This is a genomic window from Modicisalibacter sp., assembly GCF_055145905.1.
Genome location: NZ_JBSREH010000023.1, coordinates 1 through 56049, shown reverse-complemented (window position 1 = coordinate 56049; position 56049 = coordinate 1). Strand labels below are relative to the sequence as shown.

General features: G+C 68.0%; 50 protein-coding genes and 1 riboswitch (1 of these 51 only partly in view). Of the genes, 15 read left to right on the top strand and 35 right to left on the bottom strand.

Annotated features, from left to right (window positions below; genetic code table 11):
* The 10 genes from recB to dctP all read right to left on the bottom strand — a co-directional run.
* Window positions 1-2655, bottom strand: the 5' portion of a protein-coding gene (recB, locus tag ACTCB7_RS07930; RefSeq protein ID WP_463006233.1) for an exodeoxyribonuclease V subunit beta. The gene continues 1299 nt to the left of window position 1, outside the view; 2655 of the gene's 3954 nt are visible here — the first part of the coding sequence; it begins with the start codon at window positions 2653-2655; its stop codon lies off the left edge, out of view.
* A complete protein-coding gene (recC, locus tag ACTCB7_RS07925; RefSeq protein WP_463006232.1) occupies window positions 2652-6242 on the bottom strand; it encodes an exodeoxyribonuclease V subunit gamma in 3591 nt (1196 codons plus the stop codon). The genes recB and recC overlap by 4 nt, the downstream gene beginning before the upstream one ends.
* An 87-nt stretch (window positions 6243-6329) precedes the next feature.
* Window positions 6330-7220, bottom strand: coding sequence for a complex I NDUFA9 subunit family protein (locus ACTCB7_RS07920; protein ID WP_463006231.1), 891 nt, complete (start codon window positions 7218-7220; stop codon window positions 6330-6332).
* A 22-nt stretch (window positions 7221-7242) separates the two neighbouring features.
* Window positions 7243-7464, bottom strand: coding sequence for a hypothetical protein (locus ACTCB7_RS07915; RefSeq protein WP_224420785.1), 222 nt, complete (start codon window positions 7462-7464; stop codon window positions 7243-7245).
* 30 nt (window positions 7465-7494) lie between these two features.
* On the bottom strand, window positions 7495-8112 hold the full coding sequence (locus tag ACTCB7_RS07910; protein ID WP_224420786.1) for a hypothetical protein: 618 nt from the start codon (window positions 8110-8112) through the stop codon (window positions 7495-7497).
* A 91-nt stretch (window positions 8113-8203) separates the two neighbouring features.
* Window positions 8204-9721 carry a malonate--CoA ligase gene (locus ACTCB7_RS07905; protein WP_224420787.1) on the bottom strand — a complete coding sequence of 506 codons (1518 nt, stop codon included), beginning with the start codon at window positions 9719-9721 and terminating at the stop codon, window positions 8204-8206.
* Complete coding sequence (locus ACTCB7_RS07900) at window positions 9718-11079, bottom strand: malonyl-CoA decarboxylase (RefSeq protein ID WP_224420788.1); 1362 nt, start codon at window positions 11077-11079, stop codon at window positions 9718-9720. Before ACTCB7_RS07900 ends, ACTCB7_RS07905 begins: the two co-directional genes overlap by 4 nt.
* A 25-nt stretch (window positions 11080-11104) precedes the next feature.
* Entirely contained in the window at window positions 11105-12427 is a 1323-nt protein-coding gene (locus tag ACTCB7_RS07895) for a TRAP transporter large permease (protein ID WP_224420789.1), read from the bottom strand.
* The gene (locus ACTCB7_RS07890; protein ID WP_318010270.1) at window positions 12411-13046 is read right to left on the bottom strand and encodes a TRAP transporter small permease; all 636 of its coding nucleotides are present in this window, start codon (window positions 13044-13046) and stop codon (window positions 12411-12413) included. The genes ACTCB7_RS07895 and ACTCB7_RS07890 overlap by 17 nt, the downstream gene beginning before the upstream one ends.
* Window positions 13047-13058: 12 nt before the next feature.
* Window positions 13059-14051 carry a TRAP transporter substrate-binding protein DctP gene (dctP, locus tag ACTCB7_RS07885; RefSeq protein WP_463006230.1) on the bottom strand — a complete coding sequence of 331 codons (993 nt, stop codon included), beginning with the start codon at window positions 14049-14051 and terminating at the stop codon, window positions 13059-13061.
* A gap of 154 nt (window positions 14052-14205) precedes the next feature.
* Here dctP and ACTCB7_RS07880 point away from each other — a divergent pair, with 154 nt between their 5' ends.
* Entirely contained in the window at window positions 14206-14874 is a 669-nt protein-coding gene (locus ACTCB7_RS07880) for a GntR family transcriptional regulator (protein ID WP_463006229.1), read from the top strand.
* Here the strand turns inward: ACTCB7_RS07880 and ACTCB7_RS07875 are convergent.
* Window positions 14852-15133: a hypothetical protein gene (locus ACTCB7_RS07875; RefSeq protein WP_463006228.1), complete on the bottom strand. Its 282-nt coding sequence runs from the start codon at window positions 15131-15133 to the stop codon at window positions 14852-14854. The genes ACTCB7_RS07880 and ACTCB7_RS07875 overlap by 23 nt on opposite strands.
* Here ACTCB7_RS07875 and ACTCB7_RS07870 point away from each other — a divergent pair.
* Both ACTCB7_RS07870 and ACTCB7_RS07865 read left to right on the top strand, forming a co-directional pair.
* Window positions 15132-16607, top strand: a complete 1476-nt coding sequence (locus ACTCB7_RS07870) for a protein adenylyltransferase SelO (protein ID WP_463006227.1) — start codon at window positions 15132-15134, stop codon at window positions 16605-16607. The two genes, ACTCB7_RS07875 and ACTCB7_RS07870, sit on opposite strands and share 2 nt — an antisense overlap.
* 295 nt (window positions 16608-16902) lie before the next feature.
* A complete protein-coding gene (locus ACTCB7_RS07865) occupies window positions 16903-18402 on the top strand; it encodes a CoA-acylating methylmalonate-semialdehyde dehydrogenase (protein WP_463006226.1) in 1500 nt (499 codons plus the stop codon).
* Between the two features lie 58 nt (window positions 18403-18460).
* On the opposite strand, the gene ACTCB7_RS07860 is transcribed toward ACTCB7_RS07865, so the two are convergent.
* Window positions 18461-19150 (bottom strand): hypothetical protein, encoded by a 690-nt coding sequence (locus ACTCB7_RS07860; RefSeq protein ID WP_463006225.1) that lies wholly within the window; start codon window positions 19148-19150, stop codon window positions 18461-18463.
* A 154-nt stretch (window positions 19151-19304) separates the two neighbouring features.
* A riboswitch (TPP riboswitch) is annotated at window positions 19305-19418 on the top strand.
* On the opposite strand from ACTCB7_RS07860, the gene ACTCB7_RS07855 reads away from it, so the two are divergent.
* A complete protein-coding gene (locus tag ACTCB7_RS07855; RefSeq protein ID WP_463006224.1) occupies window positions 19408-20805 on the top strand; it encodes an SLC5/6 family protein in 1398 nt (465 codons plus the stop codon). It overlaps the preceding riboswitch by 11 nt.
* A 320-nt stretch (window positions 20806-21125) precedes the next feature.
* On the top strand, window positions 21126-22820 hold the full coding sequence (ilvD, locus tag ACTCB7_RS07850; RefSeq protein WP_463006223.1) for a dihydroxy-acid dehydratase: 1695 nt from the start codon (window positions 21126-21128) through the stop codon (window positions 22818-22820).
* Window positions 22821-22907: 87 nt separating this feature from the next.
* On the opposite strand, the gene ACTCB7_RS07845 is transcribed toward ilvD, so the two are convergent.
* The 3 genes from ACTCB7_RS07845 to ACTCB7_RS07835 all read right to left on the bottom strand — a co-directional run bounded on the left by ACTCB7_RS07845 (window position 22908) and on the right by ACTCB7_RS07835 (window position 25222).
* Entirely contained in the window at window positions 22908-23135 is a 228-nt protein-coding gene (locus ACTCB7_RS07845) for an XRE family transcriptional regulator (RefSeq protein WP_240464645.1), read from the bottom strand.
* A 212-nt stretch (window positions 23136-23347) separates the two neighbouring features.
* Window positions 23348-24034, bottom strand: coding sequence for an SDR family oxidoreductase (locus ACTCB7_RS07840; protein ID WP_463006222.1), 687 nt, complete (start codon window positions 24032-24034; stop codon window positions 23348-23350).
* Window positions 24035-24118: 84 nt separating this feature from the next.
* A complete protein-coding gene (locus tag ACTCB7_RS07835) occupies window positions 24119-25222 on the bottom strand; it encodes a malate dehydrogenase (RefSeq protein WP_463006221.1) in 1104 nt (367 codons plus the stop codon).
* Between the two features lie 375 nt (window positions 25223-25597).
* Between ACTCB7_RS07835 and ACTCB7_RS07830 the strand changes: the two genes are divergently transcribed.
* The 3 genes from ACTCB7_RS07830 (at window position 25598) to cadR (ending at window position 29499) form a co-directional block, all read left to right on the top strand.
* Complete coding sequence (locus ACTCB7_RS07830) at window positions 25598-27931, top strand: putative bifunctional diguanylate cyclase/phosphodiesterase (RefSeq protein ID WP_463006220.1); 2334 nt, start codon at window positions 25598-25600, stop codon at window positions 27929-27931.
* Window positions 27932-28084: 153 nt separating this feature from the next.
* Window positions 28085-28813 (top strand): glutamine amidotransferase-related protein, encoded by a 729-nt coding sequence (locus tag ACTCB7_RS07825; RefSeq protein ID WP_463006219.1) that lies wholly within the window; start codon window positions 28085-28087, stop codon window positions 28811-28813.
* 227 nt (window positions 28814-29040) lie between these two features.
* On the top strand, window positions 29041-29499 hold the full coding sequence (cadR, locus tag ACTCB7_RS07820; RefSeq protein WP_463006218.1) for a Cd(II)/Pb(II)-responsive transcriptional regulator: 459 nt from the start codon (window positions 29041-29043) through the stop codon (window positions 29497-29499).
* Window positions 29500-29529: 30 nt separating this feature from the next.
* Here cadR and corA read toward each other — a convergent pair whose 3' ends face one another.
* The 10 genes from corA to ACTCB7_RS07770 all read right to left on the bottom strand — a co-directional run bounded on the left by corA (window position 29530) and on the right by ACTCB7_RS07770 (window position 38336).
* Window positions 29530-30483, bottom strand: coding sequence for a magnesium/cobalt transporter CorA (gene corA, locus ACTCB7_RS07815; protein WP_463006217.1), 954 nt, complete (start codon window positions 30481-30483; stop codon window positions 29530-29532).
* 116 nt (window positions 30484-30599) lie between these two features.
* Window positions 30600-31370 (bottom strand): transporter substrate-binding domain-containing protein, encoded by a 771-nt coding sequence (locus ACTCB7_RS07810; RefSeq protein ID WP_463006216.1) that lies wholly within the window; start codon window positions 31368-31370, stop codon window positions 30600-30602.
* 134 nt (window positions 31371-31504) lie between these two features.
* On the bottom strand, window positions 31505-32233 hold the full coding sequence (locus ACTCB7_RS07805) for an ABC transporter permease (RefSeq protein WP_463006215.1): 729 nt from the start codon (window positions 32231-32233) through the stop codon (window positions 31505-31507).
* 2 nt (window positions 32234-32235) lie between these two features.
* Window positions 32236-32937, bottom strand: coding sequence for an ABC transporter permease (locus ACTCB7_RS07800; RefSeq protein WP_463006214.1), 702 nt, complete (start codon window positions 32935-32937; stop codon window positions 32236-32238).
* Window positions 32938-32956: 19 nt separating this feature from the next.
* Entirely contained in the window at window positions 32957-33727 is a 771-nt protein-coding gene (locus ACTCB7_RS07795) for an ABC transporter ATP-binding protein (RefSeq protein WP_224415428.1), read from the bottom strand.
* Between the two features lie 241 nt (window positions 33728-33968).
* Window positions 33969-34961: a succinylglutamate desuccinylase gene (locus tag ACTCB7_RS07790; protein ID WP_463006213.1), complete on the bottom strand. Its 993-nt coding sequence runs from the start codon at window positions 34959-34961 to the stop codon at window positions 33969-33971.
* Window positions 34951-35778 carry a 2-oxoadipate dioxygenase/decarboxylase family protein gene (locus tag ACTCB7_RS07785; protein ID WP_463006212.1) on the bottom strand — a complete coding sequence of 276 codons (828 nt, stop codon included), beginning with the start codon at window positions 35776-35778 and terminating at the stop codon, window positions 34951-34953. Before ACTCB7_RS07785 ends, ACTCB7_RS07790 begins: the two co-directional genes overlap by 11 nt.
* A gap of 201 nt (window positions 35779-35979) precedes the next feature.
* A complete protein-coding gene (locus ACTCB7_RS07780) occupies window positions 35980-36561 on the bottom strand; it encodes a lipocalin family protein (protein ID WP_463006211.1) in 582 nt (193 codons plus the stop codon).
* Window positions 36562-36698: 137 nt separating this feature from the next.
* Complete coding sequence (locus tag ACTCB7_RS07775) at window positions 36699-37136, bottom strand: hemerythrin domain-containing protein (protein ID WP_463006210.1); 438 nt, start codon at window positions 37134-37136, stop codon at window positions 36699-36701.
* A gap of 123 nt (window positions 37137-37259) precedes the next feature.
* The gene (locus ACTCB7_RS07770) at window positions 37260-38336 is read right to left on the bottom strand and encodes a tartrate dehydrogenase (RefSeq protein WP_463006209.1); all 1077 of its coding nucleotides are present in this window, start codon (window positions 38334-38336) and stop codon (window positions 37260-37262) included.
* Between the two features lie 120 nt (window positions 38337-38456).
* Here ACTCB7_RS07770 and ACTCB7_RS07765 point away from each other — a divergent pair, with 120 nt between their 5' ends.
* Together ACTCB7_RS07765 and ACTCB7_RS07760 are read left to right on the top strand one after the other, a co-directional pair.
* The gene (locus ACTCB7_RS07765; RefSeq protein WP_463006208.1) at window positions 38457-39362 is read left to right on the top strand and encodes a LysR family transcriptional regulator; all 906 of its coding nucleotides are present in this window, start codon (window positions 38457-38459) and stop codon (window positions 39360-39362) included.
* 85 nt (window positions 39363-39447) lie between these two features.
* Entirely contained in the window at window positions 39448-40761 is a 1314-nt protein-coding gene (locus ACTCB7_RS07760) for a glycosyltransferase (RefSeq protein ID WP_463006207.1), read from the top strand.
* A 14-nt stretch (window positions 40762-40775) separates the two neighbouring features.
* On the opposite strand, the gene ACTCB7_RS07755 is transcribed toward ACTCB7_RS07760, so the two are convergent.
* The 3 genes from ACTCB7_RS07755 to ACTCB7_RS07745 all read right to left on the bottom strand — a co-directional run bounded on the left by ACTCB7_RS07755 (window position 40776) and on the right by ACTCB7_RS07745 (window position 43752).
* Window positions 40776-41462: a TVP38/TMEM64 family protein gene (locus ACTCB7_RS07755; RefSeq protein WP_463006206.1), complete on the bottom strand. Its 687-nt coding sequence runs from the start codon at window positions 41460-41462 to the stop codon at window positions 40776-40778.
* 124 nt (window positions 41463-41586) lie between these two features.
* Complete coding sequence (locus ACTCB7_RS07750) at window positions 41587-42516, bottom strand: ABC transporter substrate-binding protein (RefSeq protein ID WP_463006205.1); 930 nt, start codon at window positions 42514-42516, stop codon at window positions 41587-41589.
* Between the two features lie 66 nt (window positions 42517-42582).
* Window positions 42583-43752 (bottom strand): TauD/TfdA family dioxygenase, encoded by a 1170-nt coding sequence (locus tag ACTCB7_RS07745; protein WP_463006204.1) that lies wholly within the window; start codon window positions 43750-43752, stop codon window positions 42583-42585.
* Window positions 43753-43873: 121 nt separating this feature from the next.
* Between ACTCB7_RS07745 and ACTCB7_RS07740 the strand changes: the two genes are divergently transcribed.
* Complete coding sequence (locus ACTCB7_RS07740) at window positions 43874-44761, top strand: LysR family transcriptional regulator (RefSeq protein WP_463006203.1); 888 nt, start codon at window positions 43874-43876, stop codon at window positions 44759-44761.
* 36 nt (window positions 44762-44797) lie between these two features.
* Complete coding sequence (locus tag ACTCB7_RS07735; protein WP_163647652.1) at window positions 44798-45349, top strand: hypothetical protein; 552 nt, start codon at window positions 44798-44800, stop codon at window positions 45347-45349.
* Between the two features lie 7 nt (window positions 45350-45356).
* Here ACTCB7_RS07735 and ACTCB7_RS07730 read toward each other — a convergent pair whose 3' ends face one another.
* From ACTCB7_RS07730 to ACTCB7_RS07720, 3 genes are read right to left on the bottom strand one after another with little or no spacing between them, the layout of a single operon-like run.
* Entirely contained in the window at window positions 45357-47087 is a 1731-nt protein-coding gene (locus ACTCB7_RS07730; RefSeq protein ID WP_463006202.1) for an ArnT family glycosyltransferase, read from the bottom strand.
* A gap of 33 nt (window positions 47088-47120) precedes the next feature.
* The gene (locus tag ACTCB7_RS07725) at window positions 47121-47408 is read right to left on the bottom strand and encodes a lipid-A-disaccharide synthase N-terminal domain-containing protein (RefSeq protein WP_163647650.1); all 288 of its coding nucleotides are present in this window, start codon (window positions 47406-47408) and stop codon (window positions 47121-47123) included.
* Window positions 47405-48202: a glycosyltransferase gene (locus ACTCB7_RS07720; RefSeq protein WP_224415418.1), complete on the bottom strand. Its 798-nt coding sequence runs from the start codon at window positions 48200-48202 to the stop codon at window positions 47405-47407. The genes ACTCB7_RS07725 and ACTCB7_RS07720 overlap by 4 nt, the downstream gene beginning before the upstream one ends.
* A 298-nt stretch (window positions 48203-48500) precedes the next feature.
* Between ACTCB7_RS07720 and ACTCB7_RS07715 the strand changes: the two genes are divergently transcribed.
* The gene (locus ACTCB7_RS07715) at window positions 48501-49163 is read left to right on the top strand and encodes a response regulator (RefSeq protein ID WP_224415417.1); all 663 of its coding nucleotides are present in this window, start codon (window positions 48501-48503) and stop codon (window positions 49161-49163) included.
* Complete coding sequence (locus tag ACTCB7_RS07710; protein WP_463006201.1) at window positions 49160-50599, top strand: ATP-binding protein; 1440 nt, start codon at window positions 49160-49162, stop codon at window positions 50597-50599. Before ACTCB7_RS07715 ends, ACTCB7_RS07710 begins: the two co-directional genes overlap by 4 nt.
* Before the next feature lie 8 nt (window positions 50600-50607).
* Here the strand turns inward: ACTCB7_RS07710 and ACTCB7_RS07705 are convergent, their stop codons facing one another.
* Window positions 50608-51411, bottom strand: a complete 804-nt coding sequence (locus tag ACTCB7_RS07705) for a M90 family metallopeptidase (protein ID WP_224420804.1) — start codon at window positions 51409-51411, stop codon at window positions 50608-50610.
* Between the two features lie 10 nt (window positions 51412-51421).
* The gene (locus ACTCB7_RS07700) at window positions 51422-52912 is read right to left on the bottom strand and encodes a GNAT family N-acetyltransferase (protein ID WP_463006200.1); all 1491 of its coding nucleotides are present in this window, start codon (window positions 52910-52912) and stop codon (window positions 51422-51424) included.
* 367 nt (window positions 52913-53279) lie between these two features.
* On the opposite strand from ACTCB7_RS07700, the gene ACTCB7_RS07695 reads away from it, so the two are divergent.
* Window positions 53280-54311, top strand: coding sequence for a hypothetical protein (locus tag ACTCB7_RS07695; RefSeq protein WP_133483852.1), 1032 nt, complete (start codon window positions 53280-53282; stop codon window positions 54309-54311).
* 417 nt (window positions 54312-54728) lie between these two features.
* Here the strand turns inward: ACTCB7_RS07695 and ACTCB7_RS07690 are convergent, their stop codons facing one another.
* A complete protein-coding gene (locus ACTCB7_RS07690; protein ID WP_463006199.1) occupies window positions 54729-55448 on the bottom strand; it encodes a dienelactone hydrolase family protein in 720 nt (239 codons plus the stop codon).
* A 143-nt stretch (window positions 55449-55591) separates the two neighbouring features.
* The gene (locus ACTCB7_RS07685; RefSeq protein ID WP_463006198.1) at window positions 55592-55858 is read right to left on the bottom strand and encodes a DksA/TraR family C4-type zinc finger protein; all 267 of its coding nucleotides are present in this window, start codon (window positions 55856-55858) and stop codon (window positions 55592-55594) included.
* Window positions 55859-56049: the final 191 nt, after the last annotated feature.

The window sequence follows — 56049 nt, the reverse complement described above, 5'->3', positions numbered from 1 at the left end:
GTCGTGCCAGCGCAGCGGCAGGTCGCCCTGCTTCACCGGGCGGAAGGCGGCGATGAAGGGCAGGAACACCAGCGGATATTCCAGGCCCTTGGACTTGTGGATGGTGACCACCTGCACCAGGTCGGCGTCGCTCTCCAGGCGCAGGCGGTGGGTGTCGGACTGGGCCTGGGGATGGGCGCGGGATTCGGCCAGGAAGCGCAGCAGGGCGTGCTCGCCGTCGATCTCGGCGCTGGCTTCCTGCAGCAGCTCGCCGAGGTGCAGCAGGTCCGTCAGCCGTCGCTCGCCCTCGGGCACGGCCAGCAGCCGGCCGGGCACCGCGAAGTCGGCCAGCAGCCGGTGCAGCATGGGCAGCACGCCGCGGCGCTGCCACTGGCGGTGGTAGTCGCGGAACTGCATCACCCGCGCCTCCCAGGCCAGCTCGTCCTGCTGCGGGCCGCCGTTCAGGGCGTCGAGCTCGGCGAGGCTCAGGCCCAGGCTCGGCGTGGCCAGGGCGGCGCGCAGGCAGCGCTCGTCGTCCGGCGCGGCGCAGGCCGCCAGCCACACCTCCAGCTCGGCGGCGGCCTCGGTCTCGAACACGCCCTCCTTGTCGGAGAGGTAGACGCTGCGGATGCCGCGGGCCAGCAGGGCGTTGCGGATGGCGCGGGCCTCGCCGGCGTTGTTGACCAGCACGGCGAGGTCCGACGGCGCCAGCGGGCGCAATTCTCCGTCTTCCTGGAAACCGGTCTGCCCGGCCTGGCCCTCGCGCAGGAGGCTCGCCATCTCGGTGGCGCAGCGTGCGGCCAGCTCGGCCAGGTAGGCGCCCTTGCCGAGCGTCTCGTCGGTGGCCAGGTGCCAGAGCGTCAGCGCCGGTTGGGCGGCGCCGCGGCGCACGAGGGCGTCCTTGCGGCCGTTGGCGTCGACTGGGGCGAAGGGGACCGGATTGTCGTCCCCGCGACGGAACAGGAAGGCGCCGGACTCGCTCTGCTCGGCGTGGGCGAACACCCGGTTCACGGCCTCGACCATGGGCGTGGCGGAGCGGAAGTTGGTGCCCAGCGTGACGTGGCGGCCGGCGGTGTCGCGCCGTGCCTGGAGGTAGGTGTGGATATCGGCGCCGCGGAAGGCGTAGATCGCCTGCTTGGGGTCGCCGATCAGCATTACTGCGCTGTCATCCCGGTTCTTCTCCAGCTCGTAGACGCGGTCGAACAGCCGGTACTGCACCGGGTCGGTGTCCTGGAACTCGTCGACCAGCGCCACCGGGAACTGCTCGCGGATGCGCGCGGCCAGGGTCTCGCCGGCCTCGCCCGCGAAGGCGGCGTCCAGCCGGTGCAGCAGGTCGTCGGGGCCGAGCTCGGCGCGGCGGCGCTGCACGGTCTCGCGGCGGGCGGCCATCCAGTGCACGGCGTGGGCGAGCAGGTCGGCGAACGGGTCGGGCAACTCGGCGAGCTTCCCCGGCAGCTCGGCCAGGGCCTCCAGCGCCGGCAGGTTGGGTACCGGGTCTTCCTTCCAGATCTCGGCGATGCCGTCCGGCGTCAGGCGCTTCCAGGCGGCGTCGGTCAGCGCCGGCTTGGCTAGCTCTGGATCGTTGGCCCAATCGCGCAGGGCGTCGAGCCAGTTGGCGCGGCTCCTGGCATTGAGCTTGCGGGCGTCGAAGGCCTTGCGCGCGTTCGCCTGCTCGAGCAGGTCGTCCAGCTCGTCGAGCCAGGCCGGCCAGGGCGCCTTGAGCTCGGCCAGCGCCACGGCGCGCTGCTCGCGGTAGTTCGAGAGCGCCTCGAAGGGAGGCGGCGCCACGGGCAGGGCGGCGGCGTGGGTGCGCAGCCGGGCGGCGGTGTCGTTGAGGGCGTCCGGCGTGGTCCAGTAGCGGGCGACGATTTCCAGCGCCTCGGGGGCGAGGTCGTAGTAGAAGCTGCGCCAGTAGTCTCGGGCGATCTCCAGGTCCATCTCGGACTGGTCCAGCGACATCTCCAGGGCGAACAGGCTGCCGCTGTCGAAGGCGTGTTCGCGCAGCATGCGGTGGCACCAGGAGTGGATGGTGGAGACCGCGGCCTCGTCCATCCACTCGGCGGCCAGGCGGAGGCGGCGGGCGCAACTCGGCCAGCTCTCGCGCGGGTAGCTGTCGCGCAGGGCGAGCAGCGGGTCGCCGCCCGGCGGATCGCCGCTGGGCGTCTCATCGTCAGGTGTCGGATTATCCACCGCCGGTTCGGCGAAGAGATCCCCAGTTTGGTGCTGTGACGGGTCTGATCCGGCGGCAGATCCCGAAGTGTCGGACCATCGCGGAGGCGCTGTGGAACCGTCCTTGGGCGCTACATTCGACATCCCTGTCGAATGACCTCCGCTTTGACCTGCCCCCGGCGCCCCGTCTTCGTCGATGGGCTGAAAGGCGTCGGCGGCCTCCACCAGCCGGGCGCGGATGCGGTCGCGCAGCTCCTGGGTGGCGGCGTTGGTGAAGGTGACGACAAGGATCTCCGGCGGCGTCAGTGGCCGCGGGAAGCTGGCCGTGTCGTCATGCCCTTCGTGTGAGCCGCGCGGGCCGAGCACCAGCCGCAGGTAGAGCAGGGCGATGGTGAAGGTCTTGCCGGTACCGGCGCTGGCCTCGATCAGCCGGCTGCCGGTGAGCGGCAGGGCGACCGGGTCGAGGCGCGGCGTCGCGGTGATCTGATTGTCTTCCGTCATCGTCATGCCTTGCCTCCCTGGCTTTTGCCCCCGTTCTTCTTGGCCTTCACCGCATCGTGCAGCGGCGCGTAGAGTGCCGGGGTCAGCTCGGTGAAGCGCCGGCCAGCGGCCTCGTGCCGCACCAGGCCTTCGAGGTCTCGCCACTGGCGGGCGAGGTACGGATCGCGGTCGCGCTCGCCGGGCGTGTAGTCGCTGCCCTCGAACACCTGAACGGCGGCCTTCCAGGCCTTGAGGTCTGCCTCCTCGGCCTGCTCTGCGTTTCCGAAGACGCGGGCCAGGGCGCTGGGGTCGCCACCCTTCTCGTGCCAGGCGAAGGCGGTGTCGCGGGCCAGCGGCAGCGGCGCGGTCATGCCGTCCCGCCAGGCTCGGGCGATGGCTTCCAGATGCGTGCGTGCGGTCTCGGCGTCCAGCGGCGCCAGGGTGCCGCCGCCGGCGCGGGAGAGCAGCACCGTGGTCATGGGGCCGAGGGCGAGCTGGCCGGCCAGATGGGCGACCCAGGGGGCCAGCCAGTGCTTCCAATGGTATTTGCCCTTGTTGACCAGGCTGCTGGTCATCAGCACCAGCCGGCAGCGCTCGCCGGCGGCGTTCTCGCGCAGGCCGTCCAGCCAGTCCTCGATGTGAATCGGCTCGTCATTCGTGGCGAGCGTCAGCGACACGGCGGCCGGCGTCTCCCGGGCGTGGGGCCAGGCCTCGAGCTGGTCGGCGTAGTCGCCGAGTACCTTGTCCAGCGGCTCGACCAGCTGCTCGCGCATCAGCTCGGCGAAGCCGCCCATGGCCAGGCGCCCCTCGCGCTCCAAGCGCTCCAGGGTGTCGTGGATGGCTGGCGTCGGCGGTTCGGCGGCGTCCACGGCGCGACGCCCGGCCTCGATCAGCGCCTGCTGGAGCTGCCAGTGGTCCAGGCCGTCCAGGGCGAAGGGCTCGTGGTCGGGGCTCTCCAGCGCCTCGCGCTCGAGATGGACGCCGAGCCGGGTGGTGAAGAAGGCCTTCACCGGGTCCTTGAGGAAGCCGGACAGGCGTGACAGCGGCAGTGCCGTTTCCAGCGTGATCGGCGATAGCTCGCCGTCCGCGACGCCGCGTGGCGCGTTCTCGACGGCATGCACCGCCCGCCATTCATGGGCGTAGGTGAACAGCCGGGCGTTATCCGAGAAGTAGCTTCTGCTGAACGGCTGCAGCGGGTGCTCGGTGGTCAGGGCGTCGACCAGGGCCTGCCCGGCGTCCTCATCCTCCGCCGCGTCGGCCAGCCGCCAGCCGGCGGCGAGATGGTCACGCAACTGGCCGAGCAGCACCGAGGGCGGGCGCGGCGCGTTGTCGTGGATGCTGCGGCCGACCCAGCTCACCATCAGGCTGTCGCGGGCCGAGAGCAGCGCCTCGAGGAACAGGTAGCGGTCGTCCTCGCGGCGCGAGCGATCGCCGGGGCGGTAGTCCTGGCCCATCAGGTCGATGTCCAGCGGACGCTGGACCCGCGGGTAGTCGCCGTCGTTCATGCCCAGCAGGCAGACGTGGCGGAACGGGATGGCGCGCATCGGCATCAGGGTGGCGACGTTCACCGCGCCGGCCAGGAAGCGCTGGGAGAGATTGGCCTCGTCGAGCTGGCCGAGCCAGTGCTCGCGCACCACCGAGAGCGGCAGCGCCTCGGTCAGGCCGGCGTCCTCGGCGGTCTCCTGCCAGTCCTCCAGCAGTTCGCCCAGGCGGTTGAGGGTGGCGAGGTCGGCCTCGTCCTCGGCGGCGAAGCAGGCGCCCAGCAGCTCGCGCAGGCGGCGGCACCAGGTCGGTACGTCGGCGGGCTCGCTGAGCGCGCGCCACTGGGCCTCGAGGGCGTCGAGCAGGTCCATCAGCGGGCCGGCCAGCGCCGCCTCCAGGCCGCCGATGTCACCAAAGGGCTCGATGTCGTGCCAGGGGCCGTCGGCCGTGTCACCGACGGCGTAGCCCAGCAGCAGCCGGCGCAGGCCGAAGGCCCAGGTGTTGGCGGTGAGCCCGCCGGGCAGGTCCAGGCGGGCGCGCTGCTCGGCGTCGAGCCCCCAGCGGATGCCGGCGCCCTCGATCCAGCGCCGCAGCACCGGCAGGGTGTCGGCGTCCAGCCCGAAGCGCCCGCGCAGGGCGGGCACTTCCAGCAGGTCGAGCAGGTCGCTGACCGTGAGGCGCGATTCCGGCAGGTGCAGCAGCGCCTCGAGCGCCACCAGCAGCGGCTGGCGGTGGCGGCTGGTCTGGTCGGAGAGCGTGAAGGGAATGTGGCGCGGGTCGTCCGGCGGCAGGCGGCCGAACACCGCCTGGACGGCGGCGGCGTAGGTGTCGATGTCGGGCACCATCACCAGCACGTCCCGCGGGCGCAGCGTGGGGTCGGCGTCGAAGGCGGCCAGCAGCTGGTCGTGGAGGATCTCCACCTCGCGCAGCGCGCTGTGGGCGACGTGGAAGCGCAGGCTGCGGTCCTGGGCCGGGTCCACCGCCGGCCAGGTCTCGCGGGTCTCCTGGGGCGGACGCAGCTCGAGGATGTCGTCCTGCAATTGCTGCAGCAGCCCCGGGGCCTCGCCGTCGGCGGGCGAGTCGAACAGGTCGATGCGCAGCGCCTCGGCGTCGAACAGCGCCCGGTAGGCGTCCTGGTCGTCGAACTCGTCGAGCAGGAGCAGGTAGTCGCGGCCCTGCTTGCCCCAGGCGGCCAGCAGCGGCTGGGCGTGCAGATGCAGCTTCGTGTCGTCGAGCTCCAGCGGCATGCCGGGGCGGTGGCGCTGGCGCCGGCGGGCGGCCCGCAGCAGGTCCTTGTGCTCGATGATGTCGGCCCAGAAGTGGCGGCAGGGATTGTGCACGCAGAGCAGCACCTGGGTGACCTTCGACACCGCCGCCAGGGCCTCCAGCGTCTGGCGCGGCAGCGAGGAGATGCCGAACACCACCACCCGGCGCGGCAGGCTGGCCGGTCTCGTTTCGGGCGTCAGCTCGCGGCAGGCCGCGAGGAAGCGGGTGTGCACCCAGGCGCGGCTGGTGGCCAGGCCGTGCTCGCCGATATCGTCGCGCAGCCACCGCCACAGTGCCGGCTGCCAGCGCTGGTCCTCGGAAAGCGGCCGGGCCTGGCCGCGGGCATCGATCAACACGTCGCGGCCCTCGGCCCAGGCGGACAGCCAGTCGGCGCGATAGACCTGGTACTGGTCGAACAGGTCGGCGAGACGCTCGGCGAGCTGGTGGCGCTTGCGGCAGTCCTCGTCGTCGGCCAGGAAGCGGGCCAGCGGCGCGAAGGTCTCGTCATCGAGCAATTCGGGCAGCAGGCGCATCAGCCGCCAGATCAGCCGCGGCTTGTCCAGCGGCGAGGCCGGCGGCACGGCGTCCGAGCCCAGCACGGCCCGATAGGCCTGCCACAGGTAGCGCGCCGGCAGGGTGACGTCCATCGCCGCGGCGATGCCGGCGCCCGCGGGCGGATCGGCGGCCAGCGCCAGCTTCAGCCACTGGCTGATGCCGTTGCTCTGCACCAGGATCACCTCGTCCTCGAGCGGCGAGAGCGGGTGGTTGCGCAGCCACTCCACCGCCAGGTCGCGCAGCGCCTCCAGGCGGTTGCCGTGAATCACCATGAAGCCGGGTTGCAGTGAGGAGGGCGAGTGGGCGGGCATGGCGATCCTGCGTGACTGGATAAATGAGCAGGGGGTATGGTGCCCCAGCGAGCGGCGGGAGCAAAGGGGAAAGGACAACCACGTCGATCAACGCCGTTGCGTCAAAACGCGCAGCAGATCCTTGGGCTCGATGCCCAGCGTCGCGAAGGTCTTCGCCCCCTCGCCGACGATGTTGTCCTTTTCCAGCAGGATCACCTGGTCGCGGGTCAGCGGCGGATTGGGCAGTATCGAGAGCAGTGTGCTCAGGGCGCGCCAGAGGGCGAAAGGCACCGGCACCAACGGTGGGTGCCGGCCCGCGGCGTCCAGCGCGGCCTGGACCAGCTCGCGATAGCGGTGAACGCCATGCCCGCCCAGCTCGACGGTGGCGCCGGTCATGCCCCGTTCCAGGAGACGTGCCACGCCCTCGGCCACATCGTCGACATGCACCGGCTGCAGGCGCGTATCGCCGTGACCGAACAACGGCACCACCGGCAGCCGGGCGAGCATGCGCAGGCTGCTTGCGAAGGCGTCGTCGGGGCCGAACAGTACGCTGGGGCGTATCACCACCGCGTCGGGATGGGCCTGGCGGACGGCATTTTCCCCCGCGGCCCGGGCGCGCACGTAGGCCGAGTCGGAATCGACGTCGACACCAAGGCCCGAGACGTGAACGAGTCGGATGTCGGCGTCGGCAGTCTGTCGGGCGATTCGGGTGGCGGCCTCGACGTGGATGTCCTCGAAGGTCAGGCCGCCGCGCTCGATATAGAGGCTGACGGCGTTGACCGCGGCGTCGGCGCCTTCCAGCGCCGCGGCCACGTCATCGGCGTTGCGGACGTCGGCGCGGCGGAAGACGACTGTGCCTGACGCATCCTCGGGCACGGCGACCTCGCCTGCATGGCGGGCGGCGACGATCACCTCGCTGCCCGCGTGGGCGAGGCGTTCGACGAGGCGCCGGCCGAGGAAGCCGGTGCCGCCGAACACGGTGACTCGCGGGTGCGTCATCGTCTGGCCTCCCTGTTGCGGATCACTCTCCCGGGTTGTGCGTCTTCCCGTAGGGTAGTCGGCAGCGGTCGAGCCACCCCGTGACCCGATCGCGGCCGAACAACTGGCTACCCAGCCGGTAGAGCAGGTAGAGGAAGCCCAGCGGGAAGAGCATCGTCTGGGTGATGAAGATCATCGTCAGGTCGATGACCTTGTCGGTGATCGCGTTGAAGCCGTCGACCACGCTCTCCACCGGATTGCCCACCAGGTTGCCGAAACTGTCCTTGAGCCGGTCTCACCAGTTCTCGGCGTCGTCCCGGCCGCTGATCTGTTCATCGGCGATGGCCGCCAGCCGGGTCTGGGTGGTTTCCAGCTGCTGCATGGTGGCGGTTCTGGGGTCGTCGAGAAAGGCCTGGCCGGCGAGGCCGCTGGCCAGTGCTACCACGAGCACGGCAAAGCGCAGGAACAGCGCCGCCATGGCCAGCTTGAGCGCAGCCGACTGGCCGATGCGCGTCTTCAGCGCCACCAGGCCGGCGGCGAGCAGGCAGGCGCCGGTGGCCAGCGCCTTGATCAGGGCGCTGCCGGAAATCGTCAGCAGCAGCTTCTGCAGTGCCAGCGAGCCGGTGGCGGCGAACATCACCCACGAGAAGCGCTCGATCATGTCGTTGGCCGGGTCGAGTGCCTCACCCGGGGCGATCTGGAACACCTGCAGGTCGACGGTGGAGGATTGCAGCACCGAGATGGTGGCATTCAGGCCCTTGGCGATGGCGAAGGCGGCGAAGGCCTGGTCCAGCGACTGGTCGAGCGTGGCCCGGGCGAACTGCTGGGGCGCCGGGAGCCAGGGCAGCAGGGCGGCGAGCAGCAGCCCGGCGACGACGACGTGGCGTGGCGTCATGGCGTTGCGTGGCGTCATGAAAAGTCCCGCGATGAACGGAGGATGCCGGCATTCTCGACGATAGCCGAGCGTCTGTCAGGTTCGGGCGTGCATCGCGGGAAACGTGCGTTTAGCGGTAGGTTTCCTTGTAGCGCTCGCGTAGTTGGTTCTTCTGCACCTTGCCCATGGTGTTGCGCGGCAGCTCGTCGATGAAGAACACCCGCTTGGGCTGCTTGTACTTGGCCAGTCGGCCGGCGAGCGAGGCCAGCACCTCGGCTTCCTCCAGCGCGGCGCCGGGCTGGCGCACCACCACCGCGGTGACGCCCTCGCCGAAGTCGGGATGCGGCACGCCGATCACCGCCGACTCGACCACGGTGTCGAGCTCGTCGATGATCTGCTCGACCTCCTTGGGGTAGACGTTGTAGCCGCCGGAGATCACCAGATCCTTGTCGCGGCCGACGATCTGCACGTAGCCGTGCTCCTCGATGCGCGCCAGGTCGCCGGTGACGAAGAAGCCGTCGTCGAGCAGTTCCTCGCGGGTCTTCTCGGGCATCCGCCAGTAGCCGATGAAGACGTTGGGGCCGCGCACCTCGAGCATGCCGATGTCGCCATCAGGCAGCGGCTGGTGGGACTCGCCGTCGGTGATGCGGATCTCCACCCCCGGCAGCGGACGCCCCACGGTGCCGGCGATGCGCTCGCCATCGTAGGGGTTGGAAGTGTTCATGTTGGTCTCGGTCATGCCGTAGCGCTCGAGGATGGCATGCCCGGTGCGCTGTTCGAACTCGCGGTGGGTCTCGGCGGTCAGCGGGGCCGAGCCGGAGGTGAACAGGCGCATGTTGGCGGTCAGCTCGCGGGTCAGGCGCTCATCCTGCAGCAGCCGGGTGTAGAAGGTCGGCACGCCCATCATGGTGGTGCCCCGGGGCAGCTCGTCGATGATCGTGTCGACATCGAAGCGTGGCAGGAACAGCAGGCTGGCGCCGGCCATCAGGCAGACGTTGCAGGCCACGAACAGGCCGTGGGTGTGGAAGATCGGCAGGGCGTGGATCAGCCGGTCCGCCTCGGTGAAGCGCCAGGCCTCGACCAGCGAGGCGGCGTTGGAGCCGAGGTTGCGGTGGGTGAGCATGGCGCCCTTGGAGCGGCCGGTGGTCCCCGAGGTGTAGAGGATCGCCGCCAGGTCATTGTCGTCGCGGGGCTCGATGGCGTCGAAGGGGGTGGCCTTCTCGAAGGTCTCCATCAGCGTGCCGTCGCGGCCGGTGCCCAGCGAGGCGACCTGCGGGCAGCCGGTCTCCCCGGCGACGCGACGCGCGTTGTCGAGATCGGAGGGGCGGCAGACGAACAGTGCCGGCTCGGCGTCGCCCAGGAAGTAGCGGATCTCCTCGGGGGTGTAGCCGGTGTTGAGCGGCAGGTAGACGCCACCCATGCGCAGGCAGGCCAGATACAGCAGCAGCGTCTCCGGGCTCTTGTCGACCTGCACGGCGACCCGGTCGCCGGGTGCGACACCCAGCTCGCGAAGGGCGCCGGCCAGCCGGGCGGTCGTGTCGAGCGCCTCGCGGTAAGTGTAGCCGTGGCCCTCGCGGGTGGTGACGAAGTCGGCGTCCCCGCGGGCCTGCATGCGCTCGGCGAAGGTGGCGAAGAGATTGTGGTTCATTTTTCGTTGTCTCCCTTGAGCAGTTTGCGGGCACGCCGGTTGAGGTCACGCACGGCGGAGGAGCAGGCGATCGTGCCGTCGGTGGTGTATTGCTCGTGATTGCGTTCGATGTCGTCGATGACGTAGAGGTAATTGACCATCAGTCCGGCGGCCTGCTGGAGCCCCTTGTTCGAGGTGTCGCCCAGCCAGTTGATGCGGTGCAGTTCGGCGCCGTTGCCGAGGTGGAAGCGGGCCACCGGGTTGAGCGGCAGGCCGTGACGGTTCTTCTCGCGGACCAGATAGTGGGCGGCCAGCGGGCGGATGACGTCGCGCAGGGCCGCGGCGCGCTCCGGGTCGGTGTGCCAGTGATCGTCGTCGAGCTGGGCCAGGGTCTCGCGAGTCTCGTCGTCGAGCGGCGAGGCCTCGCCGCGCTGGGTGCTGTCCAGCCACTGGCGAAAGCCGGGGACCGGTGAGAGCGTGACGAAGTTGCGCAGGTTGGGCAGCTCCTGCTTGAGCTCCTGCACCACCTGCTTGATCAGGAAGTTGCCGAAGGAGATGCCGCGCAGCCCGGTCTGGCAGTTGCTGATGCCGAAGAAGGCGGCGGTGTCGGCGCCTTCGGGCTCGCCGATGTCGTGGTGGTTGCTGTCGAGGATCGGCTGGATCTGGTCCGGCAGCCCCTTGTGCAGGGCGACCTCGACGAAGATCAGCGGCTCGTCGCCGATCGCCGGGTGGAAGAAGGCGAAGCAGCGCCGGTCACGGGCGTCGAGGCGCCGGCGCAGGTCGTTCCAGTCGTGGATCTCGTGGACCGCCTCGTAGCGGATGATGCGCTCGAGGATCGCCGCCGGAGTGTTCCAGTCGATGCGCCGGAGCATCAGGAAGCCGCGGTTGAACCAGGAGCTGAACAGGTGCTTGAAGTCGGCGTCCAGGGCGTTCAGCGGCGAGGCCTTGTCGAGCCGGGCGAGCAGGTCCTCGCGCATGCGCACCAGCTCGTGGGTGCCGCCGCTGGTCAGGTTGAGGCGGCGCAGCAGCTCCTGGCGGCTGGGTTCACAGGTGTCGAACAGGGCTTGCAGGTCGCGCTCGTCGCGGGATTCCCGGTAGGCGGCATAGGCCTGGTCGACGCGCTCGGGGTCGGCCGAGAAATCGTGGGTCAGACGCTCGAAGAAGCGCACCTTCTCGTCGGCGTCGAGGCGGGCGTAGAGCTCCAGGGCACGACTCGCCAGGGTGATGCTGGAGGCTTCGCCGTCGCTGTCGAGCAGGGCCCGGCAGGCGGCGAGCACATGCGAGTGGTCGACGGGCGTGGTGTTGCCGCTGCGCCGCCGGCGCAGGGCGTCGCGCCGGGTGATGGTACTGAACATGTCCTGCAGAAAGCTGGTGTTCATGGTCGCTCGTCCTCCGGGGCGGTTCTCAGCCAAGAATCAGGTCGGGAAGCCAGGTGGCGATCCCGGGGAAGAAGCACAGCAGCACGATGCCCAGCACCATGCACAGGGCGTAGGGCAGGCTGCCCAGCAGGATGTCCTTGAGGGCGATGTCCGGGGCGATGCCCTTGATGATGAACAGGTTCAATCCCACCGGCGGGGTGATCAGGCCGATCTCCAGGTTGATGGTGAGAATCACCGCGAACCAGTAGGGGTCGAAGTTGGCCGAGAGGATGATCGGCATCAGGATCGGGGCAGTCATCACGATCACCGCCACCGGCGGCAGGAAGAAGCCGGCCACCAGCAAAAACAGGTTGATCACGCCCATCAGCACCCAGCGGTTGACCTCCAGGTCGGCGATGCCGCCGGCGACGGTCTGGGTGATGTACAGCGAGGAGAGTGCATAGGCGAAGATCTCCGCCGCGGCGATGATCAGCATGATCATCACGCTCTCGCGCAGGGCGTCGCGCAGGATGACCTTCAGGGGCTTCGCCTGCCACATGCGGTAGACGACGATGGCCAGGGCCAGGCACAGGAAGGCGCCGGCGCCGGCGGCTTCGGAGGGCGTGGCCAGGCCGCCGTAGAGGGCGAACAGGATGCCCGAGACCACGATCAGGAAGGGCACCACGCGCACCAGCGCCTTGAGGTTGCCCTCGACGTTCTGCTTGACGGCGCTAGCGGCCTCGGCGACCGGATTCTGATAGCCGCCGGCCAGCTTGCAGGCGATCAGTGTCCAGGCCATGAACAGACCGGCGAGCATCAGCCCGGGCATGGCGCCGGCGATGAACAGGCGACCGATCGAGGTCTCGGTGGCGATGCCGTAGACGATCATGGTCACCGAGGGCGGAATGAGGATGCCCAGGGTGCCGCCGGCGGCGATGCAGCCGGCGGCGACGCCGTCCGGGTAGCCGCGCTTGCGCATCTCGGGGATCCCCAGCTTGCCGATGGCCGCGCTGGTGGCCGGCGAGGAGCCGGAGAGTGCGGCGAAGATCGAGCAGGCGCCGATGTTGGAGATCGCCAAGCCGCCGGGCACGCGCCCCAGCCACAGGTCCAGCGAGCGGTACAGGTCGCGGCCGGTGGGGGAGGAGGCGACCGCCGCGCCCATGAGGATGAACATGGGAATGGCCACGAAGCCGAACGAGGCGATGCTGCTGTAGAAAGTCTCGCCGAAGTAGGTGAGCTCGCTCATGCCGCTGCCCAGCACCAGGGCGGCCAGCGAGACGCCGCCGAGCGCGAAGGCGATGGGGGTGCCGATGGCCATCAGGGCGAACAGGGCAACGATCACCAGAATGCCGCTAGTCACTGGATCCATTGTCGGAATCTCCACGCAGAATGTTCGCCACGTATTGCAGCGCAAGCAGGGTGCTGCCGATGGCAAGGGGCAGCAGTGAAGGCCATACCGGCGGGTTCCAGACCGTGCCGGTGGTCCAGCCCATCGAATAGGCCTCGATGAAGTAGTGCCAGGCGCCGTAGGTCAGCGCCGTGCAGAAGGCCAGGCCGATCAGCGAGGCGATGAACTGCATGATCTTGCGGGCGCGGCCGCCCAGGGCGTCGGGCAGCACCGTGACCGCGACGTGGCCGCCGGTCATCAGCACGTAGGGGGCGCCCAGCAGCATGGCGCCGGTGATGGCGAAGATGGTGAATTCGGTCTGCCAGGTGGTGTTGTGGCCGAGTACCGCGCGCACGAAGATCATGTGGCAGACCACCAGCACGCCGGTGACCAGCAGGGCGCCGGCCAGCACGGCGGTGACCGACGAGAGGGTGTCCATCAGCCGAATGTAGCCGCCGACGAGCCCGCGATGCGGCCGAGCCGCACGGGTGTGTTCCGTTTCCATAGCGCACCCCGGCGTGGATGAGGAGGCTGCCTCGGGCGAGGCAGCCGGGTCGGTGATGGCGCGGCCGGGGGCCGCGCGCTGGATCGAGACGGTCATGGCGCGATCGCCTCAGTCGACGGCCAGGGCGGCGTCGATCAGGGCCTGACCATTGGGCACCTTCTCGGCGAAGGTCTTGTAGGAACTCTTCTTGGCGACGTCCAGCCAGGCCTGGTAGTCCTCGGGCGACATGGTCACGACCTTGACGCCGTTTTCCTTGTAGACATCGACCAGTTTCTTATCCAGCTCGGCGGCCTGGTCGGCGAAGTAGGATTCTGCCTTCTCGCCGGCTTCCGCCAGGGCCTTCTGCTGGGCGTCGGTGAGTTTCTCCCAGCTCTGCTCGGAAACCAGAATCGGCTCGTACATGAACCACAGGGCGTTCTTGCCCGGTGCGGTCAGACAGGTCGACTGCTCGTAGATGCGGTAGGACACCAGCGACCCCGAGGAGGTGTTGGCGCCGTCGAGCACGCCGGTCTGCATGGCGGTGTAGATTTCCGAGGAGGGCATCGAGGTGATCGAGGCACCGGCGGTGGCCAGCATTTCGTCGAAGGCCGGCCCGGCGGCGCGCATCGCCTGCCCCTTCACGGTGTCCGGCGAGGTGATGCAGCGCATGTCGGACACGAAGCCGCCGGCCAGCCAGGCATCCGAGATCACGCGGGCGCCGGCATCGTTGATGACCTTCTTGATCATGCCCATGAACTTGGAGTCATTGAGCCGCTGGGCGCGCTCGTGGCTGCGCACCAGGCCGGGCATCAGCGTGGCGGAGAATTCCGGATGGCGGCCGCTGGCGTAGTCGAGCGGCAGGGCGGTCATGTCCAGGCGCCCGCGGACCAGTGCTGGCCACTGCTCCTTGGCGCCGAACAGCGATTCGGCCGGGTAGACCTGGACCTTGAGGTCGACGTCGGCCTTGGCCACCTCGTCGGCGATCATCTGCACCATCTTGTCGCGGACGTCCCCCTTGGGGAACTGGTGCGAGGCGCGCAGCACCGTTTCCGCCGAGGCGACGCCGCTCATGGCGACACTGAGCCCGAGAGAGGCGAGAGCTAGCTTGAGGGAGGTTTTCATGGCGTCTCCGTTACGTTTGTTTTTGTGTAATATTTATCAGCGAGGCTGATGTATACTTTAATAGGTCTTGAGGATACTCAGTGTCAAACTAGGGTCATTAGACCTTGGTGGCAATGCTCGGCGGACCCGGCATGCGCGGCAGAAGGGGGCGAACGTGAACGGCGACAAGCGATCGAATGCCCAGCGGCTGAAGGAGTCGTTGGAGAACGACATCATCAACGGGCGTCGGGCCCCCGGGGAGCGGCTCGATCCCGAGGCGCTGGGCAAGGAATATCAGGTGTCGCGGACGCCGGTGCGCGAGGCGATCCAGCAACTGGTGGCCAGCGGACTGGTGACGGTGACGCCCAAGAAGGGCACCTTCGTCGCCAAGGTGGGCATCGAGCAGTTGATCGAGATGTTCGAGGTGATGGCCGAGCTGGAGGGCATGTGCGGGCGGCTGGCGGCGCGGCGCATCACCCCGGCCGAGCTCGCGGTGCTGCACGAGGCGATCGAGCGCTGCGAGGCGGCCGCCCGCACCGGGGACTCCGACGAGTACTACTACGAGAACGAGGCCTTTCACCACGGCATCTACGCGGCCAGCCACAATGGCTTTCTGGCCCGCGAGGCGCACCAGCTCAAGCAGCGTCTCAAGCCCTACCGGCGCCTGCAGCTGCAGGTCCGCCACCGGCTGGCGACCTCGCTGGCCGAGCATCGCGAGATCGTCGCCGCCATCGAGGCCGGGGATGCCGAGCTGGCCGAGCGCAAGCTGCGCGAGCACGTGCTGATCCAGGGCGAGCGCTTCAGCGACTTCGTGGCCAGTGTCAGGGCGCTGGAGGCCGGTTGAGGGTGTCCTGCCCCGGATCCACGTTGTCTTGGCGATGGCCCGCACCGATATAGTTGACCCGTTCACTATGGTTTATGGTGAAGGCAGCACTGGGTTTGTACGAAAAGTCGGCGAGCGAAGGCAAGACAAGGCAAAAATCGGCGAAAAAGCGGAGTTTACGGGGTGTAAATGAGCATTTTGAGCCAATTTTTAACGCCGTATTGCCGAGTGCAGGCAGTTTTCGTGCAAAGCCTAGCCAGTCATCGACGGGAGTCCCCATGTTTTCCCCCTTCACGCTGCGTTATGCGCGCCTGCCGGCGCATTTCTTCGCGCGCTTCGACCCCGTGCCGGTCGAGGCACCGCACCTGATCGCCTTCAACCGGCCGCTGGCCGAGGAACTGGGTTTCGATCTCGCGGCCTTCGACGAGCGCCAGGCGACCGAGTGGTTCTCCGGCAATGTCGTGCCGCCCGGTGCCGAGCCGCTGGCCCAGGCCTACGCCGGCCACCAGTTCGGCAACTTCGTGCCCAGTCTGGGCGATGGCCGTGCGGTGTTGCTTGGCGAGGTGACCGACCGTCACGGCCGGCTGCGCGACGTGCAGCTCAAGGGCGCCGGGCGCACGCCGTTCTCCCGCGGTGGCGACGGTCGGGCGCCGCTGGGTCCGGTGCTGCGCGAGTATCTGGTCAGCGAGGCGATGCACGCGCTGGGTGTTCCCACCACCCGGTCGCTGGCCGCGGTGGCCAGCGGCGAACGGGTCCTGCGCCGTGTCCCCGAACCCGGCGGCGTGCTGACCCGCGTGGCCGACAGTCACCTGCGGGTAGGCACCTTCCAGTACTTCGCCGCCCGGGGCGACATCGATGCCCTGCGCACCCTGGCCGACGAGGCGATCGCCAGACACTATCCCCATCTGGACGAAGAACCGCCCGAGACGCGCTATCTGGCCCTCTTCGAGGCCGTCCTGCAGCGCCAGGCGGCCCTGGTGGCGCGCTGGATGGGCGTCGGCTTCATTCATGGCGTGATGAACACCGACAATACCTCGGTCGCCGGCGAGACCATCGACTACGGACCCTGCGCCTTCATGGAGGCCTACGATCCGCGCACCGTGTTCAGCTCCATCGACGAGCGCGGGCGCTATGCCTACGGCAACCAGCCGGGGGTCGTGCAGTGGAATCTGGCGCGTTTCGCCGAGACCCTGCTGCCATTGATCGACGACGATCGCCAGCGCGGCATCGAGCGCGCGACCCGGGTTCTCGAGACCTACCCCGGCCAGTACGACGCCGAATGGCTGGCAGTGATGCGTGCCAAGCTGGGCCTGGCGCGCGAGGAGGAGGGGGATTTCGAGCTTGCCGAGTCGCTGCTCGAGGCGCTGCATGCCGGGCGTGCCGACTTCACCCTGAGCTTCCGCCAGCTGGCCGACGTCGCCGAATCCGCCGAGGCTCGCCCGGCCTTGTTCGAACTGACCGAACGTCGCGAGCCCCTCGAGGCCTGGCTGGCGCGCTGGCAGGCCCGGCTGGCAAGCGAGGACGCCGACGGGGCCGCCGTCGCCTCGCGCATGCGCGCGGTCAATCCGTTCTACATCCCCCGCAATCATCGGGTCGAGGAGGCGCTGGCCGCCGCCTACGAAGGCGATTTCGCCCCCTTCGAGACCCTGCGCGAGGTCCTGGCCCGGCCCTTCGAGGCGCAGCCCGGTCGCGAAGCGTACACGCTGCCGGCCCAGCCGAGCGAGCGGGTGTTCCGTACCTTCTGCGGCACCTGAGAGGGCGCCTACAAAATGTCTGTGCTCGGCAATACGGCGTTGAAATTGACCTCAAAATGCTCATTTACCACCTTGTAAACTGCGCGTTTTCGGTCAATTTCGCCTGGTCTTGCCTTCGCTCGACTGTTTTGTACCCGCCCTCTCGATCTGCCTATTGTCCGGCGAATCGTCGTGTGCCTAATCTTGAGGGGATAACCCGCCGCGTCTGTCCGGGCCAACCCGCGGCACCGCGCAAAGAACAATCACAACCGGCGAGCCGGCCGATGCCGCGCTCGCTCCGTCAGGAGCCGCCACCATGTCCGTTCGTGAAATCGCGTTGTATATCGATGGTCAGCCCGTGCCCTCGCAGTCCGGCGAGTGGCGCGAGGTGCTCAATCCGGCGACCCAGGAGGTGGTCGCCCGGGTGCCGTTCGCCACGCTCGAGGAGGTCGATCGCGCGGTGGCCAGCGCACGGGACGCCTTCACCACCTGGCGCAAGGTGCCGCTGGCCCGGCGCATGCGCATCATGCTCGCCTTCCAGGCACTGATCCGCGAGCACACCGCCGAGCTGGCCGCGCTGATCACCGAGGAACACGGCAAGACGCTGCCCGATGCCAAGGGCGAGGTGGGGCGCGGACTGGAAGTGGTCGAGCACGCCTGTTCGATCACCAGCCTGCAGCTCGGCGAGATCGCCGAGAACGTCGCCAGCGATGTCAACGTCTATTCGCTGCACCAGCCGCTGGGCGTGGGCGCCGGCATCACCGCCTTCAACTTCCCGATCATGCTGCCGTGCTTCATGTTCCCGCTGGCCATCGCCACCGGCAACACCTTCGTGCTCAAGCCCTCCGAGCAGGATCCCTCGTCGACCATGCGCCTGGTCGAACTGGCCCACGAGGCCGGCGTGCCGGCCGGGGTGCTCAACGTGGTGCACGGCGGGCCCGAGGTCGCCAACCGGCTCTGCGACCACCCGGACATCAAGGCGCTGTCGTTCATCGGCTCGACCCGGGTCGGCACCCACATCTACGAGCGGGCCGGGGCCGCCGGCAAGCGTGTGCAGTCGATGATGGGTGCCAAGAACCATTGCGTGGTGATGCCCGACGCCAACCGCAGCCAGGCGATCAACAACGTGCTGGGCTCGGCCTTCGGCGCCGCCGGCCAGCGCTGCATGGCCAATTCGGTGCTGGTGCTGGTCGGCGAGGCGCGCGACTGGCTCGACGAGATCGTCGAGCGCGCCGGACAGCTCAAGGTGGGGCCCGGTACCCAGGAGGACGCCGATCTGGGGCCGCTGGTCTCGCCGGCGGCCCGCGACCGGGTGCTGGGGCTGATCGACCAGGGCGTGGCCGAGGGCGCGACGCTGCGTCTCGACGGGCGCGGCCTGACGGTCGAGGGCTATCCCGACGGCAACTTCGTCGGCCCGACCATCTTCAGCGACGTCTCCGCCGAGATGACCATCTACCGCGAGGAGGTCTTCGGGCCGGTGCTGTGCGTGGTCGGCGTCGAGACCCTCGACGACGCCATCGCCTTCATCAACGCCAACCCCAACGGCAACGGCACGGCGATCTTCACCAACTCCGGCTGGGTGGCGCGGCGCTTCGAGGCCGACATCGACGTCGGCCAGGTGGGCATCAACGTGCCGATCCCGGTGCCGGTGGCCTACTTCAGCTTTACCGGCTCGCGGGCCTCCAAGCTCGGCGACCTGGGGCCCAACGGCAAGCAGGCGATCCAGTTCTGGACCCAGACCAAGACGGTCACCGCGCGCTGGTTCGAGCCGGAGAACGTCTCGAGCGGCGTCAACAGCACGATATCGATGGGCTGATCACCCTCGCTCGGTGACAATACGGCCCCGCCTCGAGAGAGGCGGGGCCGATGTCGAATCAGCGCCGCGCGGGGGCGATCCCGCAGCGCTCGAGCAGCTGGATCATCGGCTCCAGCTGGCTCTCGTGCAGGACCAGCAGGGTTGCGACGTCCGGATCCGCGTCCCGCGGCAGGATGACCGCGAACTCCCCCTCCTCGAGATGGAACTCGTGAATCTCGCGTTCGCCCTGCGGGGTGAGGCAGTACGTCGAGCGGTAGTCATCGTCCTCGCCGTAGGTCAGGCGGTTGTAGACCTTGAACAGGGTGTACAGGGTCAGACCCTGCGCGAAGGCCGGCCAGCGGGCGGGGCTGTGCCGCGTGGCGTCGTCGATCGGCTGGCCGGCGGCCTCGGCGCGGCGGATGGCGTCTTCCAGGGGCTCAGCCAGCAGCGAAGCGCTGTCGCAGGGCGACGGTCGGCCTTCGGCCCGGGCCGAGGTGTAGGCGGCGAGTACCTGGCGCATGTCGTCCAGGCTGGTCAGGGCATGATCGCTGTGCTGCAGGTGGCGCGGGTCGAAGTCGCCGTTTTCCCAGCCATGCACGACGCGAAGCCGCAGGCTGTCCGCCTCCAGGGCCGGGGCCAGCAGGGCCTGCAGGGCACGCGGCAGGTGGCTCCAGCGGTCCGGAATGTCATTGCCGAAGGCCTGGTAGGGATCGTCGAAGAGGCGGTGCAGGCGGCCCGGCACATGTTCCTGGGCTTCGTGGTATGGCATGGGGATCTCGGATCTGATCGTTGTCTGGTGTTCTGGTAGAGTGAGATCGCTTCACGACCCCGAGGCGGCGCGTTGCCGTCGGCAGGGGTCGAATGCAGGACGGATACTCGCTCCTATCGACCGATATCCGCAAAACTTTAATCATCCCGACATTCAACGTCGCCAGGGGAGCCCCGCTCGATCGGGGCTGAGAGTGTGCCGGCCGCGGCGCAGACCCTGGAACCTGATCCGGTCAATACCGGCGGAGGAAGTGCGACATGTATCTTGCCACCCTGGCCGTGCTGGGCGCGGCCCTGTTGCTGTTTGCCATTCTGGGCCTGCGCGCCGGACGCGCCGACTCGCCCCTCGATGATTACGTGACGGCGCGCAACTCGCAGCGCGGCACCACGCTGGGGCTATCCTTCCTGGCGTCCGGCATGGGCGCCTGGATTCTCTTCGCGCCGCCGGAAGTCGGGGCCTTCGTCGGTCCGGTGGCGCTGGCCGGCTATGCCATCGGCTCGGCGCTGCCGTTCATCGTGCTGGCGCTGTGCGGGCCGGCGATTCGTCGTCGGCTGCCGGCGGGGCGCAGCATCGGCGAGTTTGCCGCCGAGCGCTTCGGCACCGGCATGCGCCGCTATGTGGCCCTGCTCTCGGTGCTGTACATGGCCTGTTTTCTGGCCGCCGAGCTGAGTGCCATCGGCGGTATCACCGCACTGCTCTCGCCGCTGGCGGGCAGCGTGGCGATCGTGGCCGTGGCGCTGACCACGCTGGCCTACACCGCCTGGGGCGGGCTGCGGGCCAGCCTGGTCACCGACCGCTGGCAGGCCCTGCTGCTGGGCGTGTTGCTGGTGCTGGTGACAGGCGCGGTCCTGGGTGACCTGCCCGCGTTGCCGGCCGATGCCGCCATGCCGAGTGTGCCGCCCGGCGAGGCGCTGAATGTGGCCGTGACTCTGGTCATCGCGGTGACGGCGGCCAATCTCTTCCACCAGGGCTACTGGCAGCGGGTCTGGGCGGCCCGTGATGGCGCCGCGCTGGGACGTGGCGCGGTGCTGGGCGGCGTCACCACCGTGCTGGTCGTGGCGGTGGTCGGCGGGCTGGGTATCCTGGCGGCGATGAGCGGCGCTGATCTCGGCCAGCCGCCGATGCCCTTTTTCGCGCTGCTCGATGCAGCGCCGGCCTGGTTGACCCTGCTGGTGCTGGTACTGGCGGTGACGCTGGTGGCCTCCAGCGTCGACACTCTGCAGAACGGTATCGCCTCGCTGCTGGTCGGCGAGGGCGAGGCGCTGAGCCGCCACGGCGTCTCGCTGACGGCGGCGCGCTGGATCACCCTGGCGCTGATGGTGCCGGCGGTGCTGGTGGCCCTGCAGGGCTATTCGGTGCTGCGGCTGTTTTTGATCGCCGATCTGCTGTGTGCCACGGCGGTGGTGCCGGTGCTGATGGGGCTGTGGCCACGGATGAGCGCGCCGGCCGCTGCTGCCGGCGCGGTGGCCGGTCTGGTCGGTGCCATCCTGCCGGACTGGATCGCCCGGGGCAGTCTGGGCGATGCACTGCTGGCGGCAAGCTTTCCGGGCGGCGAAACCACGCTCGCACCGTTTGCCGGCGCCCTGGCGATTTCCAGTGCGGTGGCGCTGCTGGTGGCACTGGTGCGCCCGCACTCCGCCTGGCAGGCGGGCTGAGCAGACCGAGGTGGGCAAGAGGTCGAAGTTAGCATTATCGTTCGGGCTGATCCGTCGACAGGTCTGCGAGGGGGCGCTGTGAACCCTTCCATGGGCGCTACCGACGCCATCTGACCGCCATGGATGGCGGGAATGCCGAAATTGAAGGGAACTCTTTTCGGCCCTGACGTCGGACCCCCTCTTTGACCTGTCCCCGACATCCCTTGCCAGACCCAGCGGCGATTGCCCTGCCAAGGGGCGCGGTATTTGCGTCCTCTCCGGTCCGCTCCCAGACTGAGGCGCTATGTTGAAATGACATCGTGCAGCCGTGGAGAGGACCGATGAGCGATCAGAGCAACACCCCGGACCCGCGTCGCCGTTACTCCGGCCCGGTCGTCGACGGGCCGGGCAAGGCCGCCAGCCGCGCCATGCTGCGGGCGGTGGGTTTTTCCGACGAGGACTTCACCCGCCCGCAGGTGGGCGTCGCCTCGACCTGGAGCCAGGTGACGCCGTGCAACAGCCATATCGGCGATCTTGCCGACGCGGCGCGTGACGGCGCCGATGCGGCCGGTGGCAAGGGCGTGATCTTCAATACCATTACCATCTCGGACGGTATCGCCAACGGCACCGAGGGCATGAAGTACTCGCTGGTCTCGCGCGAGATCATCGCCGACTCGATCGAGGCGGTGGCGGGTTGCGAGGGCTTCGACGGTGTAGTGGCGATCGGCGGCTGCGACAAGAACATGCCGGGCTGCATGATCGGCCTGGCGCGCCTCGACCGGCCCGGCGTGTTCGTCTATGGCGGCACCATTCTGCCGGGCGAGAACCATACCGACATCGTCTCGGTGTTCGAGGCGATGGGCGCGCATTCCCGCGGCGACATCGACCGCATCGAGCTCAAGCAGATCGAGGAGACGGCGATTCCCGGGCCGGGATCCTGCGGCGGCATGTACACCGCCAATACCATGGCCTCGGCGATCGAGGCGCTGGGCATGAGCCTGCCGGGCAGTTCGGCGCAGAACGCCGTGTCACAGACCAAGCGCGACGACAGCCGTGCCGCCGGGGCGGCGGTGCTCGAGCTGCTCGAGCGCGACATTCGTCCCAGCGACATCATGACCCGCGAGGCCTTCGAGAACGCCATCACCGTGGTCATCGCCCTGGGCGGCTCGACCAATGCGGTGTTGCATCTGGTCGCCATGGCCAGCGCGATTGGTGTCGAGGTGTCGCTCGATGACTTCACGCGCCTCGGTCGGCGCGTTCCGGTGCTCGCCGACCTGCGGCCGAGTGGCCACTACATGATGAGCGAGCTGGTGGCGATCGGTGGCATCCAGCCGCTGATGAAGATGCTGCTCGATGCCGGCCTGCTGCATGGCGACTGCCTGACCGTGACCGGGCACACGCTGGCCGAGAACCTGGCCGACGTCGCGCCCTATCCCGGCGATCAGCGAATCATTCAGCCGCTCGATGCCCCGGTCAAGGCACAGAGCCACCTGCGCATCCTGCGTGGCAACCTGGCTCCGGAGGGGGCGGTGGCCAAGATCACCGGCAAGGAAGGCACGCGTTTTACCGGCCGTGCGCGGGTGTTCGGTTCCGAGGAGGAGGCCCAGGCGCGTATCAACGACGGCACCGTGGTCGCCGGCGACGTGGTGGTGATCCGCTACGAGGGACCGCGCGGCGGACCGGGGATGCGCGAGATGCTCACCCCGACCTCGGCGATCATGGGCCGGGGCCTGGGCGATGCGGTGGCGCTGATCACCGACGGGCGCTTCTCCGGCGGCAGCCACGGCTTCGTGGTCGGCCACGTCACGCCCGAGGCGTTCAACGGCGGGCCGATTGCGCTGGTCGAGGACGGCGACGAGATCACCATCGATGCCGAGGCTGACACCATCGATGTCGCCCTGAGTTCCGAGGAGCTCGAGCGGCGTCGCGCCGCCTGGCACCAGCCGGCACCGCGCTATCGCCGCGGCGTGCTGGCCAAGTACGCGCGCACGGTGAGTTCGGCCTCGCTGGGGGCGGTGACCGACCTGCCCGAGTGACGTGTGCCCGGCTCGGCCGTCGTGAGGGATACACACGGGCGGCCGGGCCGGCGAGGAGCTGGCTGCTACACGAGAGGCGTTTGACGTCTAGGGTGGCGTGGGCTGCAGGGGGTCGTCGATGTCCTCGGCGACGGCCGGCATGCTGTCGCGGATGGCCTTGAGCTCCTCGGCGGAGAAGTGCTCCAGGCGACCGGCCAGCAGGTCGCTGATGCGCTGGCTGGGAACACCAGCGCGTCGGGCGATTTCCCGATTGCCGAGTTCGGAGAGGGCGATGCGGCGGGTGACGACACGCATCAGTCGGGTGCGGCGTTCCATGTCTCTGACATCGAAGTCGCGCTGTCGAGTGGCTGACTGTGCCGGTCTGACACAGTCGCTACGTCTTCGTACCGCGTCCATGGGGCTCCGTTATCTGACGATTGGACGACATCAGGATGCGCAATTTTTTCGCGTTAGGCCAGAGGGGCGAGCGACTTTTCGCTTGACCGGCGTCAACGCCAATCAACGCCAGGTCGACGCTTCCCCGCGTCTCATTCCGGTGCCGGGGTCGGACGGACCAGGATCTCGTTGACATCGACATGCTCCGGCTGGCTCACCGCGTACATCACGGCATTGGCGATGTCGCGATCCTTGAGGGCCGTCTCGGGCGGCTGGTCGAAGAACGGCGTGTCGACCATGCCGGGCTCGATCAGCGTGACGCGGATGCCGCTGCCGCGCAGTTCCTCGCGCAGGTTGTAGCCGATGCCGGTCACGGCCCACTTGCTGGCGCTGTACATCGAGCCGGGGATGGTGGTCCGGCCGGCGGCGGAGCCGGTGAGCAGGATATGTCCCTGGCTGCGCCGCAGGGCCGGCAGGGCGGCCTGGATCGTCAGCCCCACGCCGTAGACGTTGGTCATCAGCATGTCGCGCCACACGCGGTGGTCGGCGCTGCTGAAGCCGCCGGGAGAGCCGCCCATGCCGGCGTTGGCGAAGACCACGTCGATGCGCCCGAAGCGCTCGAGGGTCTGGTCGATCATGGCCTGCTGCGCGTCCATGTCGGTAACGTCGCAGGTCAGGGCCAGGGCCTTTTCCGGGCCGAACTCCTGGACCAGGGACTCGAGCCTGTCCGTCGAGCGGGCGGCCAGCGCCAGCTGGTAGCCCTGGTGATGGGCGGCTCGGGCGGTGGCGGCGCCGATGCCGCTGGAGGCGCCGGTGATCAGGAATACGCGATCGTTCATCGTCATCTCCTCGCTCCGGTGATTGCCTGCTGTCGGTGAGCGGCGCGCGGGCACGTCCTTGCGTGCCCGCGCGACAGAGGCCGGTTACAGCACTCGATCGGTGCGCAGCACGCTGGCCTCGCTGTCGTCGAGGGTGTCCTCCTCGCCGTAGCGCGAGGCGCCGGAGCGCAGCGTGGTGCGCAGGTTGAGGTGGGCGGCCTCGGTCTCGGCGGGCAGCAGGTGCTCGACACCGGCCTTCTCGTCGATCAGCTCCTTCTCGGTGGTCTCGATGCGCTTGCGGGCGGCCTCGTCGATCGGCAGGCCCTGGACGATCTCGTAGCGCCCGTAGCGGCAGCGTACCGGGAAGGAGAAGACGATGCCCTTGGTCACGCCGTAGCTGCCGTCGGACACCACGCACATGCTGACGAAGTCGTCATCGGGGGTGCCGAAGTACCAGTCGCGCATGTGATCGATGGCCCCCTGGGCGGCCGAGGCGGCGCTCGACTGGCCGCGGGCGGCGATGATCTCGGCGCCGCGCTTCTGGACCCGCGGGATGTACTCTTCGTCCACCCACTTGGGGTCCAGCTCCGGCCACACGGGCTCACCCATGGCCGTGGCGTGATGCAGGTCCGGGTACTGGGTGGCGCTGTGGTTGCCCCAGATGGCGACCCTGCGGATGTCGCTGGCGTTGCAGCCGAAGCGGTTGGCGATCATGCCCTGGGCGCGGTTGTGGTCGAGCCGGCTCATCGCCGTGAACTGGGAGGGCGACAGGTCCGGGGCGTTGCGGCTGGCGATCAGGGCGTTGGTGTTGGCCGGGTTGCCGACCACCAGCACCTTGACGTCGGGATTGGCGTAATCGTTGAGTGCGCGCCCCTGCGCGCTGAAGATCTCGGCGTTGGCGGACAGCAGGTCGGCGCGTTCCATGCCGGGCCCGCGCGGCTTGGCCCCCACCAGGAAGGCGAAATGCACGTTGCGAAAACCGTCCTGAACATTGTCGTGCAGGCGCACGTTGTGCAGCAGCGGGAAGGCGCAGTCCTCGAGTTCCATCGCCATGCCACGCAGTGCTTCCATGGCCTCGGGACGCTCGATCAGCTGCAGGATGAGCGGCTGGTCGGGGCCGAAGACCTCGCCCGCGGCAAGACGGAAAAGCAGGGAGTTGCTGATGCTACCGGCGGCACCGGTAACGGCAATGCGAAACGGACGCTTCATGTCGGACTTCCCTAGGCTCGTTGAACGGTAATGCCGGCCGTGGTGCCCCTCCTGGTCGATGCCGGAAAGCCCCGGCCGGGTGATGAACACAGGATTTCATCAGTCGTGGTGACGACCGATTCCTCCGCAAGCATAGCAGGACTGACGGAAATTCCGCTTCGACCTTGATCGATGATCCGCGTACGTTCCCTTCGGCCGGTTTCGCCCTTCGGGGTCTTGCGTATCGTCACGAGACAGTATTTTCTTGATGAAACGTTTCATGCCAGGGCATGAAATGCGTCCATGAAGGCGGTGGGCACGAACGCCTGGTGCCGTGCCCGCCGCTTGTTCGTAAAAGCGTTCGTGAAAAAGTAGCAGGGAAACAGGAGCCGGAATGTGACGGGCTGGCTGAGCGGGTCGGGTGGCAAACGCGGGGATCCGGCGGAACAGTGGATACGCGATGAGCAGGTCGCGATGCTGTATCAGGGGCTCTGGCAGCCCTGCCTGTTCAGCGTCATAGGGGCGGCCCTCCTGGTGGGCATTCTCTGGCCGGTGGTCGCCCACGGGGCCCTGCTGGCCTGGCTGCTGGTCATGCTGCTGGTGTCGATGGTGCGCTGTGGAATCGGCGTGTACTTCCGCCGTCTGGACCATGCCGCCCGGCGGCATCCGCGCTGGCGCTGCCTGGCCCTGGGCGGGGCGCTGCTGACCGGCAGTGTCTGGGGCGCGGCGGTCATCTGGCTGTTCCCGCATGAGCCGGCGTATCAGCCGGCGCTGGTGCTGACCGTCGCCGGGGTGAGCGCGGGGGCCGTGACGACCCTGTCACCGCTGTGGGCGGCGGCGATCGTCTGCCTGGTACCGGTGGCGCTGCCGATGGCGTTCCAGTATGCCCGGATGGACACGCCGCTGGCCTCGAAGCTGGCCCTGATGGTCGGGGTCTTCCTGGTGTTCGTGATCGGCGCCAGCCAGCGCTGGAGCAGCGTGCTGCGCGAGAAACTGCGGCTCGAGGCGGATCGCCAGCGCCGCGAGCAGGACCTGCGGGAAAGCGAGGCCCGCTATCGGGCGGTCTTCCAGGCCTCGCCCCTGGGGGTCTTTCATTTCGATGCTCGCGGCCGGATTCTCGACTGCAACGATCGCTTCGTGGACCTCATCGGCACGTCCCGCGCCGGGCTGATCGGACTCGACCTGCCCGCCACCCTGCGGGATACCCGGGTATGCCGTGCGCTGACGCAGGCGCTGACCGAGGGCCAGGGGCACTTCGAGGGCGATTACACGGCGGTGCTCTCCGGCCAGACCCGGCCCATGCGGGCCCTGTTCAGCGGCATTCGCGACGAGCAGGGGGCCATCGTCGGCGGCATGGCGATCATCGAGGATCTCACCGAACACCGGCAGGCCGAGGCCACCATTCACCGGCAGGCCTTCTATGACCCACTGACGAACCTGCCCAACCGGCGACTGTTGCTGGATCGGCTGGCCCGGGCACAGGCGCAGTGCCGGCGTCGTGGCGAGCATGGCGCGGTGCTGTTCATCGACCTGGATCATTTCAAGAAGGTCAACGAGTCGCTGGGTCATGCCGCCGGCGACCGGCTGCTGATGCTGGTTGCCGAACGGCTCAATACGCTGTCGGGCGACGGTGGCGTGGCCGCCCGGCTCAGCGGTGACGAGTTCGTGGTGGTGCTGGATTCGCTCGGCGAGACATTGGCCCGGGCCAAGACCGACGCCCAGCAGATGGCCGAGCGGGTCGTGGCGTCCCTGTCGGTGTCCTATCCGGTGGCGGAGCGAACGCTCACCATCACGCCGAGTCTGGGTATCGCCCTGTTCGGCGCGACGCCCGCCAGCGCCATGGAGCTGATCAAGCAGGCCGAGACGGCGATGTATCAGGCCAAGGCGTCAGGCAGGGCCTGCGTGCGCCACTACCTGCCGAGCATGCGCACCGCCGCGTTGCATCATCTGGCGCTGGAACAGGGGTTGCGCCAGGCGCTCGCCTCGGGGGACCAGCTCATGCTGTATTTCCAGCCGCAGGTGGGGCGTCACGAGCGGATCACCGGTGCCGAGGCCCTGCTGCGCTGGCAGCACCCCACGCTGGGCATGGTCTCGCCCGCCGAGTTCATCCCCGTGGCAGAGGAGACCGGACTGATTCTCGAGCTCGGCGACTGGGTGCTGCGCGAGGCCTGCGAGGCGCTGCGGCGGCTGCCGGCGACCCGGCTGCCGCGGCTGTCGGTCAACATCAGTCCGCACCAGTTCGCGCGCCGCGATTTCCTCGAGCGCGTCGCGGCGTGTGTCGATGCGGCAGGGATCGACCCCGCCCGGCTGTTGCTGGAGATCACCGAAGGGGTGCTGATCGATGACCTGTACGCCGCCATCGAGACGCTGAATGGCCTCAAGCGCATCGGAGTGGGGCTGGCGATCGATGACTTCGGCGTGGGCTACTCGTCGCTGTCCTATCTCAAGCGCCTGCCGCTCGACGAACTGAAGATCGATCGCAGCTTCATTCAGGAGCTCGAGGACGCCAACGATGCGGCCATCGTCCAGACCATCATCGCCATCGCGCGGCATCTGGCGCTGGACGTGGTCGCCGAAGGGGTCGAGACCCATGACCAGCAGGCGTTTCTCGAGGCCAACGGCTGCCATGCCTTCCAGGGCTTTCTCTTCCACCGGCCGATGCCGTATGCGGCGCTGGCGTCGTCCCTGAAGGCGGTGGCCGGTGCGACGGACTCCATGCCCCAGGGGTAGTCCGCGCGCTGTTCATTGCCCGTCGTTCCCGGGGACTGGATGCCATGCCGGATGCGCTCGCGAGAGGGGCAAGTTATCGTCAGGATATCGACGGTCGACCGGGTTCTTCCCGGAGCCCGATGCCTTTCATCGATGATCAAGGAGTCACCGCCCATGCGAATCGGTCTGCTGCAGTGTGATGACGTCGACGAGGCGTTGCAGCCTCGTCACGGCAACTATCCGGCGATGTTCGAACGGTTGTTTACCAGCGTCGATCCCACGGTCGAGTTTCGGGTCTGGCGCTGCCTCGACGGCGAGCTGCCCGACGATGTCGATGCCGTGGATGCCTGGATGACCACCGGTTCCAAGTATGGGGTCAACGACGGTGATGCCTGGATCGAGGCCCTGTGCGGCTTCGTGCGCGAGCTGTGGGCCGCCGGCAAGCCGCTGGTGGGGATCTGCTTCGGCCACCAGCTGATCGCCCGGGCCCTGGGCGGCGAGGTGGTCAAGAGCGAGCGTGGCTGGGGCGTGGGCATGTCGTTCAATCGCCTTACCCGCCATGCCGAGTGGATGGAACCCTGGCAGGAGAGCCTCGACCTGGTGGTCAGCCATCAGGATCAGGTCGTGCGCATGCCGGAGGGCTCGACGCTGCTTGCCGAGAGCGACTTCTGCCCGATTTACGTCATGCAGGTCGGCGAGGCCTTTCTCGGCGTACAGGGCCATCCGGAGTTCGCCAAGGCCTACTCGGCGGACCTGATGACGCGGCGCCGGGATCTGGTGCCGGCCAACCGGGTGCGCGAAGGGTTGGCGTCGCTCAATGCGCCGGTGGATGACCAGGTGATGGCACGCTGGATTCTGAATTTCCTGCGCCAGGCGAACGAGCGGCGTGCCTCGCGCGGTTGAAGGGGCTGCCCAAAAGCAGCGGCGATACCCCGCGGGGTACCGCCGCCCAGGCGATGCGTCCGATTTCCGGCAGGTTCCATGCCAGCCTTTCCCTGGCGTCCGCCATGGCGTGCCGGGCATGACGCGCTCCGCGTGCGGCGTCTCTCCGCTGGCCAGCGCCGGCGCGGCGCGCTAGGGTCACCCACGACAGGCCGAAAACCGCGTCGGGGCGCGGCGGGAGAGTGTTCATGAAGATCGGGGAACTGGCGCGTCGTACCGGCTGCCAGGTGGAAACCATCCGCTACTACGAGCGCGAGGGGCTGCTGCCGGCCCCCGCCCGCAGCCGCGGCAACTATCGTCTCTACGGCGGCGCGCATGTGGAGCGCCTGACATTCATTCGCCATTGTCGTGCACTGGACATGACCCTCGACGAGATTCGCACCCTTCTGATGCACCGCGATCATCCCGAGCGTGACTGCGCCGAGGTCGATGCCCTGATCGACGAACATATCGGCCATGTCGAGAGCCGGCTGGCCCAGCTAGAGAGCCTGCGCGGTGCGCTGCTGGAGCTGCGGGCGCGCTGTCGGGGCGACGGCGGAACCCAGGACTGCGGCATCCTGCGCGAGCTGGCGCAACCCGCCGACGAGGAGGGGAGCGATGCGCCGCCCTCGGCGGTGGAGCATATCGGCGGCGCCCACTCTCATTGAGGCCTGCCCGCTCGCTGCCCGGCGTCCATCCTACAGCCAGTTCTTGTGCTTGAAGTACAGATACGGTGACACCCCGGCGGCGACCATCAGGCCCAGGGCGAAGGGGTAGCCGTAAGGCCAGGAAAGCTCGGGCATGTGCTCGAAGTTCATCCCGTAGATGCTGGCCACCAGGGTCGGCGGCAGGAAGACCACGGCGGCGATCGAGAAGATCTTGATGATCTGGTTCTGCTGGATGTTGATGAAGCCCTGTGTGGAGTCCATCAGGAAGTTGATCTTGTCGAACAGGAAGGCGGTGTGGCTCATCAGCGTCTCGACGTCGCGCATCACTTCCCGGGCGGTTTCCTGCAGTTCGCCGTGGCCGCGCAGGTGGCGGATCAAGAAGGACACCGAGCGCTGGGTGTCCATCAGACACAGGCGGATCTTGCCGTTGCTGTCCTCGAGCTTGGCGAGCTGGTCGATGGCGTCCTCGAGGTCCGAGTCCTCCTCCTCAAGCACCAGATAACTGACGTCCTCGAGCTTGCGGTGGATGTCCTCCAGGGTGTCCGCGAGGTTTTCGACCTTCTGCTCGAAGATGGTCATCATCAGGGTTTGCGCCGAGTCGGCCTCGACCTGGCCGCTGCGTGCACGCAGGCGCAGCAGGCGGAAGTCGGCGAGCTCGCAGTCGCGGAAGGTAATCAGCCGCTCCGGCTGGAGGATGAAGGCCACCGTGGTGTTGCCGTGCCGACCCTCGCTCTGCGACAGGAACAGCGAGTGGACGTGGATGCCGTCGGCGTCGACGAAGTAGCGGGCCGAGGACTCGATCTCCTCGACGTCGTCGGTGGCGGGCAGCTCGTCGGCGAGGAAGGCGTTGAGTCGTTCGCGCTCGACATCATCGGGTTCGTGCGCGTCGATCCAGGTCGCCCGGGACAGGCGTTCGGCAAGCGGCAGGGTGTCCTCGGAGACTTCCTTGATGGTCTGGCGCTGGAGTTGAAAGGTGCGAATCATCGACGGCCTTGAGTGCAGCGGGTAAGTGCGACCAGATTAGGGGGTCGGACGCATCAAGCCAACCGTTGCCGTGATTCGGCGGTAAAACGCCCCGGCGCGGTGCCGGGGCGGCGGGGTCACTGCTTGGTTTCGAAGTACTTCTTGTAGAGTTTGTCGTAGGTGCCGTTTTCCTTGAGCGTGTCGAGGGCGGCGTCGAATTTCTCGGCCAGTTCCTTGTCGCGCTTGCGGAAGGCGATGCCGAAGCCGTCGCCGAAGTACTTCTTGGGCTCGCTGATCATCTTGCCGACGATCTTGTAGTCGCCGTCGTTGCTGTCGAGCAGCGTGGACTTGCCCACCGGGAAGTCGAGGAAGACGATGTCCAGGCGGCCCGCGTCCATGTCCAGCACCATGTCATCGGCGGTGGAGTAGCGGTTGATATCGGCGACGTCACCGAACATGTCGGTGGCGTAGTTGTCCTGCAGGGTGCCGCGCTGCACGCCGATGGTCTTGCCCTCGAGGGTCTGCTTGGAGGGCACGGTGATCTTGCTGTCGGCCGGGGCGAACCAGGCGGACGGCGGCGTGAAGTACGGATCCGAGAACAGCACCTGCTTGCGACGCTGATCGTTGATGGTCATCGAGGACATGATGGCGTCGTACTTGCGGGCCAGCAGGCCCGGAATGATGCCGTCCCAGCCCTGGACGGTCCAGGTGCAGTCGATGCCGATCTCGTCGCACAGGGCGTTGCCCAGCTCGATGTCGAAGCCGGTCAGGTCGCCGTTGGGCAGGCGGTATTCCATCGGCTCGTAGGGCACGTCGACGCCGAAGCGCACGGTGTCGTAGTCGCGGGCCTGGGCGGTGCCGGCGAGCACGGCAGCGCTGAGCAGCGAGACGGTAAGCAGTTTTTTCATGAAACGAATCCCCCAGTTTCTTGTATTGATCGACCGTGGTCGATGACCCGGACACGGTAGCGCACCCGGGCATCGGCCGGAAGTCGGAAAAGCGGCGTGGGCCGACAGTTTTCCAACGCTCGTTTGACGCCGGCTCAGGTCTGCGGCTTGAGGTGGGCCAGCAGTCGTTTCTCCAGATAGCGGAACAGGTAGAGGATGCCGAAGGTCAGGCACAGGTAGATCGCCGCGACGAACAGGAAGGCATCGAAGGGCGCGTAGAAACGCGCATAGACGAAGCGGGCCGCGCCGGTGAGGTCCATGATCGTCACCACGCTGGCGATCGCGCTGGCGTGCAGCATGAAGATCACCTCGTTGCCGTAGGCCGGCAGTGCGCGACGGAAGGCGCTGGGCAGCACGATCCGCCGCAGCATCTTGGCCTGAGACATGCCGTAGGCCCGGGCCGCCTCGATCTCGCCCTTCGGCGTGGCCTTGATCGCGCCGCGGAATATCTCGGTGGTGTAGGCGGCGGTATTCAGCGTGAAGGCGATCAGCGCCGGGTAGAAGGGCTTCTCGAGGATCAGCCACAGCCAGGTGTCCTGGATGCCGTCCACGAACACCACGCCGTAGTAGATGATGTAGAGCTGGATCAGCAGCGGCGTGCCGCGGAACACGTAGGTGTAGAGGAAGATCGGCCACTTCACCCACGGGCGGGAGGAGCTGCGGCCGATGGCCAGCGGCACGGCGAGCATCAGGCCGATCAGCAGCGACAGCAGCACCAGTTGCGCGGTGTTGGCCAGGCCATGGGCGTAGTAGCCGATGGTCTGGGCGGTGAAGATCTCGTTGTCGGCCAGCAGCCGGGTGAACCAGGCGTTGAGCTGTTCCATGTTCACGACTCCCCGAAGCCGACGTTGTAGCGTTTCTGCAGCCGCGCGAAGCCCCACTCCGAGACGCTGGCGATCAGCAGGTAGATCACCGCCACCGGGATCAGGAAGGTGAAGGGCTCATGGGTGGCCTTGGTGGCTTCCTCGGCGACGCGGACCATGTCGGTCAGGCCGATCACCGAGACCAGCGCGGTGGTCTTGAGCAGCACCATCCAGTTGTTGGACAGCCCCGGCAGGGCGTGGCGCATCATCTGCGGGAAGCGGACGCGCCGGAACATCAGCGACTCGGACATGCCGTAGGCTCGGGCTGCCTCGATCTGGCCGCTGTCCACGGCCAGGAAGGCGCCGCGGAAGGTCTCGCCCATGTAGGCGCCGAAGATCAGGCCGATGGTCACCACGCCGGCGACGAACTCGTTGATGTTGATGAAGATGTCGATGTCGAACTGGTAGTAGAGCCAGTCGGTGATCATGTTGACGCCGATCTGGCCGCCGAAGAACAGCAGCATCATCAGCACCAGATCCGGCACGCCGCGGATCAGCGTGGTGTAGAGCGTGCCCAGCCGATGGGCGATCCAGCTGCGCGACATCTTGGCGGTGGCCGTGAGCAGGCCGAGGATGATGGAGAGCAGCAGCGACAGAAGGCCCAGCTCGATGGTCACCCAGGCGCCCTGAAGCAGGCGGGGGCCGTAACCCTGCAGGTCGATCATGTGGTTTCCTCCTGCCGGCTCAGAACTTGGGAGCCAGGAACTGCTTGAGCCGTTCCGAGCGCGGGTTGCCCAGCACCTGATCGGGCGGGCCGGCTTCCTCGACCTGCCCCTGGTGCAGGTAGATCACCTGGCTCGAGACGTCGCGGGCGAAGCCCATCTCGTGGGTCACCACGATCATCGTGCGGCCCTCGTCGGCCAGATCGCGCATCACCTTGAGCACGTCGCCGACCAGCTCCGGGTCGAGCGCCGAGGTGGGCTCGTCGAACAGCATGACCTCCGGCTCCATGGCCAGGGCCCGGGCGATGGCACCGCGCTGCTGCTGGCCGCCGGACAGCTGGGCGGGGTAGTAGTCGGCGCGCTCGGCCAGCCCGACCCGCTCGAGCAGGGAGCGAGCGTGGTCGACGGCCTCCTTCTTCGGCTTGCCGAGCACGTGGACCGGCGCCTCGATGACGTTCTCGAGCAGCGTCATGTGCGCCCACAGGTTGAAGCTCTGGAAGACCATCGACAGCTTGGCGCGGATGCGCTCGACCTGCTTCCAGTCGGCCGGCTCGCGGCCGCGGCGCGTCTGCTTGAAGCGGATCGACTCGCCGTGGACGATCAGGTCGCCCTCGTCGGGCAGCTCGAGCAGGTTCATGCAGCGCAGGAAGGTGCTCTTGCCGGACCCGGACGCGCCGATCAGGGAAATCACGTCGCCCTGGCGGGCTTCGAGGGACAGGCCCTTGAGGACCTCGTTGTCGCCGAAGCGCTTCTTGAGATTGCGCACTTCGAGAGGGAGGGGTGTTTCGGCCATGGTCGGGCTCCAGTGACGGGTCTCGCCGCGCGGGGCGGCATGCGAACGTGGTTGGCGTGCTGGCGCGAAAAAAGCAGCGATTTTAACAGGCGCCGAGGCACGAACGAGAACCCTTTTTATCCCGGAGTGTTCGACTTTGGTCGATCGTTGAAAGGCAGTGCATCGAAAGAAACCTCTGACTTGTTGTTGTCGCGTGTCATATCTTGTGGTTCACCGGGCGCCTGGCTGGCGAAATCGCGGGTCACGCGTCCGGCGGCGGGGCCGAGCGCACCAGCAGGGCGGCTCGGGCGCCGAGCTCGACCTCGGCGTTGGGGAACACCACCGCCAGGGGCGAGTCCTCGACCACGCAGTCGCCGGCCGCGGCGTCCTCGGCGAGTTTCGTGCCCACCGCGAACTCGGTGAAGTTGGGCGTGTCGTCGGGAAAGCACAGCCGAAAGGCCTCGCTCTCGCGCATCAGCTCGCGGGCGACGCGGAAGAAGGCCAGGCGCTGCGGCGGCGCGCCGGGGGGCTCGCGGCCCTCGACGAGCGCCTCGAGCAGGGCCTGCATGGGGCGCAGTGCGCTCAGGTCGTTGGCCCCGAAGGGCTGGGCCCTGCCGAGCTCCAGGGTGAACGCCTGGGCGCCATGATAGTGCCGGGAATAGTGCGAGAAGGTCCAGCTGTGACGATGCTGGTGCAGCACCGCCTGAATGTCCGCCGCGGCCAGCCAGCGCCATTGCTCCGAATCGGTCGTGGCCGACTCGTCGAACGGCTCGACGGCGAAGCGCGGGTAGCGGCTGTCGCGGATCGCGGTGTGCAGATCGTAATGCAGGGGCGGCCGGTCGTGCCGGGCGAAGAAGGCGTCGACCGCCGCCATCAGCGTGGCGGCGCGGCGGCCCTCGTCATGCTCGGGCAGCGGCGTGTCGCGCCGGAGCAGCCGGTTGAGGTTGGTGTCGCAGAAGCGCTGCCCGGCGCGGATCGCCGCCAGGTTGCCGAGCAGGATCAGGGTCGGGGCGCCGAGGCGCAGCAGGCCGCTCTCGAGGCGGGCCAGCAGCTCGCCGACCAGCTCGATGGGGGCGGTCTCGTTACCGTGGATGCCGGCGGAGAGCACCACGCTGCGGGCGCTGGCCTGGCAGGCGGCGGGGCGCAGCTCGAGGATGCCCGGGCCGTGCATCACGTAGTGGCCGAAGGGCAGCCAGCCCTCCCGCTCGCCGGGCACGTCGCCGTCGAGGGTCAGGCTCAGCCAGTCACCCAGCATGGTGCTCGCCCCGGGTACGGATGTCGGTGGACTCGAAGATCTTGTCGGCGCTGGCGGCGACGAAGCCCTGATACAGCTTGCCGTCCGCGTCGCGGTAGCGTCGGGCGAACTCGTAGTAGCAGGTGGGAATCTCCTCCACCTGGCCGCTGGCGAAGGTGAACGCGGCGCGGTCGGCGAGTGTCGAGCCCTGTTCCAGCAGCACCTCGGGGGACCCCTTCACGCGCCCGCCGGATGCGTTGATGCCCAGCCCCAGCGACTCGACCTTGGCGAGCACCTTCTCGACGCTGTCGAAGGTCCGGAAGTGATTGATGCTGATGGTGAAGTGATTGGCGCGCAGGCCGATGATCGACAGCCAGGCGGCGTATTCGCTCTCCGCCATCAGGGTCTGGTACTCCTCGAAGCTGGGCGCCTCCCACAGGCGACCGGCCCACAGCACTTCGGGGGTGGCGACTCGGGCGGGGTCGATCTGCGCGACCAGGCCGTCGATGATCCGCTGCGCGGTGGTCGAGAGTTCGTCGCACTTGAGCTCGGAGAGGAACACCCGCGGCTGGTTCTCGTCCGGGGGCAGGTAGCCGTAGGCGCGCAGCTTCTTGGCCGGGAAGTCGTAGGGCTCGAGGCGGGTGTAGCCCAGCGCGAGCAGATGGGGTTCCAGGTCGGCCAGGGTGATCGGCCCGCGATCGAAGGTACGGAAGGCGACGTGGTCGTTGACGATGGTCTCGCCCGCGTCGATGAAGGCGTCGTGGATGCGCTGCGCCTGCGGGGTCATGGCGGTGTAGTCGTCCCACAGCCGGGCGAAGAAGGAATCGAGAGTCATCATGGCGAGCGTCTGCCTGTTGTTGTGTCGGGTGGCGATTGGCGGCGGGCGTGCAGTAGCTGGGCGAATACCCGATTAGCCGTCGCGATGCCCTTACCATCGAGGGGCGTCCGGTCGTCGGCAAGGGTCCACGTCGGGCTGATGAAAATGGCGGGTGAGATAATGAAAACCGCTCTGCGCGGGCCAGGCGGACCGAAAAGGAGGCTATGTCGTTCCGGCGGTGTCGTCCCCCGGCGTCGGCGGGCAATGAGCCGGGTCCTGGGGTACGCGGATCAGCGCGTCGACCGGAAAGCCCAGTTCGTCGGCGCGCTGGACCAGGGCCCGGTAGGTGGCTTCGTCGAGCTGCGGCCGGCGAGCGAGAATCCATAGGTAGTCGCGGTCGGGGCCGGCGACGAGCGCGTGACGATAGTCGTCGTCGAGCTCGAGCACGTTGTAGCCGCCGTAGAAGGGGCCGAAAAAGCTGACCTTGAGGCGTCCGACGTTGGCCTGGTCGATGAAGTAGGCCCTGCCCTCGGCTTCGTCCCACTCGCCGCTCAGCCGGTCGTAACCGCGGTTGACCACGCGAATGCCGCCGTCCTCGCGACGTTCGTAGGTCGCCGTGACGCAGTCCAGCCCTTCCTCGAAGCGGTGGGGCAGGCGGGCGATCTCGTACCACTGGCCGAGGTAGGGCGTCAGCTGAAAGTCGCGTACCGGTTCGGTGCCTTCGGGGAGGCCGGTGCAGCCGGCCAGCAGCGAGAACGGGGCCAGCCAGGTCAGGCGCGGGAAATGGGGAAGTCGGGTCGACATCGGGCATCGTCCTGATCGGTGCAAGGGGCTCGTCCCCTGCTGTGACGCTGCCACGGGCAAAAAGTTGCGGGGCGAGCCGCAGCGCGGCTCGCGGGGTAAGCGATGGATGCCGGGGTGCGGGGGTGGCGAGAAGAGTGTCAGTTGCGCTGTGCGGCCATGGCCTCGCGGTAGGTGTCGGCCAGGCGGTGCTTCTGGTCGTCGCTCAGGGCGCGGCCCGCCAGCTGGAAGACTTCCTGCTCTTCCTCGTCGAGATGGTGGGTGACCTGCTCCTGGAGCTTGCGGGCGTGGGCGAGCCACCCCGGCGAGCTGTAGCTGGTTTCTTCCAGCGTCTCGAGCAGCGCGTCGATCTCGTGGTGCTCGGCCACGCTGTGGCGCGCCTTCTCCTGGGTCAGGTCGTGTTCCATCATCGGAATGTAGAGCGCGCGCTCCTCGGCGGCGGCGTGCCGCTGCAGGGCCGCCTTGGCCTTGTGGAACAGCGCGTCGCGGCCGTCGCTGGCGCCCTCGGTCTTGATCAGAAGGTCGAGCAGGGTGCGCTGGGTCTGATGGTCCTCGCGCAGGGCGTCGAACAGGGTCACGGTGATCTCCTTGTGAGTGCTTGTGAAAGCGCGTCCTTGTGCGGCGCCTCGGCGGCGCCGCCCCTGAAGCGTAGCGGGTCGCGCGGCCGACGTCGTCCTGGCCGGCCGCGCCGGGGTGCCGTCCTAGCCGGCCGCCACGTGCTCGGCGATCACCCGGCCGAGTTCCCCGGTGGTGCCACGGCCCTGCAGGTCGGGCGTGAGGATTGCCTCGTCGCCACGGGCGAGCACCGCCTCGATGGCGTCGACGATCGCCTTGCCGGCGTCCTCGTGACCCAGGTGATCGAGCATCATCGCGCCGCTCCAGATCTGACCGATGGGGTTGGCGATGCCCTTGCCGGCAATGTCCGGGGCACTGCCGTGAACCGGCTCGAACAGGCTCGGGAAGCGCCCCTCCGGGTTGATGTTGGCCGAGGGCGCCACGCCGATGGTGCCGGTGCAGGCCGGGCCCAGATCGGAAAGGATGTCGCCGAACAGGTTGCTGCCAACCACCACGTCGAACCAGTCGGGATGGAGCACGAAGTTGGCGGTCAGGATATCGATGTGGAACTTGTCCACGGTGACGTCGGGATAGCCTTCGGCCATGGCCTGAACACGCTCGTCCCAGTAGGGCATGGTGATCGAGATGCCGTTGGACTTGGTCGCCGAGGTCAGCTTGCGGCGCGGGCGCTTCGCGGCCAGCTCGAAGGCGTACTTGAGCACCCGGTCGACGCCGGTGCGCGTCATCACGGTTTCCTGGACGACCACTTCGCGATCGGTACCCTCGAACATCTTGCCGCCGATGCTCGAATACTCGCCCTCGGTGTTCTCGCGGACCACGTAGAAGTCGATGTCGCCCGGCGCGCGGCCGGCCAGCGGGCTCTTGATGCCGGGCATCGAGCGGCAGGGACGCAGGTTGATGTACTGGTCGAAGACCCGGCGGAACTGCAGCAGCGAGCCCCACAGGGAAATGTGGTCGGGCACCTTGTCGGGCCAGCCGACCGCGCCGTAGAACAGCGCGTCGAAGGGCTCGAGGGTCTCGCGCCAGTCCTCGGGCAGCATCCGGCCGTGCTCGAGGTAATAGTCGCAGCTGGCGAAGTCGAAGTGGGTGAAGTCCAGTGCGATGCCGAAGCGCTCGGCCGCGGCCTCGAGGACGCGGATGCCCTCGGGCATGACCTCGGTGCCGATGCCGTCGCCGGCCATGACGGCGATCTTGTGACTCATGCGGTTCTCCTCTTCTCGGGGGCTTGCGATAGGGGCGTGGCTGCAGTGTAGCGCTTCGCGATCGCCGGATAATCAGGGTATCGTGCAAGGCATTCTTGCGCTGTGGTGGAGAGTCGTGCCGTGGACACCCTCAACGATCTGGCCTTCTTCCGGCGCCTGGCCCAGTGCGGCAGCCTCACCGCGACCGCGCGGGAGCTGGGGCTGTCACTGTCGGCGGTCAGCCGGCGGTTGATGCAGCTCGAGACGCGCCTGGGCGTGCCGCTGGCCCATCGCACCACCCGGCGGCTGACCCTGACGCCGGAGGGGGAGCTGTACTGCCGGCGTGGCACGGCGATCCTCGAGGAGCTGCAGGCGCTGGAGAGCGATCTGCACGATCGCCACAGCGCCCTGACCGGGCGGTTGCGAATCAACGCCACCTTCGGTTTCGGTCGTCGCCACATCGCGCCGCTGGTGTCGCGCTTCACCGCCGAACATCCGCGTCTCGAGATGCTGCTCGAGCTGACCAACTTTCCGCTCAATCTGGCCGATCACGGCTTCGACGTGGGCATTCGCGTGGGTCGGCCGCCGGACTCGAGACTGGTGGCGCGTCGGGTGCTGGCCAACCGGCGCATTCTCTGCGCCTCGCCGGCATACGTGGCGGCCATGCCGCCGCTGCGTTGCCCGCAGGATCTGGCCGGCCACGCCTGCCTGGTGATCCGCGAGAACGACAGCGATTATGCCCTGTGGCGGTTCGATCGCGACGGCGAGACGGCGGCGGTCAAGGTGGGTGGCCGGCTGGCCAGCAACGACGGCGAGGTCATCACCCGGCTGGCGCTGGACGGGCACGGCATCATGCTGCGCTCCTGGTGGGATATCCATCCGGCACTGGAGGCTGGCCGGCTGCGCCCGCTGCTGCCCGAGTGGCAGGGCGTCGACGCCGATTTCTACGCCGTCTACGAGCCGCGGCGTCATCTGCCCGCGCGGCTGCACGCCTTTATCGCCTACCTTGAAGACACGCTGCCGGGACGCGTGCCGCCCCCGCCGTGAGGTCGGACGGGCACATGCGCCGCCGCTTCCTGCTATCATGGCGCCCCCTGCGGGTGGGTACCCAGTTGCCAAGGGAGTCGATGGCTTGAATATCCTCATGTTTACCAATACCTACCGACCCATCGTCGGGGGTGTCAGCGAGTCCGTCCAGCGCCTCAAGGGGCGGCTGCAGGCCGAGGGGCATCGCGTGTTGGTGGTGGCCCCCAAGCTGGAAGGGCAGCCGAAGCATGAGCCCGACGTCATCCGGGTCGCGGCCGTGCAGCACTTCAACGGCAGCGACTTCTCCCTGCCGGTACCGATCCCCGGCCAGCTCTACGAGGCGATCGAGGCCTTCGAGCCGGATATCGTCCACTCCCATCACCCCTTCCTGCTCGGCGACACGGCCGCCCGTTCCGCCGAGACCTACGGGCTGCCGCTGGTGTTCACCCACCACACCCTCTACGAGCACTACACCCATTACGTGCCCGGCGATTCGCCGCGCATGCAGCGTTTCGCCGTGGCACTGGCCACCGAGTACACGCATCTGTGCGACGCGGTGATCGCGCCCAGCGAGAGCATTCGCGACATGTTGCTGCTGCGCGGCGCCAACCGGGCGGTGAGCGTGGTGCCCAGCGGGGTCGACACGCAGCGTTTCGCTCGCGGTGACGGGGCGGTGCTGCGCCGCCGGCACGGCATTCCCGAGACGGCCTACGTCGTCGGCCACGTGGGACGGCTGGCCCACGAGAAGAATCTGCCGTTCCTCGCCCGGTCGGTGACGCGCTGGCTGGCGAACCGGCCCGAGGCTCATTTTCTGGTGGTCGGCGACGGCGATGCGCGGGTGGTCATGCACGACATCGCGGTGCAGGGCGGCGTGGCGGATCGCGTGCATTTCACCGGCAAGCTGCACGACCAGGCGCTGATCGATGCCTACCACGCCATGGATGTCTTCACCTTCGCCTCCCACAGCGAGACTCAGGGCATGGTGCTGGTCGAGGCGATGGCGGCGGGGCTGCCGGTGGTGGCGGTCAACGCCACGGGGGTGCGCGAAGTCGTGAAGCCCGGCGAGAACGGCCTGCTGCTGGCCGGCGACGACTCAACCGGTTTTGCCGCCGCCCTGGATCGGCTCGATGATGCCGAGCGGCGCGCGACCCTGCGGGCCGGTGCGCTGGAAACGGCCGAGCGCTTCGACGAGGCGTGCTGTGCCGAGCGCTGCCTGGCGCTGTATCGCAAGGTCATCGCCGCCGGCGGGCCGGTCAGTCACGCCGACGACGGGGCCTGGGAGCGGGTCCGCGGTCGGCTGGAGGCGGAGTGGCAGCTGCTGCGCCATCGCGGGCGGGTACTGCGTTCGGTGCTTCAGGATGAGCCGATGTTCGGCCTGCCGCTGGTCAAGCCGGGCGAGTCCGAAGCCTCGCAGAAGTGACCCGGTAAGGCCTGTCAGGAACGCCGGCGGCGCTGGCGACGATCCGCGTAGCGCTTGAGCCCGACCAGCACCAGAATGGCGACCGTGATCCCCACCAGTGACCACAGCAGCTCCCCCCGATTGCTGGCGGTCATCAGCTGTCCCAGCTGGCTGCCCAGCAATGCCACGCCCGCCAGTCCGGGCACGATGCCCAGCAGCGATCCCAGCATGTAATCGCGAAAGCGCAGGTGGAAGGCGCCGGCCATCATGTTGGTCAGCGTGAAGGGCGCCAGTGGCAGCAGGTTGACCAGTGTCATGGTGCGCACGCCGCGCCCGGCCAGATGCTTGGCCAGCCCGTTGAGGCGCTTGCCGCCGTGGCGCAGCAGGGCATCACGGCCCAGGCGCCGCCCCACCCAGTAGGTTACCGCCGACGCCAGCAGGGTGCCCGCCAGGGAGTAGCCGAAGCCCCAGACCGGCCCGAACATCAGCCCGGTGACGGCGACCAGCACGCTCAACGGAAACATCAGCAGCGAGGCGCCGATGTAGACGCCGATCACGATCGGCGCCGCCCAGGGCGAGTCGCGCCAGCCGAAGGCGTGACGAGCCATGGACAGCAGGCGCTCCGGGGCGAGGGCATCCTGCATGGCCAGCCATTGCCAGAGCAGGCCGAGCCCGGCCAGAACGGTCAGCAGGACGATGACGAGTCCGAGGGAACGGCTCATGGAGCGACGTCCGTGGTGGTGGATTCGCGGGCTAGGATACTGGCATCGGTCGCGCCGGCCAACGTCGGGGGGCACAAAAACTCCCGGCCGCGCCAGGCGACCGGGGGCCATGGAGGGGGCGAGGTTACAGTGAGAGTGCCTGCTTCACGGCGGGCCAGGCAGGCTTGCCATCGGCGGTGGTGACGCCGTCGAGCATGGCCTTGATGCGCTCGGGGTGTTCGTCGATCCACTGGCCGGCGACGTCCTCGGCGCTCTTCTCCTCGAGGCCGAAGCCGCGAATCATCCAGCTCTGCTCCTTGGCACTGAAGGTGAACTGGTTGAAGAAGGTCTTCAGGTTGGGGTGGCTCTCGGCGAAGCCGCTGCGCATCAGCGTCAGCACCTGGCTCTTGCCGTTGTCGGGGCCGAACAGGTCCTTGCTGTCGGCGAGATAGCGCATCGGCAACTCGAGGTTCATCCAGTGCGGCGTCCAGCCCACCCAGACGATGGGCTCGTGATTCTTGATGGCGTCCTTGGCGGCACTGAGCATGCCCACGGTGCTGGTGTCGATGACCTGCCAGTCGCCGAGGCCCCAGGTGTCATTGTCGATCGCCTTGTGCAGGATCTCGCTGGCCGCCGAGCCGGCGCCGAAGCCATAGATCTTGCCCTCGAAGGCATCTCGATGGGCGTCGAGGTCGGCGAAGCTCTGGATGCCGTCTTCATAGACGTAGTCGGGCACCGCCAGTGTCATCTGCGCGCCGTCGACGTTATTGGCCAGGCGCACGATGTCGCCGCTTTCCTCGCGCGGCTTCAGCATGTCCTGCTGGGCCGGCAGCCAGCCGCCGAGGAAAACGTCGAGGTCGCCGGTGCCCATGGCCTGGTAGATGACCTGCAGGCCCAGCTCCTGGCTTTGCGTGGCATAGCCCATCGGCGCCAGCAGCTGTTCGGCAATCTGCGTCTTGACGGTGATGCCGGGCCAGGCGGGGACACCGAAATCGAGGGTGGCGTCGTCGGCTCGGGCGGTCAGGCTGACGCTCAGGGCCAGCGGAAGTGCGGTCAACAGTGTGCGATGGATCATGCGATCTCCTTGTCGTCAGGGTGTTCGGGGCGTCATGACGGCGGGCGCCATGACGCAGGACGCGGCTCAGCGGCTCAGGACACGCAGCCGCGACTCGAGCAGGTCCAGATCCAGATAGGTGCCCTGCAGATGCCGCCTGCCGGTACTCGGGTCGAAGGCCTTGCGGCCATGCAGCACCCGGCGGTTGTCGAAGGCCACCATCTCGCCCGGCTGCAGGGCGAACTCGAGCTGGTGGCGGGGGTCGTGCAGCCGCTGCCAGAAGCGGCGGTAGGCGCCGTACCAGGCGTCGACGCGTTCCAGCGGCAGGCGCAGGGTGTCGCGGATCCAGTTGTTGAAGCGGATCTCCAGCGGGCGGCCCGCGGCGTCGAGCTGGATGACCGGCGCGCGGATGGCGATGTCGTGGTCCTCGTCCTGGAAGCGGAAGTCGATCGGCGTCTCGGCGAGCAGGCGGAAGGCCTCGGGGTCGCTCTCGCGCAGCGCCTCGGCCACGGCGAAGCCGTCGGCGAAGGTGGATTCGCCGCCCTCGGCCTCGTTCTGCAGGCAGTAGAGCAGCTGAATGTCCGGCGGCTGGCGCCAGTTGGGCAGGTCGGTGTGCAGCGCCAGGCCGATCGCCGTGTAGGCGGCGTTGTTGGGGTTGGGCTTGGAGCGCACGTCGAAGCGGGCGCCGAAGTTGGTGGCGCGCAGCGGGCCGATGCGCCCGGCCAGGCGGCTGACCTCCTCGTCGGCGAGCGGCCCGTCGTCGAGCAGCACCAGGCCATCGCGCAGCAGGGCCTCGAGCCAGGCACGCTCGCCATCGGTCTGCAGGAAGTCGCGGTGCGCGATGCGCGTCGGCTGGAAGCCGGTGGCCCAGGGGCGACGTGCCGGCAGGGGGTCGGCGGGCGTGTCGCTGCCGTTCTCCAGGCGCCGCTGGAACAGCCAGACCGGGTCGAAGCGACTTTCGTGGCCGTCGTTCCAGACGAGTTGCAGCACACCGTCATTCACCGTGACCGCCGGCGCCTCGACGACATCGTTCAGCGGCACGAACAGGCGCTCGCGGGTCAATGGGTGGCGGCAGGCGCTGCAGGCGCAGTGATCACGCAGCCACATCAGCGGGAAGTGGCCGCGAGTACCGTCCGCCCAGTCCACGGTGACGCGAGCACCGGTCGCCACGGCATCGACGATGGCTGGGCCGTCGACGTGGGGGGCGAGTTCGCCCATGGCCTGCCGGGTGTTTGGCGACGGAGTGGTGACGCTCATCATGACCTCCTGCGAAGCGTTCGGTAGCGAGTGGACGCAAGCAGGATGCCCGCTGGCCGTAGCGGCGACAAACGATTAATCTGGGGGCAATGACCAAACATAGCTAATACCTGGCTTTTCCATGAATACCCTGCCTCCGCTTCTCTGGCTGCAGGCCTTCGAGGCCGCCGCCCGTACCCTGAGCTTTACCCAGGCCGGCCAGGCGCTGGGCGTGACCCAGTCGGCGGTCAGCCAGCGCATCCGTTTGCTCGAGGATCGCCTGGGCCAGAAGCTGTTCGTCCGCCATCCCCGCAGCCTGACCCTGACCCCGGCCGGGCAGGCCTGGCTGCCCAGTGTCCAGGAGGCCTTCTCGCGGTTGAGCGAGGGCACGGCGGAGGTCTTCGGGCCGCGCAGCGAGGCGCCGGTGACGCTGCGCGCCACGCCGGTCATGCAGCAGACCTGGCTGGCGCCGCGGCTGCTGGCCTTTCATCGGGCGCACCCGGAGGTGGTGGTGCGGCTGGTGAGCGCAATCTGGCCCGAGGACTTCGGCCCCGAGGGCGCCGACATCGAGATCCGCTACGGGCGCGGCGACTGGGACGCGGTCACGGCGGTGTCGCTGGGCGGCGAGCACATGCTGCCGGCCTGCGCCCCGAACGTCGCCGAACGGCTGGCCGAGCCGGCGGACCTGGCCGGGGAGACGCTGCTCCAGGCCGTGGGCTTTGCCGTGGGCTGGCCGGCCTGGCTGGAGCATGCCGGCGTGCCGGACCTGGATCGTCGCTGCGGCTCGTTGCTGTGCGACAGTCAGGTGATGACGCTGTCGCTGGCGGCCCGCGGCGGCGGCGTGGCGTTGACCCATCGCAGCCTGCTGGAGGCCCGGGACGATCTGGTGGCGCCATTCGCGCTCGACGTGCCCAGCGATGAGGGGTTCTGGCTGGTCCGGCCGGCCCGGCGCATCGTGCGCCCCGAGGCGCTGCTGCTGTGGGAATGGCTGGTCGCTGATGGGAGTCCCGGCGATGAGGCGCTACGCTGAGAGCAGAGCCTTGCTGGCAAGCCGGGAGGTGGGGTGATGACGACGAGGAAGACAATCCAGCGTAGCGCGCCGCTGCTGGCGGCGCTGCTGTGGCTGGCGAGCCCGGCGCAGGCCGCCGATGGTGGAGGTTACCTGCTGGGGGACGGCAACGGGGGCTGGACGGTGCATCGCTTCGATGAACGTCAGGACCGGAGCCGTGAGGAGTGGCGTTCCCGGGACGGGCGGCGCTATCTCCAGCAGCGCGATCCGCAGGATCGGCAGCGAGACGACTGGCGGGATCGACAGCGAGGCTACGAGCGTGACCGGACGCCGTACCGTCGTCACGAGGGCGAGTGGCGTGACCGGTGGCGGCGTCACGACGACCGACGCGATCGCCATGACGAGCGCCGGCGGCGCGATCGCGCGGTCATCCTGCGTCCGGAGGTCGACATCCGCCTCGACGGACGCTCGGACCCGCCGCCCCGGCGCCGGGCGGGCGGGCCCGATGCCTGTCATCAGGCGCGCAGTGATACCTGGTCGACCGGGCCGGTCGATTGCCCCGACCCGAGGCCGCCGGAACGCCGGCAGCGCTGGTCGAGTTCGCCTTGACGGTGCGTCAGAGGGCCGGCCCTGCCACCCTGGCGGTCTTCAGGGTGGTCGGGGCCTTGTACAGCGGGGCCGCGTCGGCATCGCCCTGGCAGTCGGCGAAGGCGGTGCCGGGAATCAGCCACCACAGCTCGCCGTTCTGCTGGCCCAGGTCCCGGGCGCTGGACAGGTCGGCGCAGCTCAGGTCATCCCGCTTGCCCTGGTCGACGAACAGCCAGCGCTGCGTCGGGTTCGCCTGCAGCCAGGCATAGGCCCGCTTCAGCTGCGCCTCTTTCGGGGTCTTGAAGCCGAAGTGCACGGTGGGCTGGCGGCTCTGCAGCAGGAATTCTTCGTCGAAGGTGGGCATCGCCAGCCAGGCGTCGGGGCCGGTGATGCCGACGACCTGCTGCATCATGTCGCGCGGTGAGCGGGTGCCATCGAGAACCTGATAGCCCCAGGTCGACCACAGCACCCAGAACACCGCCATCCAGCCGGCGAAGACCAGCATGCCGCGACGCGGCTTCAGGGCGTAGAGCAGCGCGCCGGCACTCAGGCCGAGGGCGATCCACCAGCCCCAGGGCGACACTCCGTGCTCGGCGGCCAGGTCGGCCAGCGCCGGCAGGCCCAGTGCGCCGAGGATGCCGGCGAGCAGGAAGATCGTGCCCAGCACGGCAACCAGCGCCGCGCCCAGCCAGTGCACCCAGCGCTTGCACAGCAGGCCGGGAATCAGCGGCGCCATGGCCAGCACCAGCAGCGGCACGCCCGGCAGCATGTAGACGCCGCGCTTGCCCGGCGACAGCGAGAAGAAGAACACCAGCAGCACCAGGCCGCTCAACGGCAGCAGCACCCGCGCGTCGAGGCGTCGCAGGCGATGCCACCAGCCGCGCAGCAGCCAGGGCAGCCCCAGGATCAGCGGCAGCCAGGCCCAGGGGATCACCTTGGCCAGGTAGTAGTACCAGGGTTCGAGGTGATGCCAGGATTCGGCGTAGCGTTCACCGGTCTGCTTGAGCAGGATGTTGTCCCGGTAGGCGGCCAGGGTCGGGTCGTCGCCGAAGGTGGTGAGCAGCACCATGGGCACGACCCACAGGGCGATGGTGCCGATCACGGTGAGCAGCCCCAGGCCCAGGTCCTTCCACGCCAGTGGCGTCGCCCGGCCGCGCCAGGCGAGCAGCCCCCAGGCCGGCAGCATCAGCAGTGGCAGAAAGCCCACGCCCTTGGTGAGCACGCCCAGCCCCATGGCCACGCAGCCGATGTACCACCAGCGTCGCGCCGGCCCCAGCAGGGCGTGTCGCAACAGCCCGTAGGCGCCCAGGGTGATCCAGAAGGTGACCAGCATGTCGATCTGCGCGGCCTTGGCCTGCAGCACGAACTGCAGCGTGGAGAGCAGCGCCGCGCCGGCGATGAAGGCGATGCGCCGGCCGTACAGGCGCCGGCACAGATCCATCACCAGCACCAGCGTGCCCACGCCACCGAGCAGCGAAGGGATCAGGAAGCCCAGGCGCACCGAGCCGGTCAGCGCGATGGAGGCCGCCGAGGCCCACATGAAGATCGGTGGCTTGTCGGGATAGGGCTCGCCGCCGCGGTGGGGAATCCAGAAGTGCCCGGTATCCAGCATTTCCAGGGCGTTGAGCGCGAAGCGCGGCTCGTCGGCGGGCCAGGGATCGCGCAGGCCGATGCCGATCGCCAGCAGCACGGTGGCGGCCAGCAGCAGCAAGAGCCAGGTCATGCGCTGCTTGCCGCGAAGGTAGGCGGGACGTTGCATGGGGCGACTCACGAAGACGTTGGGGTAAGGGGGTCAGCCCTGGCGGGAGGCTTCGGACTGGCGCGTTTCCCGGCGAATCAGCATGATGTTGCGCAGGTAGATGAACAGTCCCGAGGCCTGGCCGACAATGAACACCGGGTCCTGGCGATAGATCGCATAGGCGAGCAGGGTGGTGCCGCCGCCCAGGCTGAACAGCCAGAAGGCCTTGGGCACGATGCTGCGCCGGGCTCGTTCGCTGGCGATCCACTGGACCAGGAAGCGGGCCGAGAACAGCGCCTGGCCGAGAAAGCCGATGGCGACCCAGATCCATTCTGTCGTCATCGCGGGGAGCCCTCCTGCGGGAGTGTGTCGGTCTCGGCCGACGCCGTGGCGGTGCCCTCGCCGAGACCGAGAATGTCCTGGGCCTGGTCGACCGGCGCCGGCAGGCGGCAGCGCTTGCGCAGCCACATCACCCCGGCCATGTCGAGCAGGCCGGCCCACAGGCGGTTGTTGAGCCCGTAGTGGGAGTGGCCGGTGCCGCGCGGGCGATGGTTGACCGGCACCGACACGCAGCGGCCGCCCTGCATCTGGATCAGCGCCGGCAGGAAGCGGTGCATGTGGTCGAAGTAGGGCAGGGTCAGGAAGGCTCGGCGCTCGATGACCTTGATGCCGCAGCCGGTGTCCGGGGTGGCGTCCTTGAGCAGGGCGGCGCGCACCCGGTTGGCGACCCGCGAGGAGAGCCGCTTGAGCCAGTCGTCGCGACGGTTGACGCGCTGCCCGGCCACCAGCGTGACGTCGCCCTGGCGGGCGCGGGCCAGCAGGGCCGGCAGGTCGGCGGGATCGTTCTGGCCGTCGCCGTCGAGGGTGGCCAGCCAGGTGCCGCGAGCCGCATGTGCCGCCTGCCAGACCGAGGTGCTCTGGCCGGCGCTGCGGTCATGATGCAGCGGGCGCAGGCGCGCGTCCTGCTCGGCACGCCGGGTGAGCATCGCCCAGGTGTCATCCTGCGAGGCGTCGTCCACCACCAGAACCTCGAACGGGGTGTCCGGGAAGGCGGTGTCGATCTCGTCGAGCAGGGTGGGCAGGTTTCCGGCCTCGTCGCGGGCGGGAATGACAATCGAGAGTAGCGGTGTTGTCACGGCGGTGAACTCTTTTCTATCGACGGCAGGGCAGCCTGCCGGATGCGGCTTAAGATGGTCTTAAGGTCTTAAGACTGTGTATCGGTGCACCGACCCCGGCGGGGACCGAGCGGACTGGACCCGGCGCCATGCGGGGCAGGGGGAGACGGAGGACGCATTGTTATAGCCGGGTATGATGCCACCGGGCGTCGCCGGGGTACAGGCCCGGGCTCCGCGGTCCGGCGCTTAAGTCACCGTTAAGGAAAGCGCTCGATGCTGGGTTGCCTGTAATCAATACGCCGGGAACAATAGGATACGCATGCGTTTACTACTGGTGGAGGACGACCCCCTGCTGGGGGACGGCATCAAGACGGCGCTGCAGCGCGAAGGGTATGTCGTGGAGTGGTTCGACAACGGCACCGATGCCATGGCGGCAGTGCGCTGCGAGGCCTTCTCGGTCGCCGTGCTCGACTTGGGGCTGCCCGATGTCGACGGCATGACGGTGCTGCGCCACCTGCGTCGGCACAGCGATCTGCCGGTGCTGATTCTCACCGCGCGCGACGATGTCGATGATCGAATCGCCGGGCTCGACGGGGGCGCCGACGACTACGTGCTCAAGCCCTTCGACCTCAAGGAACTGCTGGCGCGCCTGCGCGTGGTGATGCGCCGTGCCGAGGGGCGGGCGTCCCAGGTGCTGGAGATTGGCCCCCTGCGCATCGACGAGGCGCGTCATCAGGCCAGCTGGCGCGGCGAACCGGTGGCCCTGGCGCGCCGCGAGTATGCCCTGCTGCTGGAGCTGGCGCGACACCCGGACAAGGTGATGACGCGACCGCGTCTCGAGAGCCTGCTCTACGGCTGGGACGAGGAGGTGGCGTCCAACGCGGTGGAGGTGCATATCCATCACCTGCGCAAGAAACTCGACAAGGCGCTGATCGTCACCGTGCGTGGCATCGGCTATCGGCTGGATTCGCGCCTTCAATGATCTCGATTCGCCGTTATCTGACCCGCACGCTGGCCTTGGTGCTGGCGCTGGTGACCGCCCTGGCGATCACTGCCGCCTATCTGATCACGGCGCACGAGATGGAAGAGATTCTCGATGCCCAGCTGAGCCTGGAAAGCCGGGTGGTGGCCGGGCTGATCGGCCCGAATACCGACCTGGCCGACTATCGACGCATCACCGAGCAGCTCAGCCAGCCCGGGCATTTCGCCAGGCTCTACGAGGCGGGGCGGGCCCAGCCCGCGGGCGACGGGCGGCAGGCCCTGCTCTATCACCATGAAGAGCATCTGCTGTCGGTGGGCTTCTGGCACCCGGACGGCACACCGCAGCTGCTGGGCGCGGTGTGGAACGACGCCGGGCCGTTCCCCGCGCCGCAGCAGACCGGCTACGACTGGGTCGAGTACAACGGCGCACGCTGGCGGGTGTTCTCGATGTTCGATGCCCAGAGCGGCCTGTGGATTCGCACGGGGGTGCACGAGGAGTTCTTCAGCGAACTGGAAAGCAAGGTGGTGCTGGGCAACCTGATCCCCATGCTGCTGGCCCTGCCGGTGCTGCTGTGGGCGATGGGCGTCATCATCCGCCGCGGCGTGCGCCCCATCGGCGCGCTGTCGCGCCAGGTCGAGGGGCGCAACGATCGCGACCTGAGCTTCCTCGACGTTACCGTGCCTCGCGAGCTGGCCGGGCTGCGCCAGGCGATCAACGATTTCATCGCCCGCCTGCGCGAGACGCTCGAGCGCGAGCGTCGCTTCACCGCCGATGCCGCCCATGAGCTGCGCACCCCGCTGGCGGGGCTGAAGATCCATCTTGACAATGCCCGCGCCGGCGAGTCGGCCTCGCTGGACAAGGCCTACAGCGGGGTGGAGCGGTTGCAGCGCGTGGTCGAGCAGCTGCTGGTGCTGGCCCGGATCGACCGCGAGGCGCCGTCCCAGGAAGCGGACGTGGATATCTACCCGCTGGCGCTCGACCTGGTCGCCGAGTTGTGGCCCTGGGCCCAGGCGCGCCACCAGGAGATCGAGGTCACGGGGCTGGAAACGCTGTGGGTGCGGGCCGACCCGGTGGAGCTGGGTATCCTGATTCGCAACCTGCTGGACAACGCCCTGCGCTACACCCCCGAACACGGCACCGTGACACTGGAGCTGGCTGAATGCGACGGCCGGGCCCGGCTGGCCGTGCGCGACAGTGGCCCAGGGATCCCCGAGGCCCTGATCGACAAGGTCACCGAGCGCTTCCGCCGGGTGGCCGACCAGCGCACCACCGGCAGCGGCCTGGGGCTGTCGATCGTCCTGGAGCTGACCCGGCGGCAGCAGGCCAGCCTGACCCTGCGCAATCGCGAGCCCCACGGGCTCGAGGTCAGCCTGTCCTGGCCGTCGGTCTCCCCGGCCACGGCACGGCGCCTGCCGCGGCCCGACACCATAGGCTGAGTCCCGTTTCAGGCGTGATTCGCGGGGCGCCGGCGGGCCAGCGGGTCCTGGGCGAAGTAGCGCGAGAGCAGGGCATAGAGGGCAGGATAGGCGTGGCGCAGCCGGCCGGGGGCGCTGAAGAACAGCTCGCAGCACACCGCGAAGCACTCGCCGGGGTGACTGCCCGCGTAGGCGTCGATCGGCGTGGGCCTGCCGTGGGCCAGGTGGGCCTGCAGGTCGTCCCAGACCGCGGTGAAGACCCGGTGCCACTCGCGCGGGTCGATGTCGCGGGGCAGCGGCGGGAAGCCGTCGGCATCCCGCGAGTTGCTCATGTCGAGCTTGTGGGCGAACTCGTGGATCACCACGTTGAAGCCGTTCCAGCCGCCGCTGTCCAGCAGGTCGATCCGGGAAATCACCACCGGCCCCTGGAACCAGGTCTCGCCGACCCGTTCGTCCTCGTACTCGTGGATCACGCCGGCGTCGTCCATCTCGGCGACATGGCGCCGGAAGGCCTCCGGCACCACCACCACCTCGTGGACGTTGGCGAAGGCCTCGCCGGCCTCGGCGTCGCTCCAGCCCAGCGTCAGCAGGCAGGCCTGGGCGGCCAGCCCCAGCCGCGTCGCCAGGTCGAACTCGGCGGTCTCCGGGGTGCTGATCCGCTTGTGGCGCAGGAAGGCCCAGGCGCGCTCGCCGAGCCGCTCGGCCTCGTCCGCGGGCAGCGCCGCCAGCAGCGGCAGGCGCCGGCAGGCCGTCTGCCAGGCCTCGGCCGGCAGCGGGTGACGACGGGCCTCGCGCTGGCGTCGCCAGGCCTGGAAGGCGTGCCATGGGCTCATGCGGGCCGCCTCAGTGGCTGTCCTCCTGGCGACTGCCGGACTTCCAGCTCCAGTCGCGCAGGCGCAGGTCGAACAGGTCCTGACGGCGGTCCTTGAGGTTGGTCACCGTGCCCTCGCTGCGCACCACCTTGAGCCGGGTGAGGTCGAGATCCGAGAACATCACCATCTCGGTGTTGGGCGTGGTCTCGGAGAGCACCGCATCGTGGGGGAAGGCGAAGTCGGACGGCGAGAACACCGACGACTGGGCATACTGGATGTCGAGGTTCTCGATCGACGGCACGTTGCCGACGCTGCCGCACACCACCACGTAGCACTCGTTCTCGATGGCGCGGGCCTGGGCGCAGTGGCGCACCCGCAGGTAGCTGTTCTTGGTGTCGGTCCAGAACGGCACGAAGAGGATGTCCATGTCCTGATCGGCGAGCAGCCGCGGCAGCTCCGGAAACTCCACGTCGTAGCAGATCAGGATGCCCACGCGCCCGGCGTCGGTGTCGAACACGCGCAGCTCGTCGCCGCCTTCCACCACCCAGTCGCGGCGTTCCTGGGGGGTGATGTGCAGCTTGGCCTGGCGGTCGATCTCGCCGTCGCGACGGCACAGGTACGAGACGTTGTAGAGCTTGCCGTCCGCGCCTTCCTCGACCATCGAGCCGGCGACGATGTTAATGTTGTAGGACACCGCCATCCGCGAGATCTCGGTCTTGAAGCGCTCGGTGAAGCCGGCCAGGAAGTGGATCGCGGCGAGCTGGTCGGACTGGTCGGTGAGTCCCATCAGCGGCGTGTTGAACAGCTCGGGGAGCACCACGAAGTCGCTCTGGTAGTCGGCGACGGCGTCGACGAAGTACTCGACCTGCTGCAGCACCGACTCGACCGAGGCGAATTCGCGCATCTGCCACTGCACGGCGCCCACCCGTACCTGGGTCTTGCGTGTCTCGAGCACCCGCTCGGCGGGCTCGAAGAGGATGTTGTTCCACTCCAGCAGCGTCGCGTAGCCCTGCGACTTCTCGTCCTCGGGCAGGTACTTGCGCAGCAGCCGCTTGACCTGGAAGTCGTTGGCCAGCTGGAACGACAGGATCGGGTCGTGGATCTCCTTGCGGGCCACCGCCTCCAGATATTCCGCCGGTGACATCGCCTCGGCGTATTCGTGGTAGTTGGGAATGCGCCCGCCGGCGAGGATCGCGCGCAGGTTCATCGAGCGGCACAGCTCCTTGCGCGCCTCGTAGAGGCGCCGGCCCAGCCGGTAGCCGCGGTAGGTCGGGTCGATCAGCACGTCGAGTCCGTAGAGGGCGTCGCCGTCGGGATCGTTGAGAATGATCTCGCGGCTTCCGATCAGGTCGTCGTACTGGTGCGGGTTGGAGAACTCGTCGTAGTCGACCAGGGCGGTCAGCGCCACGCCGACGATACGGTCGCCGTCCTCGATGAGGATCTGGCCGTCGGGAAACTCCTGGATCAGCTTGTCGAGGTCTACCTGAGCGGCGTGGGTGGTGGTGCCTCCATACCCGATCACTTCGGGGGCCGAGGGGCTACATCGCAGAACGAAGCAACAGGGCAGCGCTGTGCCGCTGCGAACATGGCCGAGGCATTAGCTTAAACTCAGGCAAATTCTGTCTTGACCGTGGGGTCCACTTTACAGTAAACTGAGCTCCTGCATGGTGGTATCGCTCGACGTTTGAGAATCATTATGGATGTGTGATTGCCCTGAGTCCAATGCGTTGTTGGGGAACCTTCTGCCGTGAACACGGTCTGATGCGACGGGCAGTTTGTCTGAGTTTGCCGTAAGCGAAAGGTCAAGGCTGTCTTGACGTTGGGCTCCACTGGATGGATCTCGATGTAAGTTGATGGAATTAAAGTAAATTTAATGAGCGGAGGCTCTTATGGCTACACTTACCTTTCCTGAAAAATTTGCCACTCAAGGTGACGACAACGTACGCACCGGCGGTTACCAGGTTGTCTACGGCTTGAGCGGTGACGATACCTTACGCGCCGATGCCGACAGCGAATACAGCTTTCTAGCCGGAGGCGCGGGCAATGACACCTATGTCGCTGGCCGCGACTCAGCGATCACGATGGTCGACAGTGGCGGGTTCGATACCGTTGTCGCCGACGGTATCGGGCTGTATAGCAATAACACCTATGCGCGAACTGTCGAAGGGCGGCATCTTCTGTTGCAGAATACGTTAACGGACCAGCAGTTAGCGATCACTGACTGGCAGGATCCGGCACGTCAGATCGAGTCGTTTCAACTTGGTGGCGACACCTTTTCGCTGGCGCAGATACAGAGCGCCGTGACGTCTAGCTCCAATTTCCTGGGGGATGTGACGGTTGAGCAGATTGTTGGAGAGGACTTGTTGCCCAGCGGCACCTCATCCGACGACCTTCAGGCGCTTCTAGTGAATATTGAAGCTCGCGAGGCGGGTCAGCCCAGCGCCCAGTCAGCGGCTTCTGAGGTCGTGGGGCAGGGTGATGCCTTTTTTATTAGTCACGAAGAGGATGATACAGTCAACGACATAAATGATCGTTATGATGACCGTTATGATTGGCAAGAGGGGCCTAACTCCGATGACTGGTTCGATAGCGAGGGGTACCTTAACCGCAATCCAGATGTCGCGGCGGCTCGTATCGATCCACTTGAACACTTTATGAACTATGGAATCAATGAAGGCCGAGACCCAAATGACTGGTTCGATGTCGACTGGTACCTGAGCCAGAATACAGACGTCGCCAATGCTGGAATTAACCCGGTGGAGCACTACTCGCGCTATGGATGGAAGGAAGGCCGCGACCCCTCCGCCGAATTCGATACCGATGCCTATCTGACGGCCAACCCGGATGTCGAAGCGGTCGGTATTAACCCGCTGGAGCATTGGCTGCAATATGGCCAGGCTGAGGGACGCGAGCTGGGTTGAGGCATGTAGCCATTTTCGCGGCCCGCTTGCGACGTTTCGGGGGCGGGCCGTGCTTGGCGTTTGAACGTGCTGTTTGACATAGTGGTGATGAGACGTTGATGTTTGCGTCGAGAGGTAGGTCAAGATGCTAAAATCACCGTTTTTGTCCTTTCTTAACCGGAGCCAACCGGAGACATTATGCCGCAATGGTCCGCCATCTCTCGCACCGAAGATGGTGTGCCGGGGCCAGGCGCCGCCGATGTCGTGGTAGACGGCGTCCATCAGCGTCTTGAGCTGAGGGTAATCCTCGGAAGTCAGGTTGCGCAGGTTGAGGTGCAGATCGTCGAGGGACATGGGCGTCGATTATCCTGGTGAAGCGTCGGGGCGTAGCGTAACACGCCCGCGTTCGCGGGCGTGTCGGCCGGTGCGTGATCGGTTTCACGTGTTCTCGAGCGCGCCCTCGAGAAAGCTCAGGGTACGGCCGTGGGAGAGTGCCGCGGCGTGACGGTGGTAGGCGCTGCGCGCCCAGCAGTTGAAGCCGTGGTCGGCGCCGTCGTAGACATGGATCTCGACGTCGTCGCGGTCGGCGAAGGCCCGGTGGGTCTGCTCGACGTGTTCATCGGTGATGTGGCCGTCGTTGCCGGCGAAGTGGAACTGCGCCGGGACCGTCAGGTCGGCGGCCTTGTCGAGGTGGTTGTGGATGCCGCCGGGGTAGAAGCACACCGCCCGGTCGACGCCGGACTCGATGCCGGCCAGGTAGGCGAGGATACCGCCCATGCAGTAGCCCAGCGACGCCACCTCGCCCTCGCACTCGGGGCGCTGGCGCAGTGTCTGGACGGTGCTGGCCAGATCCTTCACCGCCACCGTGAAGTCGATCTCGCCGACCAGCCGGAAGGCCTTGTCCATGTCCTCGCCCTCGTAGGCGAGTTCCACGCCCGGTTCCTGACGCCAGAAGACGTCCGGGGCGAGCACCACGTAGCCGTCCAGCGCATACTGCTCGGCGACGCTGCGGATGTGGGCATTGACGCCGAAGATCTCCTGGATCAGCACGATGCCGGGCCCCCTGCCGGCCGGCGGCAGGGCCAGATAGCCCTTGAACGTCTGCTCGTCGTGACTGGCGATGTCGATCCACTGGGTGCTGACGGCTGGCTGGGGCATGCTTCCTCCGTGAGGGTCGGCGCCGTCGCCCGCCGTGCTGTCGGGCGGGGCGGCGTGTCAGTGAATAATTCGTTAGCTAAGCGTAGGGGGTGATGCGGGTCAGGACAACGTGGCGGCGGGCGGCGGGTCAAGGGGCGGGACGATCAGCGCAGCTGGCTGTCCTTGCTGCCGCGGCGGTTGTAGCCGCTGAACGTGGACTGACGCCGGTCGGCCTCGCTCTGGCAGGTGATGCACAGGCGCACGCCGGGTATCGCCTCGCGGCGCGCCTGGGGGATCGGCGCGTCACACGCTTCGCAGTGGGTCAGGCTCTCGCCGCGCGGCAACTGGCTGCGCGAGCGCTCGACGGCATCCTCGATGGTGCTGTCGATCTGCTCCTGTACCGCGCCATCCTTCGACCATCCTCCGGCCATGACGACCTCCCGATTCGTGTGTCTGGATTGCCTTGAGTCTAGCGAGACAACACCGCTTCAGACCAGCGCCAGGCGCCGGAGTCGGGCCTGACAACGACACCGCCCCCTGCCGTTCATGGCAGGGGGCGGTGATATAGCAGCACCGGTGTCAAGGCGTCGCGGGGGCGCTGTGAACCCTTCCATGGGCGCTA

Excerpts from the sequence above, each read along its gene's own strand:
- ACTCB7_RS07800 (WP_463006214.1), bottom strand. The coding sequence starts at position 32,937 with ATGATCGACCTGCAGGGTTACGGCCCCCGCCTGCTTCAGGGCGCCTGG.
- ACTCB7_RS07825 (WP_463006219.1), top strand. The coding sequence starts at position 28,085 with ATGCGAATCGGTCTGCTGCAGTGTGATGACGTCGACGAGGCGTTGCAG.
- ACTCB7_RS07690 (WP_463006199.1), bottom strand. The coding sequence starts at position 55,448 with ATGCCCCAGCCAGCCGTCAGCACCCAGTGGATCGACATCGCCAGTCAC.
- ACTCB7_RS07835 (WP_463006221.1), bottom strand. The coding sequence starts at position 25,222 with ATGAAGCGTCCGTTTCGCATTGCCGTTACCGGTGCCGCCGGTAGCATC.
- ACTCB7_RS07895 (WP_224420789.1), bottom strand. The coding sequence starts at position 12,427 with ATGGATCCAGTGACTAGCGGCATTCTGGTGATCGTTGCCCTGTTCGCC.
- ACTCB7_RS07685 (WP_463006198.1), bottom strand. The coding sequence starts at position 55,858 with ATGGCCGGAGGATGGTCGAAGGATGGCGCGGTACAGGAGCAGATCGAC.
- ACTCB7_RS07770 (WP_463006209.1), bottom strand. The coding sequence starts at position 38,336 with ATGAGTCACAAGATCGCCGTCATGGCCGGCGACGGCATCGGCACCGAG.
- ACTCB7_RS07900 (WP_224420788.1), bottom strand. The coding sequence starts at position 11,079 with ATGAACACCAGCTTTCTGCAGGACATGTTCAGTACCATCACCCGGCGC.
- ACTCB7_RS07905 (WP_224420787.1), bottom strand. The coding sequence starts at position 9,721 with ATGAACCACAATCTCTTCGCCACCTTCGCCGAGCGCATGCAGGCCCGC.
- ACTCB7_RS07790 (WP_463006213.1), bottom strand. The coding sequence starts at position 34,961 with ATGCTGGGTGACTGGCTGAGCCTGACCCTCGACGGCGACGTGCCCGGC.
- ACTCB7_RS07870 (WP_463006227.1), top strand. The coding sequence starts at position 15,132 with ATGTTTTCCCCCTTCACGCTGCGTTATGCGCGCCTGCCGGCGCATTTC.
- corA (WP_463006217.1), bottom strand. The coding sequence starts at position 30,483 with ATGATTCGCACCTTTCAACTCCAGCGCCAGACCATCAAGGAAGTCTCC.
- ACTCB7_RS07715 (WP_224415417.1), top strand. The coding sequence starts at position 48,501 with ATGCGTTTACTACTGGTGGAGGACGACCCCCTGCTGGGGGACGGCATC.
- dctP (WP_463006230.1), bottom strand. The coding sequence starts at position 14,051 with ATGAAAACCTCCCTCAAGCTAGCTCTCGCCTCTCTCGGGCTCAGTGTC.
- ACTCB7_RS07695 (WP_133483852.1), top strand. The coding sequence starts at position 53,280 with ATGGCTACACTTACCTTTCCTGAAAAATTTGCCACTCAAGGTGACGAC.
- ACTCB7_RS07785 (WP_463006212.1), bottom strand. The coding sequence starts at position 35,778 with ATGATGACTCTCGATTCCTTCTTCGCCCGGCTGTGGGACGACTACACC.
- ACTCB7_RS07745 (WP_463006204.1), bottom strand. The coding sequence starts at position 43,752 with ATGAGCGTCACCACTCCGTCGCCAAACACCCGGCAGGCCATGGGCGAA.
- ACTCB7_RS07725 (WP_163647650.1), bottom strand. The coding sequence starts at position 47,408 with ATGACGACAGAATGGATCTGGGTCGCCATCGGCTTTCTCGGCCAGGCG.
- ACTCB7_RS07910 (WP_224420786.1), bottom strand. The coding sequence starts at position 8,112 with ATGACGCCACGCAACGCCATGACGCCACGCCACGTCGTCGTCGCCGGG.
- ACTCB7_RS07860 (WP_463006225.1), bottom strand. The coding sequence starts at position 19,150 with ATGCCATACCACGAAGCCCAGGAACATGTGCCGGGCCGCCTGCACCGC.
- ACTCB7_RS07840 (WP_463006222.1), bottom strand. The coding sequence starts at position 24,034 with ATGAACGATCGCGTATTCCTGATCACCGGCGCCTCCAGCGGCATCGGC.
- ilvD (WP_463006223.1), top strand. The coding sequence starts at position 21,126 with ATGAGCGATCAGAGCAACACCCCGGACCCGCGTCGCCGTTACTCCGGC.
- ACTCB7_RS07810 (WP_463006216.1), bottom strand. The coding sequence starts at position 31,370 with ATGAAAAAACTGCTTACCGTCTCGCTGCTCAGCGCTGCCGTGCTCGCC.
- ACTCB7_RS07890 (WP_318010270.1), bottom strand. The coding sequence starts at position 13,046 with ATGACCGTCTCGATCCAGCGCGCGGCCCCCGGCCGCGCCATCACCGAC.
- ACTCB7_RS07795 (WP_224415428.1), bottom strand. The coding sequence starts at position 33,727 with ATGGCCGAAACACCCCTCCCTCTCGAAGTGCGCAATCTCAAGAAGCGC.
- recC (WP_463006232.1), bottom strand. The coding sequence starts at position 6,242 with ATGCCCGCCCACTCGCCCTCCTCACTGCAACCCGGCTTCATGGTGATT.
- ACTCB7_RS07805 (WP_463006215.1), bottom strand. The coding sequence starts at position 32,233 with ATGGAACAGCTCAACGCCTGGTTCACCCGGCTGCTGGCCGACAACGAG.
- ACTCB7_RS07920 (WP_463006231.1), bottom strand. The coding sequence starts at position 7,220 with ATGACGCACCCGCGAGTCACCGTGTTCGGCGGCACCGGCTTCCTCGGC.
- ACTCB7_RS07730 (WP_463006202.1), bottom strand. The coding sequence starts at position 47,087 with ATGCAACGTCCCGCCTACCTTCGCGGCAAGCAGCGCATGACCTGGCTC.
- ACTCB7_RS07845 (WP_240464645.1), bottom strand. The coding sequence starts at position 23,135 with ATGGAACGCCGCACCCGACTGATGCGTGTCGTCACCCGCCGCATCGCC.
- ACTCB7_RS07755 (WP_463006206.1), bottom strand. The coding sequence starts at position 41,462 with ATGAGCCGTTCCCTCGGACTCGTCATCGTCCTGCTGACCGTTCTGGCC.
- ACTCB7_RS07735 (WP_163647652.1), top strand. The coding sequence starts at position 44,798 with ATGACGACGAGGAAGACAATCCAGCGTAGCGCGCCGCTGCTGGCGGCG.
- cadR (WP_463006218.1), top strand. The coding sequence starts at position 29,041 with ATGAAGATCGGGGAACTGGCGCGTCGTACCGGCTGCCAGGTGGAAACC.
- ACTCB7_RS07780 (WP_463006211.1), bottom strand. The coding sequence starts at position 36,561 with ATGTCGACCCGACTTCCCCATTTCCCGCGCCTGACCTGGCTGGCCCCG.
- ACTCB7_RS07710 (WP_463006201.1), top strand. The coding sequence starts at position 49,160 with ATGATCTCGATTCGCCGTTATCTGACCCGCACGCTGGCCTTGGTGCTG.
- ACTCB7_RS07740 (WP_463006203.1), top strand. The coding sequence starts at position 43,874 with ATGAATACCCTGCCTCCGCTTCTCTGGCTGCAGGCCTTCGAGGCCGCC.
- ACTCB7_RS07855 (WP_463006224.1), top strand. The coding sequence starts at position 19,408 with ATGTATCTTGCCACCCTGGCCGTGCTGGGCGCGGCCCTGTTGCTGTTT.
- ACTCB7_RS07705 (WP_224420804.1), bottom strand. The coding sequence starts at position 51,411 with ATGAGCCCATGGCACGCCTTCCAGGCCTGGCGACGCCAGCGCGAGGCC.
- ACTCB7_RS07865 (WP_463006226.1), top strand. The coding sequence starts at position 16,903 with ATGTCCGTTCGTGAAATCGCGTTGTATATCGATGGTCAGCCCGTGCCC.
- ACTCB7_RS07875 (WP_463006228.1), bottom strand. The coding sequence starts at position 15,133 with ATGGGGACTCCCGTCGATGACTGGCTAGGCTTTGCACGAAAACTGCCT.
- ACTCB7_RS07750 (WP_463006205.1), bottom strand. The coding sequence starts at position 42,516 with ATGATCCATCGCACACTGTTGACCGCACTTCCGCTGGCCCTGAGCGTC.